Source organism: Ancylothrix sp. D3o (assembly GCF_025370775.1).
Taxonomy (GTDB): Bacteria; Cyanobacteriota; Cyanobacteriia; order Cyanobacteriales; family Oscillatoriaceae; genus Ancylothrix.
In genome coordinates, this window is sequence record NZ_JAMXEX010000003.1 from 57,672 (window position 1) to 115,342 (window position 57,671).

46 protein-coding genes (2 of these 46 cut by a window edge) are annotated in these 57,671 nt (G+C 43.5%); 21 read left to right on the plus strand and 25 right to left on the minus strand.

Annotated elements, in window-relative coordinates; translation table 11 throughout:
• A protein-coding gene (locus tag NG798_RS07635) for a DUF4870 domain-containing protein (RefSeq protein WP_261221632.1) crosses the window boundary here: on the minus strand, positions 1-6 show its 5' portion. It extends 342 nt beyond the left edge of the window; only the first 6 of its 348 coding nucleotides appear in the window; the start codon lies at positions 4-6; the stop codon falls past the left edge of the window.
• 226 nt (positions 7-232) lie between these two features.
• On the opposite strand from NG798_RS07635, the gene prfC reads away from it, so the two are divergent.
• Positions 233-1,861 carry a peptide chain release factor 3 gene (gene prfC / locus NG798_RS07640; protein ID WP_261221634.1) on the plus strand — a complete coding sequence of 543 codons (1,629 nt, stop codon included), beginning with the start codon at positions 233-235 and terminating at the stop codon, positions 1,859-1,861.
• 52 nt (positions 1,862-1,913) lie between these two features.
• Here the strand turns inward: prfC and NG798_RS07645 are convergent, their stop codons facing one another.
• Together NG798_RS07645 and NG798_RS07650 are read right to left on the minus strand one after the other, a co-directional pair.
• Complete coding sequence (locus NG798_RS07645; protein ID WP_261221636.1) at positions 1,914-2,705, minus strand: calcium-binding protein; 792 nt, start codon at positions 2,703-2,705, stop codon at positions 1,914-1,916.
• A 680-nt stretch (positions 2,706-3,385) separates the two neighbouring features.
• Positions 3,386-4,177 (minus strand): calcium-binding protein, encoded by a 792-nt coding sequence (locus tag NG798_RS07650; RefSeq protein ID WP_261221637.1) that lies wholly within the window; start codon positions 4,175-4,177, stop codon positions 3,386-3,388.
• A gap of 556 nt (positions 4,178-4,733) precedes the next feature.
• Here NG798_RS07650 and NG798_RS07655 point away from each other — a divergent pair.
• From NG798_RS07655 to NG798_RS07665, 3 genes are all read left to right on the plus strand, one after another.
• Entirely contained in the window at positions 4,734-6,989 is a 2,256-nt protein-coding gene (locus NG798_RS07655) for a M48 family metalloprotease (RefSeq protein ID WP_261221638.1), read from the plus strand.
• A 679-nt stretch (positions 6,990-7,668) separates the two neighbouring features.
• Positions 7,669-7,920, plus strand: a complete 252-nt coding sequence (locus tag NG798_RS07660) for a hypothetical protein (RefSeq protein WP_261221640.1) — start codon at positions 7,669-7,671, stop codon at positions 7,918-7,920.
• A 22-nt stretch (positions 7,921-7,942) separates the two neighbouring features.
• Positions 7,943-8,527: an RNA-binding protein gene (locus NG798_RS07665; protein ID WP_261221641.1), complete on the plus strand. Its 585-nt coding sequence runs from the start codon at positions 7,943-7,945 to the stop codon at positions 8,525-8,527.
• 82 nt (positions 8,528-8,609) lie between these two features.
• Here NG798_RS07665 and NG798_RS07670 read toward each other — a convergent pair whose 3' ends face one another.
• The 5 genes from NG798_RS07670 to NG798_RS07690 form a co-directional block, all read right to left on the minus strand.
• Positions 8,610-9,023, minus strand: a complete 414-nt coding sequence (locus NG798_RS07670; protein ID WP_261221642.1) for a hypothetical protein — start codon at positions 9,021-9,023, stop codon at positions 8,610-8,612.
• 161 nt (positions 9,024-9,184) lie between these two features.
• Positions 9,185-10,252 (minus strand): EAL domain-containing protein, encoded by a 1,068-nt coding sequence (locus tag NG798_RS07675; protein WP_261221644.1) that lies wholly within the window; start codon positions 10,250-10,252, stop codon positions 9,185-9,187.
• Between the two features lie 418 nt (positions 10,253-10,670).
• Complete coding sequence (gene crtB, locus NG798_RS07680; RefSeq protein WP_261221646.1) at positions 10,671-11,603, minus strand: 15-cis-phytoene synthase CrtB; 933 nt, start codon at positions 11,601-11,603, stop codon at positions 10,671-10,673.
• Between the two features lie 127 nt (positions 11,604-11,730).
• Positions 11,731-13,146 carry a 15-cis-phytoene desaturase gene (gene pds, locus NG798_RS07685; RefSeq protein WP_261221648.1) on the minus strand — a complete coding sequence of 472 codons (1,416 nt, stop codon included), beginning with the start codon at positions 13,144-13,146 and terminating at the stop codon, positions 11,731-11,733.
• A 344-nt stretch (positions 13,147-13,490) separates the two neighbouring features.
• On the minus strand, positions 13,491-13,622 hold the full coding sequence (locus NG798_RS07690) for a hypothetical protein (RefSeq protein WP_261221650.1): 132 nt from the start codon (positions 13,620-13,622) through the stop codon (positions 13,491-13,493).
• 156 nt (positions 13,623-13,778) lie between these two features.
• Here NG798_RS07690 and NG798_RS07695 point away from each other — a divergent pair, with 156 nt between their 5' ends.
• The gene (locus NG798_RS07695) at positions 13,779-14,147 is read left to right on the plus strand and encodes a PleD family two-component system response regulator (RefSeq protein ID WP_261221652.1); all 369 of its coding nucleotides are present in this window, start codon (positions 13,779-13,781) and stop codon (positions 14,145-14,147) included.
• Between the two features lie 63 nt (positions 14,148-14,210).
• Here NG798_RS07695 and NG798_RS07700 read toward each other — a convergent pair whose 3' ends face one another.
• Positions 14,211-14,513 carry a putative quinol monooxygenase gene (locus NG798_RS07700; protein WP_261221653.1) on the minus strand — a complete coding sequence of 101 codons (303 nt, stop codon included), beginning with the start codon at positions 14,511-14,513 and terminating at the stop codon, positions 14,211-14,213.
• 218 nt (positions 14,514-14,731) lie between these two features.
• Here NG798_RS07700 and NG798_RS07705 point away from each other — a divergent pair, with 218 nt between their 5' ends.
• Positions 14,732-15,394, plus strand: a complete 663-nt coding sequence (locus NG798_RS07705) for a restriction endonuclease (protein ID WP_261221654.1) — start codon at positions 14,732-14,734, stop codon at positions 15,392-15,394.
• Entirely contained in the window at positions 15,391-16,860 is a 1,470-nt protein-coding gene (locus NG798_RS07710; protein ID WP_261221656.1) for an SAM-dependent methyltransferase, read from the plus strand. Before NG798_RS07705 ends, NG798_RS07710 begins: the two co-directional genes overlap by 4 nt.
• Here NG798_RS07710 and NG798_RS07715 read toward each other — a convergent pair.
• Entirely contained in the window at positions 16,857-16,994 is a 138-nt protein-coding gene (locus tag NG798_RS07715; protein WP_261221658.1) for a hypothetical protein, read from the minus strand. The two genes, NG798_RS07710 and NG798_RS07715, sit on opposite strands and share 4 nt — an antisense overlap.
• 115 nt (positions 16,995-17,109) lie before the next feature.
• Between NG798_RS07715 and dnaK the strand changes: the two genes are divergently transcribed.
• From dnaK to NG798_RS07765, 10 genes are all read left to right on the plus strand, one after another.
• A complete protein-coding gene (dnaK, locus tag NG798_RS07720; protein WP_261221660.1) occupies positions 17,110-19,107 on the plus strand; it encodes a molecular chaperone DnaK in 1,998 nt (665 codons plus the stop codon).
• 206 nt (positions 19,108-19,313) lie between these two features.
• The gene (locus tag NG798_RS07725; RefSeq protein WP_261221662.1) at positions 19,314-20,312 is read left to right on the plus strand and encodes a J domain-containing protein; all 999 of its coding nucleotides are present in this window, start codon (positions 19,314-19,316) and stop codon (positions 20,310-20,312) included.
• A 353-nt stretch (positions 20,313-20,665) separates the two neighbouring features.
• Positions 20,666-23,740, plus strand: coding sequence for a response regulator (locus NG798_RS07730; protein ID WP_261221663.1), 3,075 nt, complete (start codon positions 20,666-20,668; stop codon positions 23,738-23,740).
• Positions 23,741-23,977: 237 nt separating this feature from the next.
• Positions 23,978-24,355, plus strand: a complete 378-nt coding sequence (locus NG798_RS07735; RefSeq protein WP_261221665.1) for a response regulator — start codon at positions 23,978-23,980, stop codon at positions 24,353-24,355.
• Positions 24,356-24,498: 143 nt separating this feature from the next.
• Positions 24,499-25,563, plus strand: a complete 1,065-nt coding sequence (locus NG798_RS07740; protein ID WP_261221667.1) for an adenylate/guanylate cyclase domain-containing protein — start codon at positions 24,499-24,501, stop codon at positions 25,561-25,563.
• A 91-nt stretch (positions 25,564-25,654) separates the two neighbouring features.
• Complete coding sequence (locus NG798_RS07745; protein ID WP_261221669.1) at positions 25,655-28,216, plus strand: PAS domain S-box protein; 2,562 nt, start codon at positions 25,655-25,657, stop codon at positions 28,214-28,216.
• A gap of 149 nt (positions 28,217-28,365) precedes the next feature.
• Entirely contained in the window at positions 28,366-28,893 is a 528-nt protein-coding gene (locus NG798_RS07750; protein ID WP_261221670.1) for a Ycf51 family protein, read from the plus strand.
• A gap of 229 nt (positions 28,894-29,122) precedes the next feature.
• Positions 29,123-30,307: an iron-containing alcohol dehydrogenase family protein gene (locus NG798_RS07755; RefSeq protein ID WP_261221671.1), complete on the plus strand. Its 1,185-nt coding sequence runs from the start codon at positions 29,123-29,125 to the stop codon at positions 30,305-30,307.
• Between the two features lie 92 nt (positions 30,308-30,399).
• Complete coding sequence (locus tag NG798_RS07760) at positions 30,400-30,522, plus strand: hypothetical protein (protein ID WP_261221672.1); 123 nt, start codon at positions 30,400-30,402, stop codon at positions 30,520-30,522.
• A gap of 83 nt (positions 30,523-30,605) precedes the next feature.
• Positions 30,606-31,802 (plus strand): aspartate aminotransferase, encoded by a 1,197-nt coding sequence (locus NG798_RS07765; RefSeq protein ID WP_261221673.1) that lies wholly within the window; start codon positions 30,606-30,608, stop codon positions 31,800-31,802.
• 76 nt (positions 31,803-31,878) lie between these two features.
• On the opposite strand, the gene NG798_RS07770 is transcribed toward NG798_RS07765, so the two are convergent.
• Both NG798_RS07770 and NG798_RS07775 read right to left on the minus strand, forming a co-directional pair.
• The gene (locus NG798_RS07770) at positions 31,879-33,186 is read right to left on the minus strand and encodes a pitrilysin family protein (protein ID WP_261221674.1); all 1,308 of its coding nucleotides are present in this window, start codon (positions 33,184-33,186) and stop codon (positions 31,879-31,881) included.
• 64 nt (positions 33,187-33,250) lie between these two features.
• Positions 33,251-34,507 carry a pitrilysin family protein gene (locus tag NG798_RS07775; protein ID WP_261221676.1) on the minus strand — a complete coding sequence of 419 codons (1,257 nt, stop codon included), beginning with the start codon at positions 34,505-34,507 and terminating at the stop codon, positions 33,251-33,253.
• 576 nt (positions 34,508-35,083) lie between these two features.
• Between NG798_RS07775 and NG798_RS07780 the strand changes: the two genes are divergently transcribed.
• Entirely contained in the window at positions 35,084-36,148 is a 1,065-nt protein-coding gene (locus NG798_RS07780) for a phosphatidylserine/phosphatidylglycerophosphate/cardiolipin synthase family protein (RefSeq protein WP_261221678.1), read from the plus strand.
• A gap of 75 nt (positions 36,149-36,223) precedes the next feature.
• On the opposite strand, the gene NG798_RS07785 is transcribed toward NG798_RS07780, so the two are convergent.
• The 13 genes from NG798_RS07785 to NG798_RS07845 all read right to left on the minus strand — a co-directional run bounded on the left by NG798_RS07785 (position 36,224) and on the right by NG798_RS07845 (position 50,721).
• Positions 36,224-36,595, minus strand: coding sequence for a DUF4087 domain-containing protein (locus NG798_RS07785; RefSeq protein ID WP_261221680.1), 372 nt, complete (start codon positions 36,593-36,595; stop codon positions 36,224-36,226).
• A gap of 108 nt (positions 36,596-36,703) precedes the next feature.
• A complete protein-coding gene (locus NG798_RS07790; RefSeq protein ID WP_261221681.1) occupies positions 36,704-37,693 on the minus strand; it encodes a glycosyltransferase family 2 protein in 990 nt (329 codons plus the stop codon).
• Positions 37,690-38,232 (minus strand): serine O-acetyltransferase, encoded by a 543-nt coding sequence (locus NG798_RS07795; protein WP_261221682.1) that lies wholly within the window; start codon positions 38,230-38,232, stop codon positions 37,690-37,692. Before NG798_RS07795 ends, NG798_RS07790 begins: the two co-directional genes overlap by 4 nt.
• On the minus strand, positions 38,229-39,221 hold the full coding sequence (locus tag NG798_RS07800; protein WP_261221684.1) for a glycosyltransferase family 2 protein: 993 nt from the start codon (positions 39,219-39,221) through the stop codon (positions 38,229-38,231). Before NG798_RS07800 ends, NG798_RS07795 begins: the two co-directional genes overlap by 4 nt.
• Before the next feature lie 26 nt (positions 39,222-39,247).
• Positions 39,248-40,267 carry a beta-1,6-N-acetylglucosaminyltransferase gene (locus NG798_RS07805; RefSeq protein WP_261221685.1) on the minus strand — a complete coding sequence of 340 codons (1,020 nt, stop codon included), beginning with the start codon at positions 40,265-40,267 and terminating at the stop codon, positions 39,248-39,250.
• Positions 40,268-40,283: 16 nt separating this feature from the next.
• Entirely contained in the window at positions 40,284-41,510 is a 1,227-nt protein-coding gene (locus tag NG798_RS07810; protein ID WP_261221687.1) for a glycosyltransferase family 4 protein, read from the minus strand.
• Positions 41,511-41,553: 43 nt separating this feature from the next.
• The gene (locus tag NG798_RS07815) at positions 41,554-43,302 is read right to left on the minus strand and encodes a cellulose-binding protein (RefSeq protein WP_261221688.1); all 1,749 of its coding nucleotides are present in this window, start codon (positions 43,300-43,302) and stop codon (positions 41,554-41,556) included.
• A 33-nt stretch (positions 43,303-43,335) separates the two neighbouring features.
• On the minus strand, positions 43,336-44,688 hold the full coding sequence (locus NG798_RS07820; protein WP_261221690.1) for an O-antigen ligase domain-containing protein: 1,353 nt from the start codon (positions 44,686-44,688) through the stop codon (positions 43,336-43,338).
• A 38-nt stretch (positions 44,689-44,726) separates the two neighbouring features.
• Positions 44,727-45,572 (minus strand): 2OG-Fe(II) oxygenase, encoded by an 846-nt coding sequence (locus NG798_RS07825; RefSeq protein WP_261221692.1) that lies wholly within the window; start codon positions 45,570-45,572, stop codon positions 44,727-44,729.
• Between the two features lie 78 nt (positions 45,573-45,650).
• Entirely contained in the window at positions 45,651-46,766 is a 1,116-nt protein-coding gene (locus tag NG798_RS07830) for a glycosyltransferase family 4 protein (RefSeq protein ID WP_261221693.1), read from the minus strand.
• Positions 46,767-46,829: 63 nt separating this feature from the next.
• Entirely contained in the window at positions 46,830-47,999 is a 1,170-nt protein-coding gene (locus NG798_RS07835; RefSeq protein ID WP_261221694.1) for a glycosyltransferase, read from the minus strand.
• 27 nt (positions 48,000-48,026) lie between these two features.
• Positions 48,027-49,370 carry an oligosaccharide flippase family protein gene (locus NG798_RS07840; protein ID WP_261221696.1) on the minus strand — a complete coding sequence of 448 codons (1,344 nt, stop codon included), beginning with the start codon at positions 49,368-49,370 and terminating at the stop codon, positions 48,027-48,029.
• A gap of 88 nt (positions 49,371-49,458) precedes the next feature.
• Complete coding sequence (locus tag NG798_RS07845; protein ID WP_261221697.1) at positions 49,459-50,721, minus strand: glycosyltransferase; 1,263 nt, start codon at positions 50,719-50,721, stop codon at positions 49,459-49,461.
• An 832-nt stretch (positions 50,722-51,553) separates the two neighbouring features.
• Between NG798_RS07845 and NG798_RS07850 the strand changes: the two genes are divergently transcribed.
• The 3 genes from NG798_RS07850 to NG798_RS07860 all read left to right on the plus strand — a co-directional run.
• On the plus strand, positions 51,554-52,798 hold the full coding sequence (locus NG798_RS07850) for a WecB/TagA/CpsF family glycosyltransferase (protein WP_261221699.1): 1,245 nt from the start codon (positions 51,554-51,556) through the stop codon (positions 52,796-52,798).
• Positions 52,799-52,953: 155 nt separating this feature from the next.
• Positions 52,954-54,144, plus strand: coding sequence for a glycosyltransferase family 2 protein (locus tag NG798_RS07855; protein WP_261221701.1), 1,191 nt, complete (start codon positions 52,954-52,956; stop codon positions 54,142-54,144).
• Positions 54,145-54,237: 93 nt separating this feature from the next.
• A protein-coding gene (locus NG798_RS07860) for a non-ribosomal peptide synthetase (protein ID WP_261221703.1) crosses the window boundary here: on the plus strand, positions 54,238-57,671 show its 5' portion. It continues 172 nt past the right edge of the window; 3,434 of the gene's 3,606 nt are visible here — the first part of the coding sequence; its start codon is at positions 54,238-54,240; its stop codon lies beyond the right edge, outside the window.

The window sequence follows — 57,671 nt, forward strand, 5'->3', positions numbered from 1 at the left end:
GTACATACTAAAAGCGCCCTCAGTGGCTTAGAATTTTCTTTAATTGTATTTTAGCGTCGCCTAAGAGCGCTGGTGAAAGGTGAGATCCGGGGGGAATATCCCTACCTTTGGGCCATTTACTTGTGTTAATCTTGATTTCGAGAACAGAAAATAACGTGAAAAACTCATAAAAAAATCTAAGCGTTAAAATTTTTGTTAAGATTTAATATTTGAGCCTCCCTTAATAGAGTGTATGTCAACCGAACTGCAAACAGAAATTCAAAGCGCTGTCGAGCGATGCCGTAATTTTGCGATTATTTCTCACCCGGACGCCGGAAAAACAACCTTAACAGAAAAACTGTTACTTTATGGGGGAGCTATTCACGAGGCCGGTTCAGTCAAAGCACGCAGAGCACAGCGTCACGCCACATCTGACTGGATGGCGATGGAACAACAGCGGGGAATTTCAATTACTTCGACGGTGTTGCAGTTTGAATATGGCGGTAAACAAGTTAATTTATTGGATACCCCCGGACACCAAGATTTTAGCGAAGATACATATCGCACTTTGGCTGCTGCTGATAATGCGGTGATGTTAGAAGATGCGGCGAAAGGTTTGGAACCACAAACTCGCAAATTATTTGAAGTTTGTCGAATGCGAGCGATCCCAATTTTTACCTTTTTTAATAAAATGGATCGCCCCGGACGGGAACCTTTAGACTTACTTGATGAAATTGAAAAAGAACTGGGTTTAGAAACTTATGCGGTCAATTGGCCGATAGGAATGGGCGACCGGTTTAAAGGTGTTTATGACCGGCACACAAAACAAATACACTTGTTTGAACGCATGGCGCACGGTTCCAAAGAAGCGCGAGATACTGTCATTAATTTGGGTGATCCGCGTCTCGAAGAATTGCTGGAACCAGACCTTTATTACAAGTTTAAAGATGAGTTGGAATTGCTGGAAGAAGTAGGCTCAGAACTTGATTTAGACAAAATCCATTCTGGGAAAATGACGCCGGTGTTTTTTGGCAGTGCAATGACGAATTTCGGGGTAAAATTATTCCTTGATTCGTTTTTGGAATATGGTCTTAAACCAGGTGCCCGCAAAAGTACCGCCGGCGCAATTGAACCAACTTATCCACAATTTAGCGGCTTTGTGTTTAAGTTGCAAGCAAATATGGACCCGAAACACCGCGACCGTATCGCCTTTGTGCGGGTGTGCACCGGCAAGTTTGAAAAAGACATGAGTGTAAGTCATGCACGCACCGGCAAAACAATTCGCTTATCCCGTCCCCAAAAACTTTTTGCTCAAGAACGTGAGTCTATTGAAGAAGCATATCCAGGGGATGTAATTGGCTTAAATAACCCCGGAATGTTTGCCATAGGCGATACAATTTACACCGGCCAAAAACTCGAATACGAAGGCATTCCCTGTTTTTCTCCCGAACTTTTTGCCTATTTAAAAAATCCTAACCCTTCTAAATTTAAGCAATTCCGTAAAGGTGTTTTGGAATTGCGCGAAGAAGGTGCAGTGCAGATTATGTATTCGGTGGATGAATCAAAACGTGACCCGATTTTAGCCGCTGTTGGTCAACTGCAATTTGAGGTCGTCCAGTTTCGGATGCAAAGTGAATATGGCGTAGAAACCTACTTAGAATTACTGCCTTATTCTGTTGCTCGTTGGGTGGCCGGTGGTTGGGAAGCCTTGGAAAAAGTAGGCCGGTTATTTAATACTGTGACGGTAAAAGATAGTTGGGGCCGGCCTGTTTTATTGTTTAAAAATGACTGGAATTTACATCAAGTCGAAGGCGATCACCCAGAGTTGAAATTAAATGCTTCAGCGCCGGTGGTTTCAGGACAGCAACCTGAACCTTTGTAGCACCAAAAACCTAACCCCCCATCCAGCTAGAGATGGGGGTAAGACGTTTAATTTAAGCAAGCACCGGCGGCGTCACTAAACCGCGAGTTGCGCCGGCAAAAATAGCCGTTGCTTGCGGTTCAAAAATAAAGTCTTCGGCATCTAAAAAATCCGATGAAACGGATAAAACAACAGCCACATAACCGCCAACTGTTCGGATCGCTGCATCAAGGACACCATCGCTATCTACATCAACATCTTCGAGAGCAAAATCTGTAAACCCGTTAATTCCCGGTAAGAGAATTTTATCGTCTTCTTCCCATAAAAAATCAACGATTTGATCCGCTGCTAGTACGTTGAAAACAGCATTACTTAAAACTTGGCCGGTTAAAGGATCGGTAACACTATCTGTACGGACAATAAAGTTATCATTTCCCTCACCGCCAATCAAAACATCAAAACCTAACTCACCGATGAGTAAATCTGAACCCTCACCACCGTTGAGAAAATCATCACCTCGTCCACCTCGGACAATATCATTACCGGCATCCCCAAACAGAAAATCATCGTCGAGATTTCCGTGTAAAAAATCATTACCATCGTCACCATTTAGGCCGTCCTCACCCCGGCCACCCATCAAAAAATCATCACCGCCAGAGGCAAAAATGTTATCATTGCCCATATTACCATTTACTTGATCAATATCAACCGTGCCCTCAATGAAATCATCCCCATCTAATGCCACGACAAGACGCCGATTTGCTTGAGGAAAAAAGCTGAGTTTAAACGGATTTGAAGGCAGTCCATCGGCATTAGCAGAAAGAAAAAAAGCCGCCCCATCACTTGATACTATATAATCTGCCATTTTTGTTAACTCCTATTCTTTAATCGAGACTGAGTAGGCCGGTGAATACAGATCAGGGTTTTGAAACGACTCACCGTTTTTGTCTGGAACTTATCGACAATGAGATAAAGAGCAAGCCGAAATTTTTTCGGAAAGCTTGATAAGAGTGCCAGACAGTAAAAGGGTAATTTATGTTAATCCAATTTGCCCTGATTACATTTTAATTGACAACAATTAATTTTTGCCTTTTTCACTATACACTTTAATTTAAAAAAGCCATATTCGGGAAATGTTTCTTTACAGAATTTAAAAAAAATTCGCTTTTCTTGGCGCGTGCCACACAGGTTTTAAAAGCTGGTTTAGCTCTTCCACTCTCCATCTTCCACCGCACGCGCTTCGCAATATAGCCAATACAAGGATCGTACTTTCTCTCTACAGTATAAAACGCCCCTCTTTAGTGAGCCGACGGCATAGTTGAATCACCGCAAAGTTTTCCAATTCTAAAGCAGAGGTGGGTGAATTTGCCATAATTAATTACCGGTTAGCGGCTAAAAAACCAGCAATAGCCAGGCGCTTTTACTATCCCCCTGATAAGTAGTTTACTAATAATTTTGCCTTGTTTGCTTGATCTGCAAAGCCCTTTTCTACTCACCCAAACCTAACCACCCCCATCCTGAGAGGGAAGGGGGTAGAAGGTTAACTTAAGCAAACGCCGGCGGCGTCACTAAAGCGCGAGTTGCGGTTGCAAAAATCGCCGTTGCTTGGGGGTCAAAAATAAAGTCATTGGGGCTTAAAGTTGCCGGGGCATTTGATAAAACAACGCCCACATATCCGGCAACTGTTCGGATCGCTGCATCAATAGCACCATCACCATTCACATCAACATCTTCGAGAGCAAAATCCGTAAACCCAAAGACTCCTGGCAAGAGAATTTTATCGCCTTCTGCCGCGACAAAATCAATGATTTGATCCGCTGCTCGCACGTTGAAAACAGCGTTACTTGAAACTTGGCCGGTTAAAGGATCGGTAACAGTATCTGTACGCACAATAAAGTTATCATTCCCCGTACCGCCAATCAGAATATCAAAACCTAACTCACCGATGATTAAATCAGAGCCGTCACCACCGCTGATAAAATCATCACCTCGTCCACCTCGAACAATATCATTGCCGGCATCTCCAAACAGAAAATCATTGTCGAGATTTCCGTGTAAGAAATCATTGGCATCTCCACCATTGAGATTGTCATTGCCTCTCCCACCCATCAAAAAATCATCGCCACCATAGGCAAAAATGTTATCACCGCCCAGGTTGCCATTGACTTGATCGATATCAGGCGTGCCATCAATAAAATCATCCCCATCTAATGCCACCACTAAACGCCGGTTTCCTTGGGGAAAAAAGCTGAGTTTAAACGGATTTCCAGGGGTTCCATCCGGATTTGGAGATAGGAAAAAAGCCGCTCCATCAATTGATACTACATAGTCTGCCATTTTTGTTAACTCCTAGCGTTTAATTGAAACTGATTAGGCCGGTGAATACAGGCATTAGTTGGATAAAAGTCGCCTATTATCTAAGAGAAATTCCCGATCATGCCAAAATTATCCAGCCAAAAAATCAAGGTAAAACTTAATAACATTGCCAAAAAGAGAGAGCCTAATTTATGTAAATGCACTTTGACATACTTTCCCTTTAATTGACAGCGATCAATCGGTGTCATTTTATTAAAAATGACTTGTCCAGAAAACCGGCTTTATATGCAAAATCGAAGAATCTCCACTAGATATCTACCCTACAACCGGTTTCTCCATTCGACCTGCGTTTGTCTTTTTAAATCGACACTTCTATTTTAACTAATACTTATCAGGAAATGTTCCTTAGCCATTGCCTGCGAGTAGATTTAACAAAAAACCAGCCAACAAATCGGCTGCCAACCCTGCTCAACCGAACACACCGGCCCACGAAGGATTATTAAGCGGTGAAAAACTGCCAGAGTGTTGCCTAAAAATCATTTAGGTTATCGTGGGAAAAAAACTAAAAATAGCCCCTATGTCGTTAAACAGCAACAATCAGGATGCCACCTTTAAAGCCGACCTCCAAACCGGCCTAAACGCCATCAAACAAAGCGACTACCCCACCGCCATCACCCACCTCGAACATCTCTGCCAAAGCCAACTTTCCTCCTCCACCCTCGTAAAAGCCCAAATGGGCCTAGTTATCGCCTACCACCGCACCGGCCAAACCAACCAAGCCATCACCCTCTGCCAAACTCTCCGCCAAAGCAACAACCCCAAAATCAAACAGTGGGCCGACCAAACCCTCGCCACCCTCAATAAAAAAACCGTAGATCCCACCGGCTTTATCCCCCTCAACGAGCACAGAAGCGCCGACGACATCGGTTTCGTGCCCCTACAGCCATCCCAACCAGTTGCAGCTAAAGCAAAAACCCCCCTACCCCCTCCACCCCCTCCACCCCGTCCCAAAGAACTCGACAAACCCCAGCCAAACATTACCCCCACGCCTACCCCCTTTGTATGGCGCAACGCCAACCGAATCGAAAAAAACTGGAAACCCTTACCCTCACTCAAACTCTGGCCGCTTTACCTCCTCCAAGTTGTCACCGCCTACGCTTTGTTTCGGGTTGTTCACGCCGTTTTACAGTCGGCCATGTCCACAACCAATCAACTGTTATATTTTTTCCGACTTAACCCCATTCAGCTTTTTTATTTGGATCAATCTCTACCTATTGCCTTTGCCTTAATTTTGTTATTTGTTATTTCTCCCTTCTTTTTAGATAAAATTCTGCAAGTTTTTGGCAATCTTAAAGCTTTTTCTACTAATCAACTAGAAAAACATAGCCCGGAAGCAGTTAAATTACTCAAGCGTTTGTGTGGAGCAAAAAATCTCCCTTGGCCGGTTTTAAAACTTCTGCCGATTGACCTGCCGGTAGTGTTCACCTACGGTAATTTGCGGCGCAATGCGCGCATTGTCGTCAGCCAAGGTTTGCTTAACCGGCTCAAAGATGACGAAATTGCGGCGATTTATGCTGGGGAAATTGGGCATATTTTATATGGAGATTTTGCTTTGATTTCTTGGTCAGTTGCCTTGTGTCAAGTTCCTTATTTGCTGTACTGGCAAGTGGCGCGGTGGGGTCAACAATGGCAAAATATCTCCCGCTGGCAAGCTAAGTTTCTGTTTTTTTGTTCACGGGTGATTTCTGTCTGTAGTTATGCGGTTTATTGGTTATTTCGTTTACCGGCTTTATGGTTAAACCGCCGTCGATTTTATTACAGCGACCGCTACAGTGCTCAAATTACCGGCAACCCCAATGCTTTAACTCGTGCTCTGCTTAAAATTGCTGCCGGTATGACAGAACATATCGAAAAAACGCGCTCTACGAGTTATTTGTTAGAAAGTTTTGATGTGGTGGCGCCGGTCGGTCATCGGCAAGCGGTGACAATTGGCCCTTATATCGACAAAAAACCGGTGGAACCTCTCTTAAGCTGGGATATCACCAACCCTTATCGTTATTGGTTAGCGATTAATAATAGTCATCCACCGCTAGGCGACCGGCTCAATATTCTTGGCGGTTGCGCTAAGTTTTGGAAGCTAGACACAGAGTTGGAATTGAACTCTCCACAAAAATCAAACACTCCTAAACCAAAACTGCAACCTCTGATTTTGCAAGGTGCTCCTTATTTTGGGGTGCTGTTGGGTTTGGCACTTGGTTGGGGGTTTTGGGTGGTTGGTTGGGCCGGTTTGACGCTGAGAGTGCGAGAGTTGTATTGGATTTTGCGAGATCATTCTTGGTTATTTTGGGGTTTCTTGCTGGTTGGTTTTGGAGGGGGGACTTTTTACCGGCATAATGCTTTTTTTCCAGATATTTCGCCAGTCTCGCTACAGCAGCAAGCGAGTTTACCAGAGCTTTTGAGTAATGCTAATGCTTTGCCGCTTGACAGTGTGCCGGTGCGTCTCGAAGGTAAGTTACTCGGACGCACCGGCCTTTTGAATAGCGCTGCTCAAGATTTGCTTTTACAAACGGACACCGATTTGATTAAGTTACACTGCATGAGCAAATTCGGGCCGGTGGGCAATCTCTGGGGTGTACCGCGTCCCCAAGACTTCCTCAACCGGCAAGTTGTCGTGACTGGTTGGTTTCGTCGTGGTGCCACTTTATGGGTAGATGTGCAAACGCTTTCTGCCGGTGATCAGCGTTATTTGGGGGGTCATGCCTTTTGGTCTGTACTTAGTGCCGGTTTGGCCACCGTTGCCGGTATTTACCTGATCTCTCGTGGCGGTATCTAGGCAAAGTTAACTATAATTTTGCTACACTTTTTCAAATTAAGGCTTAGTTTAGAGGGATTATGCTGAGGTAAAACCTTCTAATTAAAAAGTTAAATTTTTCTTGGCCATCTCAAAAATACGATGTTTTTGGCCCTAGATTGTAAAGAAGTGTTGCCTTTCCTGGCAAAAAGTGTTAAGTTTAATTACAGAAAGCTGATAGTTCCAGAGATGGCTAAGCCTTCAATAAAAAATATTGCAAATCCGCTTACCTTCTCGGTATCAGGTTTTCCTCCCAACACAGCAATCTTTCGCCAGCCGGCACTATCGGCTGGCTTTTTGGTGCGGAACGTCTGACTGGTTTTTAAAGGAGATATCGATAAAAAAAACGAAAATTCATTGATAGAGCTAGATTGAGACCCAAGGCTGTGATACCTTAATTAAGGGTTTGAAACTTCAATCCTAAGATTGCAGGCGTCAGTTGGGGGATGATTGCATTAATTAAGCAGTACCTCAACAAGATTTTGGCCAGAGTAAATCTCGGCTGAGCGACCGTATGAGTCATCGCGTGGCTTGCCACCCACCCGACCGGACAAAACAAAACGAAACTATCCCTGCGGCTTAAAAACCAAAGCGACCACAAGTAATTTTTACGGCGGTTTCTCTTTTAATGGTGTAAGAGCAATTTCTAAAAACAACAACGTTGAGTGTCAATTCCCAAGTGATGATCGCAAGCTTAAGCACAAGGGCAAAAAGCAAGCAAATTATTTGCAGTGTCGGTTCCACGATATTGGCAGAAGGTTATTCAACGAGTGTGCCAGTGGGGAGAAACTGCGTTTTTGAAGTTGTTCAATACAAGCCTGCGTATCGCACACAGGCTGTTTGTGGTGTGCCGGTGAAAGTCATGCAAGCTGCTGCGGTGACGCGCCCTAAAAAGTTTGTCCAGTGTTTTTAGTTCCTTTTTGGAGGTAATTTCAATGTCAATTCGTTTGTATGTAGGCAATTTGCCCAAAGAAATTGAGCGCAAAGAACTGCAAGATGTGTTTGCGGAAATGGGAGACGCGGTAACAACCAAAGTCATCACAGATCGCAAAACTGGCAAATGTCGGGGTTTTGGTTTTGTAACGGTTAAAACTGATGCTGAAGCCGACGAGCTAATCGAAAAATATAACGGCTTTATGTTTAAAGAAAACCCGTTAAAAATCGAAAAAGCTCTGCCTCGGACAAAGGGTAAAGGCGACAAACCCGAAAAAGCAGCGGGTGAGGAAGAAGTTTCAGCCTCTGGCGAAACCCAAGAACCTCGTCAAACACCGGCACCTGTCACCAAAGCCAACAGTAACAGCGGTGGCGGTGGGGAACGCGAACCTCGTGGCGAACGCGAGCCTCGTGGCGAACGCGAGTCTCGTGGCGGACGTCGCTCTAACAAGTCTCGTCGTGGCGGTGAACGTACCAGCACCAGCACTAGCTCTGGCGGTCAATCTGAAGCTGTCCAGCCAGATCCACGCTGGGCTTCGGAGTTGGAAAAGCTAAAGCAAATGCTTGCCGCTCAAACCAATCCCTAACCTTCATTATTTTATGCCAATTATAACGGGCGACTTGCTCTGCTATTTAAGGAAGCCGCAAGCGCCCAGTTATTATGGCGGTTTAGCTAACTTTGTTGGGCGTTTCTTTGAGGAAGGGGACTTTTAACCAATTCTGGAGGTGGGTTTTGACTTTTTCGGAAAATTCTTGGCGTTGGTTGTTTTTAGCGGTGCGAACCGGTTTGCGGGATTCATCGAGCGTCCAGCCATAATCACTACTTAATCTTAAGTTTCCCTGCCAGTCGGAAATTGATAAAATTAGTTGGTTTGAGGGGCTGTTGTCGTATTCTTTGACTACAAAGACGTAGTTAAAGGTGTTTTGGCTTGCGGCTGCTACTGTTGAAGGTTGACCACATTCTTTTTGCAGGCGTTCTCGCACTTGTTCTGCTAAGCCTGGTGTTGTTATGTCTTCGAGTGTTCTCACTGCTAAAGTGAGTGCAAAATAAAATTCTTCTATGGGTACGAATTCAAGCTGCATTGGTTGTCTTTAGGCGGTTATTGGGCATACTTGGTTATTTTCTCATCATTTGTTGTTTCGGCGCGGGCAGTAAGGGGGATGAAGGATCTTATTACCGCAGATTAACGCAGATGGACGCTTTGGAGTTTTTGGCTTTTGCCAAAGGTTGATTTTTTGAGTTTTTAAGATGCTTTGGATAAGGGAAAGTCCCACAATGGGGCCGGCTCTTTTTTGAGGGTTTTTTCGGGTCGTCCTAGGCCAAATCCTTGAGCATAGTCTACTCCTAAGTCTCTACAAAAGCTAATGTCGGCTTGATTTTCTAGTCCTTCGGCTAAAACTAATATGCCTTCTTCATGGGCTGAGTGTAGGAGGCTTTTGATGATGGTTTGTTTGAGGGGGTGTTGTGAGCATCCATCGATTAGTCGCCGGTCAAGTTTTACTAAGTCTGGGCGAAATTCCATCACATAATGATCGACGGAAACGCAGCCGCATAAATCATCAACGGCTATGCCAAATCCCCAGTCGCGTAGCCGTTTAATAATACCCGGCAAGTTTGGACAGCTTGCTAAGACTTCTACTTCTGTTAATTCAAACACGATATTTTCAGGGCGCAATCCTAAGTCTAGGACTTGTTGATAATTGAATTCTATTGATTCGGGATTGCGGATGATTGCATTGGGTAAAATATTGATAAAAAAGGTATCCTCTGTTTGGAGGGCTGCAATAGATTCTAAGCAAATACTACGAGCTAGTTCATCAAATTCGCAGGTTAACTTTGTTGAAATTGCTGCGTCTATTAATTCTTTCCCGCGAATTACTTGCCCTTTTTCATTGGTGGCGCGAGCTAAACATTCGTGGGCAATAATTTTTCCAGATTTTAATTCAAAAATAGGTTGATATTTAAAAAATAACTGTTGTTGGAGTAGTAATCTTAAAAACCAAGCGTGTCTTACTGACATCGTAATGGTGCTTAATGGTTTGGCCTGAAGAAATTCGACCAACATCCCTCTATCTTCTAGGGGTAATCGGGTTAGCAAAAACCGCGAATTGTCTTGGCTGGTTTCGGGTAAAGTTTTACTAATTTCTCCAAAAATTTCTGCTAATTGAGTGTGATTGATTTCTTGATAAACCAGTTGGGGAAGGCTAGGAATTTTTGTAAATCCTAAGCTACAGAGTTGGTCACTGGTTTCTAAGTCTTGAGGTTGAATGATTAGTTTCTGCCTTTCAAGGTGTGGGGTGATGGGAGACACAGCCTGCTACTTCCTAAAATTATGACGAAATGTAAATTGGCTACCATATAGCATAAAGCTATTCACCGGCCTTACGCAATATTTTTAGCGAAAACAATCAGGCGATTTTAGATTAAAGAAACTCCCAGTTTTAAGGGCTTACAGCCTTTCAATCTATGGCATAGATGTTATTTAAAATTATCTCACGCTAAAAATCTGACTAAAGATAGATTCTTTCTATGACCACAAAAAACTCTGAATAAAAGCAGTTTAAAATAACGCATCCGTGCTAGGACTGCAACGGGTGACAACTGAAGCGCATTCAAAAATAATTTTTAGGAACAAAAGGGGATTTTTAGGGGTTGATTACGGAGTGGGGGGGCAGGGATTTATGGGTGGCTGGATAATTTGCGGCCCATCAATCGCCTGCTTTTTGAGATTACAGCACTTGCGCTCGTAACCAAGCCACCGGCAAATAAAGTAATTTGCGAGATTTTTTTACAAAAGCTCGTTGACTGAAAACATCGTAATCGTTGCTTTCAATCACATCTAAAATTTGCCGGTAAAGCATAAGAGCCGACCAAACCGGCCAACGAGCATCGGAAGAAAGCCGACTTACCCCAGACTCAGCCAGCACAAAAAACTGACGCGCTCGTTTAATTTGGAAACGCATCAACTCGCGCCAGCGTTCATCGACCACACCCTGCAATAGTTCTTCTTCGGTGTAGTCAAACTGTGCCAAGTCCTCAAGAGGTAAATAAATGCGACCACGCTGTATATCTTCGCCGACATCGCGGAGGATATTGGTTAGTTGGTTGGCAATTCCCAGCGCTACTGCCTCCTCGGTGGGGTTTGCATCCAGAGGCATATTGCTATCCCAAGGGGCCGTGCGGGCCGGTGGAGCAATTCCCATCACCGGCATTGACATCAGGCCAACGGTACCAGCCACCCGGTAACAGTACAAATAAAGGTCATCAAACGTCTCGTAGCGACAGCGGTATAAATCCATGCGCTGACCGGCAATCATATCCCGAAACGGTTGAATATCCAACTTAAAGCGCTCCAGCGTATCTGCAAGCGCCACATCGGTATCTTCAATTGGCCGGCCAGCAAAAATCGATTCTAGCTGTGCTTCCCATTGGTCGAGGGTTTCCGGGGTCGTGAGGCGGGCGCGGGGGCCATCCACCAACTCATCTGTACGGCGACACCAGGCATAAATAGCCCAGATTGCCCGCCGTTTTGCCTCTGGCATCAACAGCGTACCTAAATAAAAAGTCTTGGCGTAAGTCGCCGTGATCTGTCGGCAGAGTTCGTAGGCGGACTCAGGGGAAGCCAACGTTGTCATGCGGGGGTTTGGAGGCAGTTGCAGCATTGGTAGCGGCGCGTCAAGAACGTTTTCGGTATTTCGAGGGCATTTTTTGGCAGGGTGTGGCTTTGGGGTTTTGTTAAGCCTGATCTCATAGATGAGGGTTGGCGCAGCCACGCGAAGCGAGAAGCTGTTAACGAACTGACCCTGCGGTTGCAGCTTCCGGCTGATGGACTAGCTGGCGGCTGTTGATCGCCTGTGCTGTCAGCTTACCAGAAAGTACAGCCCCTTCCATACTGGCTAGATAACGCTGCATTGTGAAATCTCCTGTGAGGTAGAAATTTGCAATGGGTGTTACCTGTTCGGGCCGAAATTCCTGACACCCCGGAGTTGCTTTGTACACCGAACGAGGTGTTTTAACAACATGATATTTCAGTAAGCGAGCCGGTTCATCACCGCAGAAGTGATCGGGGAACAATTTTTCTAGTTCCGCCATTGTTGCTGCGACAATTTCCTCATCGGATTTGCTGATCCATTCGGAGGCCGGTGCGAGTACCAACTCTAACATCGAGCGCTCAGGGTCAGCATAACCCCGGCAAGTGTTACTCATATCAGCATAAACGCTGAGCAGGGGCGAACGAGAAAATAGCAAGTGATCAATTTCTGTGAGTTTGCGATCAAACCACAAATGCAGGTTAATTACCGGTACGCCTTCTAAGCCATCTAGTTTTTTGAAGTAATCCATTTGTCGCCAAGGCTGGGGCAACATGACTTTGAGGGGGTCTACCGGCATTGCAGATACATATAAATCTGCTTCTAGTACATAGTCGGCGTCTCCATTTAATCCCCGCATCAGGAAACCGCGTACTGTTCCGTCTTCGTTTAATAAAAATTCTTTGACCGGCGCATTGAGTCGCACTTCCCCGCCTTTGGCTGTAATGTAATCAACCATTGGCTGGCACAATCTCTCTGGCGGGGCCCCGTCTAAAAAGGCCATTTTTGAGCCATTTTTTTCTTGCAAAAAGCGATTGAGGGCCGTTAACACGACTGTTGCTGAAATTTCATCGGGGTTGATAAAGTTCAGCGCTTTTGCCATTGCGATAAATACTTCTTTTTCTACTCTGGGAGGGATGTTTTGTTTTTGCATCCATTCAGACCAGGAGTATTTGTCCATTTCTTCGACGTATTTTTGGCCCTGAAGCATGGCGGGAATTAATCCGATGCCAAAGCGGATTTTTTCTGGCCAAGTCAGCATATCGTTATTGCTTAAAATGGCCGTTACGCCGTTAAAGGGGGCGGGAATATCGGGGAAGTCAAACCGGGAGTAGGTTCCGGGGTTTGATGGCTGGTTGAAAATCATTGTGTGTTCTTTCCATTGCAGCCGGTCTTCGATGTCTAACTCTTTGAACATTTGAAGCATATTCGGATAGGCACCGAAGAAGATGTGCAGGCCGGTTTCGTACCAGTCTCCGTCTTCGTCTTGCCACGCCGCTACTTTACCCCCCAGCACGTCCCGCCGTTCCAAGACAATCGGCGTATGACCGGCATCTGTGAGGTATTTGGCGCATGATAGTCCAGCTAAGCCCGCTCCGGCGATCAGAACTCGCATTGATTGTATTGTCCTGTGGGATTCTTTAGATTTTCTTAAGGTAGTTTCTACCCAAAACTCATTATACCTTTGCAATCCGTTACATTTACCCGCAACCTCTCGATTGTTGACTTACGGCTGCTACTTCCCCCCTGGGACATCTTGAATCGGGCCTTTTTCCGGCTAACTTCAAAAAGTGAAAAATATTTAACGATAGTTTGAAAAGCTTATTAGGTTTTTAATTTATAATTAAAATAACAAAAAAATTACTTTTTGATATTTACTTTTGCCGGGGATTGGATGGGGTGCGTAAAGGCTTGTAATTTTAGCTATTGCTTTGAGACACACTGCTCTGGTAGCAATAGTTAGGATGAAGTTATGCACAACTGCACCGGCAACAAAGCAACCGCCACAGTACCCGTAGGAGTAGAAGTACAAGTACGGTACAGTGCCAAAGTCAACAATAGATACCATTTTGCAAAAAAGATGATAGACATCAAAAGCCTAAAATTTATTACCCAACTGGCTTATAAAAATCTAAAATCGCACAATCTAAAATTCAAAATGGTATGAGGTGGGATCAGGGTGTCTTAGGCTTAGGAAACACCGGCATTTGGGCAGGGTGGTTTCAACCAGCAAGCAGGGAGGATCAAATGAGTACAGTTTTAGTTGTGGATGACAGCGTAACATTACGTTCAGCAGTCTCAGACCTTCTTAGGCAAAATGGCATGAAGGTCATTGAGGCATCAGATGGTTTGGAAGCTAAAGAGCAACTTCAAACTACTAGACCGGATTTAGTAATTATGGATATTGTCATGCCTAACATGAATGGTTATGAGTTGTGCCGGTGGTTAAAAAACCAACCGAATACCCACAACATTCCTGTTGTGATGTGTACGAGCAAAAGTGAGGATTTTGATCGTTATTGGGGCATGAAACAAGGGGCGGATGCTTATATTGCTAAACCCTTTCGCCCCAATGAGTTACTCGCAACTGTTAAACAACTGTTGCAAGGAGCTTAAAATTTTTATGGGTCATTTGTCCTTTGTCAAAGGGAAGAACCAAAGACAAAGGACAAATGACGACTAATCAATGAGTTGATAACTCCGAATATCTGGGAGATTTTCTACTAAATTACGGCATTTAATTAAGGCTTCTTGAATATGATCTGATGTTAAATGCGCCTGCAAATCAGCCTCGCTTTCCCACTCTTCTACAAATACAAATTCTGCGGGATTTGTTTGATTTTGCATTAAATCATAAAAAATACACCCGGTTTCTTTGCGGGTGGGTTCAAGAAGTTCTATTAATATAGTTTTTAACTCCTCAATTTTATCAGGAAGTGCTACGACTTTTGCGACAACTCTGAGTTTTGATTGATTGTTCATTGTTTATTTGGATAATTGCTGATTGATAATTATAAACTTTTGGGTGATCTTTCTAAAGTTTGCTTGTCTAGGGGATATGGTAGAGGTTTGCTTCTGCCGGTAAGCAGCGCATCCGCAGAATTTCAGATCGTTTGGGTGACACCGGCCGGTAAGTAATTTACTTGTCGAGGGTTTTCATGGCTGTAGAATATGAGGGGGAGTAAATTTTAACCGCGATTATGCCAATTTTGTCTGTAGAAAGCCTTTGTTATGAAGCCGGCTTATTTTCAGCCGTCGAGTCTCGACACCCAGAACCACTGCTTTATGGTGTCACAGATGGTAAAGCTGTCGGAACCTATTTAGAACAAAAGTTTAGGTTTTATCTTAAAGCTAGATATGAGTTTCTTGAGGGAAATTCAGCGAGTGGCATTGATTTTCCGGGGTTGCTTATTGATATGAAGGTAACAAGCATTAAACAACCGCAATCATCTTGCCCTTTTAAATCTGCACGGCAAAAGATTTTTGGGCTTGGCTACTCCCTATTGATTTTTGTCTACGATAAGCTAGATAATAGTATCCTCCGCACAGCCACTCTAAATATTTTACATACCATTTATGTGAGTGCCGAAAGAACAGGCGATTTCCAGATGACTCGTGGTATCCGTAATATTTTAGCTAATGAAGGCAATAAAGATGATTTAATAGCTTTTATGTTTGATCGAAATCTGCCAGTTGATGAAATTGAAGCCGGTAATATCGCCGATGAAATTCTTATAAATCCCCCTCAACAGGGCTTTTTAACAATTTCCAATGCTTTACAATGGCGACTACAATATGGGAGAGTAATGGAACGTGCCGGCCAAGAAGAGGGAATTTTGAGCGTCTACAAACCTAACTTATGATTCGTACTGTGGAAAAAACAAAAATAGAATACGGTGATTTTCAAACACCTTTAGAACTAGCTGAAAAAGTTTGCAAAAAATTACTAGAAATGGGGGTCAATCCTGATGTTATAGTTGAGCCTACCTGTGGGATTGGTAATTTTATTAAGGCGGCTGCACATTCGTTTCTATCAACAAGTAAGATTTTGGGAATTGAAATAAACCCGGCTTACATCCAAGAAATTACCGCCCAAGATTTTTGGCCAAAATACCAGCTAAAAATTGAAACTCAACAAGCTGATTTTTTTAAATTTGATTGGGTATCAAAATTAGAAGAATTGCCTGGAAACATCATGGTGATTGGTAATTTTCCTTGGGTAACAAGCTCCCGACAAGGAAACTTTGAAGGAAAAAATTTACCTAGCAAGACTAATTTTCAAAAGCATAGTGGTTTAGAAGCCATCACCGGCAAAAGTAATTTTGATATCTCAGAATGGATGTTGATTCAGGCTGTCCACTGGCTACAAAAACGTAATGGTTATTTGGCAATGCTTTGCAAAATTTCTGTGGCTAGGAAATTATTAAACTATATTCATTCTCAAAAACTCAACCTCACCTACTGTGCAACTTATAACATAGATGCTAAGAAGTATTTTCAGGCAAATGTTGAAGCCTGTTTATTGTTCTGTAAGTTTGATAGCCATAGTCAAAATTACTTTTGTGATGTCTTTGACAGCTTAGAAACATCAAAATATTATCGGATCGGATATCGAAACAAGATTCTTGTAAAAGATATACAAGCTTTTGAAAAATTGAGTCATTTGGATGATGAGCAGGCCGGTGTAAAATGGCGCTCAGGAATTAAACATGATTGCTCAAAAGTAATGGAATTTTGTAAAATAGACAATGGTTTGGTTAATGGATTTGGCGAAAAAGTCGAAATTGAAGAAACTTACGTTTTCCCTTTAATGAAAGGTTCAGATGTAGCGCAAAAATTCGACTTTCACCAGACTAGAAAAAAAACCCAAGCTGTCCAAAGATATGTATTAGTTCCTCAAACCTTTGTAGGCCAACCCACTGAGTTCATAAAAAATATTGCTCCTCAAACCTGGGAATATTTACAATTTCATGCAAACGATTTAGATAAAAGAAAAAGCAAAATCTATCAAAAAAATCCTCGATTTTCAGTTTTTGGCGTAGGTGACTACACCTTTGCACCTTGGAAAATAGCGATTTGTGGACTTTATAAACATCTAAATTTTAAGTTAATAGAGCCAATGAATAACAAACCAGTTGTCTTTGATGATACCGTTTATTTTCTGGGATTCAACGATAAGGATAAGGCGGAAAAAGCTTTTGAAATATTCCGATCAGCAGCAGTTATAAAATTTTATGAATCCCTGATTTTTTGGGATGAAAAACGCCCCATCAAATCCAGTATTTTAAATCGTTTAAACTTGCCTAAATTGCTTGAAGCCCAAATTTAAAAACACTGGGGCAGAAAACAAGCGGAAATTAGACATAGAAACCGGCCCCAACCCCACAGCAACCCCACAGCAACCCCAGACAACCACCGGCCCACAAGCCGGCGCAGCCAGTCACGATACAATAAATCTGACATCAACCAAAAAATCTACAATTTTGCCGTACCCGCATACGCATAAGCCAACACAGACACAGTTAAAGTAAAAAAATATCTATAGCTAAAAACTTAGACGCGAGGAGAAAAACAAAGCATGGGAAAGGTAGTCGGCATTGATCTGGGAACAACAAACTCAGTAGTCGCCGTAATGGAGGGTGGTAAGCCAGTAGTCATTGCCAACGCCGAAGGGATGCGGACAACCCCCTCCGTCGTCAGCTTCAGCAAAGAAGGAGAAACACTCGTCGGACAACTAGCCCGCCGGCAAGCCGTTCTCAACCCCCAAAACACCTTTTACGGAGTCAAACGCTACATCGGCAGAAAATATTCCGAACTCAACCCCACCTCAAAACGAGTTCCCTACACCATCCGCAAAGACGAAACCGGCAACATCAAAATCAAATGTCCCCGCCTGCAAAAAGAATTCGCCGCCGAAGAAATCTCCGCCCTGATTCTGCGGAAACTCGCTGCCGAAGCCAGCCGCTACCTGGGCCAACCCGTAACAGGCGCCGTAATTACCGTACCGGCCTACTTTAACGACTCCCAACGTCAAGCCACCCGCGACGCCGGACGCATTGCCGGCCTGGAAGTCAAACGCATCCTCAACGAACCCACCGCCGCCTCCCTCGCCTATGGTTTAGATCGCAAACAAAGCCAAACAATCCTTGTTTTTGACCTCGGCGGCGGCACCTTCGACATCTCCATCCTCGAAGTCGGCGACGGCGTATTCGAGGTAAAAGCTACCTCCGGCGACACCCAACTAGGCGGCAACGACTTCGACAAAAAAATCGTAGACTGGCTGGCAGAACAATTCCTCGAAACTGACGGCGTAGACCTCCGCCGCGACCGCCAAGCCCTCCAACGCCTCACCGAAGCCGCCGAAAAAGCCAAAATCGAACTTTCAGGCGTTGGCATCACAGACATCAACCTCCCCTTCATCACCGCCACCGAAGACGGCCCAAAACACTTGGAAACCCGCCTTACCCGTGCTCAATTTGAAGGACTTTGTAGCGACCTCATATCACGACTTCGCATTCCTGTCAAGCAGGCACTCAGCGATGCCAACCTCAACCCCGAACGAATTGATGAGGTTGTATTGGTGGGAGGGGGAACCCGAATGCCAATGGTAAAACAGCTTGTCCGCAGCCTGATCGACAAAGAACCCAACGAAAACGTCAACCCCGATGAAGTGGTAGCCGTTGGTGCCGCCATTCAAGCCTCAATTTTGGGTGGCGAAATCCGCGACGTCTTATTACTAGATGTCACCCCCCTATCCCTTGGGTTAGAAACCGTTGGCGGCGTGATGAAAAAACTTATCCCTCGCAACACCACCATCCCTGTGCGCCGGTCAGATATCTTTTCAACTTCAGAAAATAATCAAACGGTGGTGGAAGTACATATTTTGCAAGGCGAACGGGAAATGGCCGCCGATAATAAATCTTTGGGCCGGTTTAAACTCACCGGCATTCCCCCTTCCCCGCGCGGCGTCCCCCAAATTCAAGTTTCCTTAGATATCGACTCCAACGGAATTTTACAAGTCACCGCCCTCGATAAAACCACCGGCCGCGAACAAAGTATTACAATTGCCGGTGCCTCTACTCTCAGTGAAAGCGATGTTCGCCGGATGATTCAAGATGCAGAAAAGTTCTCTCAACAAGACCGGCTACGCCGCGAACGAGTAGAAAAGCGCAACCGTGCCGAAGCCCTCGCCTACCAAGCTGAACGGCAAATGCGAGAAGTAGTCCTCGACTACGGAATGCAGTTTGCCCCAGGCATCCGCAACCGCATTGAAGCATTGATTCGGGAATTGCGAGATAATTTGAGTCGCAATGATGAGCGCGGTGTGGATCTCGCTTGTGGGGAATTGCAAGATGCGTTGTATGAGTTAAACCGGGAGGTTTATCAGTTTTCCCGCGAAGATGAAGGCGAGAACTTTTTTGATTCGGTTCGACGGACAATTTCCGGTGACGACCGCCGCCGGCCTTATCAAGATGACCCGCCGCCACCCCGCCGGCCAACTAAAGGCGATTACCGTATTCCCCGTACTAACACCAGTCAAGAAGAATGGGATGATGAGGAGGACGATTGGTTTTAATTTTGTCATTAGTCAAGAGTCAAGAGTCATTAGGGAAAGTAGGCGCGAACAATTTCTTGCTCACAAAGCACGCCCGGACAATTGACACTCCTACAAATGACTTATGACAAATGACAATTGTACCGGCAGTGCCAAGAGTGGCATCAGGCATCCCGCCTGTGATTACCTGCTTTGACAAAAGACACCTGACACCGAACACCTAAACGATGCAAAACTTTCGGAACTATTACGAGATTCTGGGAGTTGCCAGAGATGCCACCAGTGAGGAAATTAAAAAAGTTTACCGGCGTCTGGCGCGACAATATCATCCCGATTTGAATCCTGGGAATAAGGCTGCTGAGGAAAAATTTAAGGATATTGGGGAGGCTTACGAAGTTCTCTCTGATCCTAACCGTCGTGCCCAATATGACCAATTTAGTCGTTTTTGGCGGCAAAAAGGTTTTCAGGCCCGCAATGCTGCTAAAACTGCTGCTAAAAGTTGGTCACCAAATGGCCGTCAAAATAGCGGCAGTGAAGATTTTAGCGAGTTTTCTGATTTTGAGTTGTTTGTTGACCAGCTTTTGGGCCGTCGGGGGATGAAAACTCGTACAGAGGTTCGCACTCCGCCGCCGGCTTCTTTGCGGCTGGATTCGCCCGATTCTTTTCGCCCCGGCACCAGTAAATCAGCCTATACGGTTGGTAAAACTCCTGGTGCTCGTGATGTGGAGGCCCGTTTGACTTTGCCTCTGGAAAAGGCTTATCAAGGTGGCAATGAACGGATCAGGTTGGAAGATGGCCGGTCTTTGGAAGTGAATATGCCGGCCGGTATGGTCACCGGTCAGCGTATCCGTTTGAAAGGTCAGGGTGTGAATGGCGGCGATCTTTATTTGAAAATTACCGTTAAAGAACACCCCTTGTTTAAGCTGGAGGGGGCAGATGTGCGTTGTCCACTGCCTTTAACTCCTAGTGAGGCGGTGTTGGGCGGGCCGGTGGAAGTGCCTACCCTCGATGGGTTGGTGAAAATTACGGTGCCGGCAGGCGTACGGGCAGGACAGCGGTTACGTCTGGCGGGCAAGGGTTTTCCCATTTTAAACAGCAAGCGCGGCGATCAGTTAGTGGAAATTTCTATTGTTACGCCCAAAGAAGTCAGTAATCAAGAGCGAGAATTATATGAAAAACTGCGACAAATAGAAACCTTTAATCCTCGTCAAGACTTGCTTACCTAAAATTTAAAAGTAAAAAGTGAAAAGTGAAAAGTAAAAAAGAGAAGTCAACCCCCGCCACTTCTTTTACACACTTTTCACTTTTGCCGGGAAACTTTTACACAATTTTTTTATTTAAACGCAACATAGACGCTTATTTTTATCTGGCAAGCGTTAGGCTGTAAGATATAGAGTTTTTTGTATGACTGTGGTACGCCAAAAACGCCGGTTTCGATAAATTTACCGGATTTTTAGGTAACATTTCTGTACTTCAGACAATTAAAGACCGCTATATATTATTCAAAGTTGCTACCCTTTAGCGAGATTATAAATATTTTCTCAACCTTGACAAAATCATTGAACAAAAAGGGGGTAAAATGCCACACAAAATTATTAATAAAAAAAACGCTCAGGCCGTTTTATGGCTGAGCATTCTCTTGGTTTTTATTTTACCGTTTAGTTTAGTTGTTTATCAGCTTATTTCTGAATTTAATGGTGAGATTGATTTTGCAGAAAGAGAAAAATATGGGTTGGAATATACGGTTTCTTTAAGAAATTTGTTAGAAAATTTGATAACTGCTCGCCAAGAAACTAATAAACAAATAATTTCCAGAAGCAACTCTGGAAAAATTCAATCTTTTAATAGTCCGCCAATAGAAAAATATATTGCAGCCACAGACAAACTTGAGCAGCGCTTGGGAATTTATTTAAAAACTTCCCAAAAATGGCAACTTTTAAAAGATAACTGGAAAACTCTTGAGAGCCAAAAACTTCGCCTCAATCCTCAAGAAATTTATAATGATTACACAAAAATTATCGAAAGTTTACTTTCATTAATGGCTGATGTTGCAGATAGCTCAAGTTTAGTTACAGATCCGCTTTTAGATAGTTATTACTTGACGGATGCAATAGTAGCAAAGCTTCCCTCTGCCATAGAAAGAACTGCACAAGCTAGAGAATTAGGCACAAGATTTAGTACGAAAAAAACCCTCAAAAACTTTGAAAAATCTCAACTTTTTGTGCTCTCAAGTTTTATTCAGTATCCCACCCAATCAGTCAGCCGAGGGCTGGAAATTGCCTGGAAAAAAAACTTATCTCTGCAACCCAAGCTTGCCTGGGAAACCAACCAAAGTGTTAGCAGCGTTAACACTTTTTTAAGATTGATTGATCAAAGCCTACTGAATACCGACGTTATTGCCATTGCCCCTAGCGCCTTTGAAGCAGCCGGCACCGATGCTATTAAAAAACAATTTCAACTTTATGATGCTATTTATCCCCAATTAAATAACCTTTTACAAAAGCGGCTTAATCAAGCTATTAACAAAAAAAATCAAGTCAAGATATTTGCATTTTTGGTGTTAATTGCAGTTCTTTATGTGTCGTTTCTTTTTGCTGGCAATCTCCGCAAACGCCGCCAAGTAGAAGCAGCCCTCCGAAAAGCCGAAAGTAAATATAGAAGTATTTTTGAAAACGCCGTTGATGGCATTTTTCAGACGAGCGAAGATGGAAAATATATCAGCGCTAACCCAGCCTTAGCGCGAATCTATGGCTATTCCTCCCCAGCCGAATTAATTAGCCAAATTAGCGATGTTGGTACAGAAATTTATGTTGAGCCAAACCGGCGCCAACAATTTAAAGAAGAAATAGAAAAAAATGATGTAGTCGCCGAATTTGAATCACAAGTTTATCGCAAAGATAAAAGCAAAATTTGGGTTACCGAAAATGCCCGCGCCGTGAGAGATAGCAAAGGAAAATTGCTTTATTATGAGGGTACAGTTGAAGATATCACGGCTCGTAAATTTGCAGAAGAAGAACTCCGAAAAGCCAAAGAAGCAGCGGAAGCAGCCAACTCTGCCAAAAGTACATTTTTGGCAAATATGAGCCATGAATTGCGAACGCCTTTGAATGCGATTATTGGTTATAGCGAAATGCTGGAAGAGGATGCAAGTGAATTTGGCTATAGCGAAATGATCCCCGATTTAGAAAAAATTCGCGCCGCCGGCAAACACCAATTGGCATTAGTCAATGATATTTTGGATATTTCTAAAATTGAAGCCGGCAAAATGGATTTGTATTTAGAAAATTTTGAAATTAGTAGCTTAATTTCAGAAGTAGCCGCCACCGTTGAACCTTTGGTGAACAAAAACAATAACTCTTTAACCATTAATTGTTCAACACCGGCTACCATGTATGCCGATGTAACGAAAGTGCGGCAAATTCTTTTTAATTTACTCAGCAACGCTGCTAAGTTTACAGAAAACGGAACCGTGACTTTAAGTGTAAAAAGCGCCCAAGCTAACAGCAGCGGAGAAATTATTTTTTCCGAGTCGGAAGGGGAGAGTTTTTCGAGGAGTAACTTAAGCGAAAAGTGGATTGTTTTTCAAGTTAGGGATACCGGCATTGGCATGAATAAAGAGCAAATGGAAACGATTTTTCAAGCGTTTATTCAAGCAGATTCCTCCACCACTCGTAAGTATGGCGGCACCGGCTTAGGGTTAGCGATTACCCGCCACTTTTGCCAATTGATGGGCGGTGATATTAAAGTAGAAAGTAGAATCTCCCAAGGTTCTAGTTTTACTGCTTGGCTACCGGCTCGCGTTATTGATCCCAAAAACCGCAAACCGCCTCTACAACCACCGGCAAATTCTTTAACCACTGTCAACCCGTCTTCACAACCGCGAGTGTTAGTTATAGATGATGATATCGCGGTGCGAGAATTGATTGAGCGGAGACTTTCTAAAGAGGGGTTTGATATCCAAACAGCCACTACCGGAGAGATGGGATTGCAACTGGCTAAAGAGAAAAAACCCGATGTAATTATTCTCGATGTAATGATTGGCGAGATGACGGGTTGGACGGTTTTATCTGCTCTCAAAAGTGATCCTGATACCGCTTCGGTGCCGGTGATTGTGGCGACGATTATGGATGAGAAAAATCTCGGTTTTTCCTTGGGTGCTTCTGATTTTTTACCGAAACCAATAGATAGAAATCGCCTGCTGTCAGTGTTACAGCGTTACCGAGTTAAACAAAATTCTGGTTACATTTTAATTGTCGAAGATGATGCGCCTACAAGGGAAATGCTTTATCGAATGCTCCAAAAAGAAGGCTGGCAAGTCAGTCAAGTAGAAAATGGGCAACAAGCGATGCAGAAAATACAAGCCGGTTTAAGCGCAGAAGAGCCGGATAAAATCGCTGGATTGCCTGATTTAATTTTGCTGGATTTAATGATGCCAGAAATGGATGGGTTTCAGGTGATTGCTGAGTTGCGCCAGCACCCTAAAACTCAAAGCTTGCCGGTGGTTGTGATTACGGCAATGGATTTATCGGAACAAGATTATGAACGGCTTAATGGTTCTGTGCGGCAAATTCTTGAAAAAGGCTCGTTTAGTCGAGAAGAACTCCTCCAACAAGTCAGAGAATTGGTTTTATCTAGCTTGAGACAGGCCGAGTAAGGGGGGATTTCATGTAGATATATTGCCAAAAAAAAGCAAAAAGTTTTTTGTCGGGTAAAATTGGCGATTGCTAGGTTGCTTTGGGCGATGATTGGTTGCCGACAACTGTACCCGCGACCGTCGGCGCGTTATGGGGCAACAAATGTTAAATTTTAATGAGAATTAAGACAGCTATTTTTTCCACTTACTTGTACATTTTTCTACGAATTCACTGCTAGCGCCCAGATACACACGCAAATGACGAAAATTCTTTTGGTAGAAGACAATGAGATGAACCGGGATATGCTGTCCCGGCGTTTGGTTCGCAAAGGCTATGAGGTGGTTATTGCGACAGATGGCGCCCAGGGGGTAGAAATGGCTAACTCTCTGACACCAGACTTGATTTTGATGGATATGGGGCTGCCGGTGCTGGATGGATGGCAGGCAACTGAGCGAATTAAGGCCACACCGGCCACTCGCTCAATTCCTGTGATCGCTTTAACTGCTCATGCTATTGCCGGCGACCGCGAAAAATGTCTCGCGGCTGGGTGCGATGATTATGATACCAAGCCGGTGGAATTTACCCGTCTGTTGGGAAAAATTGAAGCGCTGTTGCAGAAAGCTGCTCAAACCTAAGCACTACTCTGCCTCGATGCGCCTGTAGCTAAGAGATTTGATTTAGAATCAGCAAACGGGGTAGGGTTAACCTTGCCGGTGTCCCTGCCAAACTCAATGGTGGGGAAAATTTTCTAGGCGCTTACCTATAAAGAAACTATGCCATGACCGAGGCCCAACCCGCTACTGTACTCGTAGTTGATGATATAGAAGCAAACCGCGATCTGCTGGGACGCCGGTTAAAACGGCAGGGCTACACTGTTTTCGTGGCCGAGGATGGTGCTATTGCCCTGCAAATGATGGTTACGCAGCCTTTTGATTTGGTACTGCTCGACATTATGATGCCTAGAATGAACGGTTATGAAGTTCTGGCGACGCTTAAAGCTGACCCTGAAAAGCGCCACATTCCTGTGATTATGATTTCGGCAGTTGATGATATTGAGAGTGTTGTTAAATGTATTGAATTGGGGGCTGAAGATTATTTAACTAAGCCTTTTAATCCGGTTTTGCTTAAAGCTCGCATCAGTGCTTGTCTGGAAAAAAAACGTCTGCGCGACCAAGAACAGGCGGTTCTTAAACAATTACAAGCGGAACAAGAAAAGTCTGAACGGCTGTTGCTTAATATTTTGCCTAAGCCTATTGCTCTTCGCCTTAAGGAAGGCTGGAATACTATTGCTGATAGTTTTGCGGATGTGACGGTTTTATTTGCGGATATTGTCGATTTTACCAAGTTGTCTGGGCAAATTTCTCCAACGGATTTGGTGAATATGCTTAATGAAATTTTTTCGGCTTTTGATCACTTAGCTGAACGACATGGCATAGAAAAAATTAAAACAATTGGGGATGCTTATATGGTCGTTAGTGGTGTGCCTCTACCTCAGCCGGATCACGCGATTTCTATTGCGGAAATGGCTCTGGATATGCAAAAGGTTATTGCTCAGTTTAATGCTGAACGTGAAGAACCTTTTAGTATCCGTATCGGCATTAATACTGGGCCAGTGGTGGCCGGTGTTATTGGTACTCACAAGTTTACTTATGATTTGTGGGGTGATACGGTTAATATTGCTTCTCGGATGGAATCTCAAGGGCTGGTTGGCGCTATTCAGGTCACAAGTGCTACTTATGAAAAGTTGCGAGAACGTTATGATTTTGAAGAACGCGGTATCATTGAGGTTAAAGGTAAGGGAGAGATGAGAACTTATTTACTTAAGGGCAGGAAAAATTTTTGAAGGTCTGCCGGCCTGGCTTTTTTCTTCTTATTTTCGATTGGCTCACGATTTGAAAATATAAAAATGTTTCCCATAAAACATCATATTTTTTATGATTCATTCTTACCTCGCACAGCAACTCGAACAACTCGGCCTCTCGGAAAGTTGTCTTCCCCCAACAACTGAGGCTTGGCAGCAATTTTTAGGGTCGGTGAGTTGTATTTATTCTCAATCTGATCGGGGGGAACACGGCAATTTTTTAACGTCGGTTCTAAAGTGTTTGGATGCCGGTTTTTGCTGGCTAGACTGCTCTGGTTGCTTGCAGTCTATTAACCCCGAAGGTGCGCGTTTGTTAGGGTGGTCTGAGGCCGAATTGTTGGGGAAAAATTTTTTGGAGTTTGTGGAAGTTAAATATTACCCTCCGTCTTCTTCTCCCAATTGTCAAGCTGTTATTGCAGATTTAACAGTTAGCCAAAAAAATACTACTTTCCGCTGTAAGGATAATCGCTATTTGCAAGTTTCTTATATATTAAATTGGATTGTTGAACAAGGTTCGCCGGTGGGGGCTGTTTTGGTTTTTTTTGAGCGCCGTTTTAGCGATTTTTTGCAGGAGTCTATCCAAAAAGAATTTGAAGAAGCGCTTTATCGCAGTGAAATGAATAACCGAGCTTTGATAAATGCCATTCCTGATTTAATGTTTCGCTTGAATAAAGACGGGTATTTTTTGGATTTTAAAGCTCCAAAAAGTAATTTTTTAGAGGATTTAGGGGGGGATAAGTTTATTGGAACAAATATCTCCGCAGCTTTGCCTGATGATGTATTTACGACTTATTTACATTTTTTAGAACAAGCGCTTTTAACTGAAAAAGTGCAAGTATTTGAATATCAGCTTTTATTAAATAATCACGTTTGTGAGTATGAAACGCGGCTTGTTAAAAGCGGTTTAGATGAAGTTTTAGCGATTGTTCGTGATATTACTGACCGCAAAACTGCTGAAAAGGCGCTTTTGGAAAGTGAAGAAAAATATCGCTCGGTGGTCGATAATATTAAAGAAGTGATTTTTAAAACAAATTCCAAGGGCTTTTTTACTTTTCTTAATCCCGCCTGGACAGAGTTAACCGGTTACGCTCAAAAAGAAAGTCTGGGAATGAATTTTTTAGATTTTATTGATCCCGCAGAGCGTCCCCTTCTCAGACAAGTTGTAAAGCAATTGATTAAAGGTCAAGAAACTTTTTATCGCGCTGAATTGCGTTACTTGACAAAAAGGGGCTCGGTGCGTTGGTTTTCTGTTCATGTTACTCTGCTCTGGGACTATAATAAATTAATGGGTAGTTTTGGAACGCTTAATGATATTACTGAGCAGAAATATGCGGAAAACAGCCTGAAATATCGGATTGAATTTGAAAATTTGATTACCAATCTTTCGACAAAATTTATCAATTTAGCAGCCAATGAAATCGAGGCTGGAATTAATCATGCCTTGCAAGAAATTGGGATTTTTTGTGGAGTAGATCGTAGTTATGTATTTCGGTTTTTAGAAGATCAATCCTTTCTCCAAAATACTCACGAATGGTGCGCTGCTGGTATTGAATCGCAAATACAAACTTTACAAAAAGTGCCGATTAGTGAGTTATCATGGTTGGTAGAAAAACTTTGCCGATTTGAAAATGTTTATGTGCCGCTCGTTACGGATTTACCTCCAGAAGCAGATAGGGAAAAACACCACTTTCAATCGCAAAGTATTCAATCTTTAATCGTTGTTCCGATGGTGTGCGGACGCTCTTTAATGGGTTTTGTAGGGTTTGATTCTGTGCGAGATCAGAAAACTTGGTTAGATGAAAGTATTTCTCTTTTAAAAATGGTGGCAGAAATGCTGGCAAATACTTTAGAACGTCAGCGCACTGAAAAAGAGTTAGAAAGAGTTGCTCAGGCTGCTGAAGCGGCAAATCGTGCTAAAAGTATCTTTTTGGCAAATATGAGTCACGAGTTGCGTACTCCCCTGAATGCTATTATTGGTTATAGCGAAATTATTAAGGAAGAAGCGGAAGATTTAGGGTATGTTGAAGTTAATTCGGATTTAGATAAAATTCGCAGCGCCGGCTACCATTTATTGAATTTAATTAATGATATTTTGGATATTTCTAAAATAGAAGCCGGTCGGATGGATTTGTATATAGAAGAGTTTGATATTGCTATATTAATTGATGAAATTGTGAACACGATTCGGCCTCTGGTTCAAAAAAATCAAAATACCCTAAAAGTATTATGCGACCCCGATATTGGCAGGATGGCAGCGGATATTACAAAAGTTCGCCAAGTGTTGTTAAATCTGTTGAGCAATGCTGCTAAATTTACGGAAAATGGCACTATTACTCTGTGGGCAAAAATTGAAAATGGCAGAGGCGATGATTTGGGTTCTTCTTCTGTTGGCCGGTATGTGGTTTTTACGGTTAGCGATACCGGCATTGGTATTCCTAAAGAACAGTTAGAAACGATTTTTGAGCCTTTTACCCAAGCCGATGTTTCAACCACCCGTAAATATGGCGGCACCGGCCTGGGTTTGGCAATAGGCAAGCGTTTTTGTGAGATGATGGGAGGAAACATTACCTTAACAAGTCAATGTGGGGTAGGATCAACATTTACGGTGGTTTTGCCGGCAAATATTCAACCTTAATGCCTAAAAATAAGCTAATCGAGACCGGGAAAGTTTGCGAATAAAAAAACAATCAATCGATAATAAAGATGGTGTATGGTTAAAAATTGCTGGGCAAAACCGGCTTGTGGAAATAGTCTGACAATGAACGGGGAACACTTAACAAAGTTATGCTAACAACTGCTGAATTTTTTAGGGCGACTCAATGGGCCGGCATTTTAACGGTGGCTTTTGCAATTCTGGCCGGTTTGGCTTTTTTGTTTAAATGGGGATTTCGCTTTCGCTTGGTTGGTGTCACCGGCTTTATGGCGGTTCTCACCGGCGGTTTATTTGCTTTGAGTATTGTACCAATTACTCGCACTCAGGTGGCCGGTGCCGCTCATTATACGACGGTTTTTGATTCGGGGAGTTCTCAAGTTGTGATTAGCGTTTCTCCCAAGATTACTCAATCGGAACTTGAGGCAACTCTTCGTCAAGCAGCAAGTAATTTGTTTTCTCCTGGTCGCTTTTCTCAAGCAGGCGAAAAACAGTTAACTATTCGTGCTCGCACTATTATCCATCCAGAAACAGGAGTTTCTATACCTCTTTATCTGGGAGAGGTCAAGCGTTCGCTGTATAAACGCGATGATGAGCAAATGACTGTGGAAGTTTTTAACGATAAACTTGCTCAGTTGCCGACACCGGTTAGCAAGCAGTAAAGACGGCTGTGGTTTTTGGTTAGCCACAGCTTAAAAACTGTGGCTAAATTCATCAGAAATAACTTTTGAGAAAAGACAATCTAAATTTTTCCCAAAAGTGCCTCAATTCTCTTGGCTTAAGATATTGTTAAAAAAGATGTAAATTTAGCAGATTACGACCACCCAAAAGCGCGTAAATATCTGTAAACTAAAAATTCCTTTTGCTGAAACTCCCAAAGTACGCCGTAAAATGACCAATCCACTCTCTTCTAAGCCAACCAACGCTCAAGAAGGCGTTGATAGTGTATTTTCTCTCAATGTTGCCCCTGCTGTTGTAATGCGGGGCTGTGGGGTAATTAATGGTGAAGCGATTGCCCGTTTAGGACGCCGGCCTTTAGTGGTGGCTGGCAATCATACTCTGAGTTTAGCCTCTGTGTGGTTGAAACCGGCCCTCGAATCTGAAAATCTAACCGTTGCCGGTGTTTCCTATAGTCCTGATAGTTGCGAAACTGCTTTAGCTAATTTACAAAAAGCCGCCCATGAGCATCAAGCAGATGTAATTATTGGCTTTGGCGGTGGTAAGGCTTTGGATATTGCTAAACTGGCGGCCTATCGTTGTCGTGTGCCGGTGGTGACTATTCCAACTTCGGCGGCTACTTGTGCTGCTTGGAGTGCGCTTTCTAATGTTTACTCGGAGGCTGGGGCTTTTTTATATGATGTGCCTCTGGCTCACTGTCCTGAGTTGTTGATTCTTGATTATGATTTAATCGCTACGGCATCTCCTCGGACTTTGGTTGCTGGTATTGGCGATGCGTTGGCTAAGTGGTACGAAGCATCGGTGAGTAGTGGTCAATCTCAGGATACCCTGGTAATTGCGGCTGTTCAGCAAGCGCGGGTTTTGCGGGATATTTTGTTTCAAAAGTCGATGGAGGCTTTGAAAAACCCCGGTAGTCAAGTTTGGCGAGAAGTGGTGGATGCAAGTGTTTTACTTGCCGGTGTTGTGGGAGGTATTGGCGGGGCCCGCTGTCGGACTGTGGCGGCTCATGCGGTGCATAATGGGTTAACGCATATTTTGGCTAGTCATGGGACTTTGCACGGCGAAAAGGTGGCTTTTGGAATTTTGGTGCAGTTGCGTCTCGAAGAAATGCTGGCTGGTAATCAATTGGCTGCTACTGCACGACAACAGCTTTTACGGTTCTATTCTGAAATTAATTTGCCCTGTTGTTTGAGCGATTTGGGTTTGGGGAATATTACTTTGGCTGAGTTAGGGCAAGCGGCAGAAATTGCTTGTGCTGAGGGTTCGGATATTCACCGGCTACCGTTTAAGGTGGTGCCAGAACAGCTTATGGCAGCTATGGTTTCTACAAAAGCGCCGGTGGAAGGTGGACGTGGGAGTTTTGCGGCGTCTATGTTTGAGGAAGCGGTGGAAGCTTAAGAGATATCTAACCTATTAGACATCTTCAAAAATATCTATTATGTGGGGCAAGCATCCTGCCTGCCTTTGACCGGCTTTTTTGGAAATGTCTATTGGTTAAATTTTCTCTGGCGGTGGAAGCTCAAACAACCACCGGCCACACCCCACCGGCCAGCTTTATAAAATTTATTACCACACCGGCCCCGTCGTGTGGGATTTTAAGCGCCAATCCCTGATAAGCTAATATTCCTTTGATATTAAAAGCTTCTTTTGAACTTGCTCGCTTCGTGTAAATCAATCAGGAGAGTGCCAGAATTCGATGTTGGATTGGATCGCCCCCGCAAATCGGCTGCAAGCCTTACCCCCCTATGTTTTCGCCCGCTTAGACGAACTCAAAGCTCGCGCCCGTGAGCAGGGGCTAGATTTGATAGACTTAGGCATGGGCAACCCGGATGGCCCTACCCCTCAGCCCATCATTGATGCGGCGGTCGCAGCTTTACAAAATCCCGAAAATCACGGCTACCCCCCCTTTGAAGGAACTGCCAGTTTTCGCCGCAGTATCACAAATTGGTATAACCGGCGCTATGGGGTAGAACTTGACCCCGACAGCGAGGCGTTACCTCTGATTGGTTCTAAAGAAGGTTTAGGACATTTAGCCATTGCTTATGTTAATCCGGGGGATGTGGTTTTAGTGCCCTCACCGGCTTATCCGGCGCATTTTCGCGGGCCGGCTATTGCTGGGGGAAAAATTCATAGCATTATCTTAAAACCAGAGAAAAACTGGCTGATTGATGTTAACGATATTCCCGAAGATATCGCCAAACAAGCCAAGATGCTCTATTTCAATTATCCCAGTAACCCCACCGGCGCGACGGCACCACGAGAATTTTTTGAGGAAATGGTGGCTTTTGCCCGTCATTATCAAATTTTGCTGGTGCATGATTTGTGTTATGCGGAGTTAGCTTTTGATGGTTATCAGCCTACGAGTTTGTTAGAAATTCCAGGGGCAAAGGATATTTCTGTGGAGTTTCATACGCTGTCAAAAACCTATAATATGGCCGGTTGGCGTGTTGGTTTTGTGGTAGGAAATCGGCATATTATCCAAGGTTTAAGAACGTTAAAAACAAATTTGGATTACGGCATTTTTTCGGCTATTCAAAAAGCCGCTGAAACTGCCTTGCAATTGCCGGATGTGTATTTAACTCAAGTTCAAGAACGTTACCGAGAACGCCGTGATTTTCTGATTGAAGGTTTAGGAAAACTTGGTTGGAATGTGCCGAAAACTTTAGCGACTATGTATTTGTGGGTTCCTTGTCCTGTTGGGGTAGGTTCTACAGATTTTGCTTTGGATGTTTTGCAAAAAACCGGTGTTGTTGTTACACCGGGTAATGCTTTTGGTATTGGCGGAGAAGGCTATGTGCGGATTAGTTTAATTGCCGATTTAGACCGGCTAGGAGAAGCTTTGCGCCGGTTTAAAGAGGCGGGTATTTGTTATGAGCCGGCTAAGGTTTGTTGATTAGTCATTAGTCATTGGTCATTGGACAAACGACAAAGTACAGACGTTCTGCCAGAACGTCTCTACTGACAATGGACTAAGGACAAAGAGCTAATGACAAAGGACTAAGGGCAGAGGCCGGCCCGACAATTGAAATATAAGGTTCTGACAAATACCGGCAGGCTGCATCAATAGCAAGAGTAGGGGTAATGGCAGAAATTTCTTCGATAAAAACCGTGTCGAATTCTATGCCTAAGCCTAAAATTTCATACCAGCCAAAAATTTGTGCTAGTTGAGCATTTGTTTGTTTGCCTAGCGCATATTGTCCCAGCAATTTATTTTTCGAGCGTCGTAATTCTTCATCGCTGAGTTTCGTATGGCAAAGCCGGTCAACTTCTGCTCGCAAACCATTAACGGCAACCGTAGTATTTTCCGGTGCGGTTCCCATATAAACTGCAAATTGGGAAGCCTCTAAACGAGTTGGAAAAAGCGCTGACACTTCATAAGCTAAACCGCGTTTTTCTCTCAACTCTACAAATAAGCGTGACGATAAGCCATTACCGAGATAGGTATTCAACAATTTTAACGCTGCGTAATCAGAAGGATTTGCATTCATTGCTTCGCCGCGCCGCACCGAAGGAGCCAAATAACCCAAGATAACAATAGATTGCTGAGTTTCTTGCTCAATCAAAATTTGTTGTGGTTGAGGAGTTAGAAAAGGCAAAGAAAGATCCGGCAGCAAAACGGGAGGATTTTGCCAATCTCCGAAAGATTTCTCGACTAAGCGAACAGCTTCTTCGGGGCTGAGACGACCGGCCAAACTTATAACCATGTTATCTGGCCGAAAATAAGTTTGATGATAGTTGTGCAGATCCTCCGCAGTCAGTTGAGAGACAGTTTCTTCTGTTCCCAAACTCGAAAAAGAATAGGGATGATTGAGATACATTGCTTGACGAAGCCGATCAAAAGCAATGGCAAAAGGCTGTTCTTGTTGAGAGCGAATACTGCGTAAAGTGAGCCGGCGTTCGAGTTCGACCTCGGCTTCTGGAAAACTAGGATTTCGCAAAAGCTGGCCGGCCAAATCCAGCAAGTCGGGGAAGTCAGCAGAAACCGTTTTCAGGCTGAACAAAAAATAATCAGCCGCAGTATCTGCACCCAAACTAGCCCCCACAGACTCAACTTTTTCGGCAATTTCCAAAGAAGTTAGGGTATCGGTGCCTTTGGTTATAACAGCGGCGAGCAGATGAGCTAGACCTGAAAAGCCGGGGGGTTCTTTAAGGGTGCCGGCGCGGATAAACATTCGACAAGCAATAATATCTGCTGCCGGATTTTCTACAAATAAAATGACCAAGCCATTGTCTAAAACTGTGCGGTGGACAATACGGTTAAGAGGGGATTGAACCATGATGCAATTTTAAATGTTTAATTGAAGAGCAATTGTGAAGAGAAGCAAACACCGGCCAAGATAGCTAAAGCGGTTCGAGAACGGTGACAGCGTAGTAGTTGGGAGACAGATATTGTGAAGCTAAACAGCGTAAATATTCCGGTTGACAAGATTGGATTCTCTGCGGATAAGTAACAGCTTTTTCTGCTTCGGAGATAGTGTGATAATAGCCATATAAACCGGCTAATTGAATGGGCGTTTCCGTTGAAAAAGCGTAATCATTGCACAGCAGTCTTTTAGCGCGAGCAATTTCTGCGTTTGAGATGGGGGTTTGTTGGAGATAACAAAGATGATCGCAGATAATAGCTTCTACCTCTGAGACATGATGAGAATCGAGCCATGCGGAAATTGTAAATAAACTCGATTCCCGTTGCAAAGAAAAGTTACAGCTAATGCCTTGGACAAGTTCTTTTTCTTCGCGCAGTTCTCTGACGAGGCGGGAGGTTCGGCCTTCTGCGAGCAAGACTGAAAGTAAGTCTAGGCCGCAGCCTTCTTGTAGTTGCTCGACGCCGGGGCCGGTCCAGCCCATCATTAGCCGTGCTTGTTCGAGGCGCGGCAGATACATTTGACGGCGGCGAACTTCAATCATCGGCGGTTCTGCGAAGCTTCGCTTAGGGGGGCAAACTTGGGGGGTAGGGAAGGTATGAAAGGCTTCGCTGACTAATTTGAGGGCAAAATCTCGCTCTACTCCGCCGACAATGACGACGGTCATGTTTTCCGGTTGGTAGTGGGAGGAGTGAAACTGCCGCATTATTTCCGGGGAGTGCTGCATCAAGTGCGCCTCGGTTCCAAGTACCGACCGCCCGTAGGGGTGTTCCTGGTAAACAACTTCCATTAAAGCTTGAAAGGCAAGCCAGTCTGGGTTGTCGGAGGAGGAGCGAATTTCTTCGAGGACGACATCGCGTTCGCGGACAAATTCATCATCGGGGATGCTTGCGCCAAGGAGTAATTCGGCTAACAACGGCAGGCTGTCTGGTAGGTCGGCGACGGCGGTGGTGATGAAAAAGTGTGCGTAGTCGTGGCTGGTGGCTGCGTTGGTCATCCCGCCGCGATTTTCTATATGGGAATCAAACACTCCGGGGCCAAGAGTGTTTGTGCCTTTAAAAATCATGTGTTCTAGGAAGTGTGCCATGCCTATACATGGCGCCTGTTCTACAATCGCACCGGCCCTTACCCAAACGTCTACCACCGCGACGGGTGTGGCGGGTATGTGTTGGTGGATTACTGTCAATCCGTTATTCAGCCTAATGATGTCGGCTGGAAACGCTGCTACAGTCTGCAATTGCGCTCCTGGGAGTGTTCTAACTCGAATTGATTATGCTTTATCTTATCTTAACGTTTGGAGGTTACAGATTTTGAATGAATTGTTACAGTCTAGCTTAGAAAGTGGTTTATTTCGGGGTGAGAGTTTAATCGTTAAGGGTTGGAAATGTTAGGAGTTTGGTATTTAGGTGATGGGGGTTTTAACGGAACGCTTGCAACTTGCGCTGGGTGGTTTGCTGCGAGAATGAAAGTTTGACGGTTTTTTTTGGATGACCGGCCGGTTGATGTTTTGCGGGCTTGGGGTGGGCCAGTGGTGGGTACTGCAATGGCGACAATTGATGAGAGGATGGCTGAGATTTATATAAGACGGGTTTGTTAGCTTGGTGGGCTGGCTTCTGAAAGCTGGGGATGCAGCGGTGGAGGTGAGAAAAGTTATACTTAAAAAATACATATACTCATTAATACAGCTTTTAGCTAGGAAGAGAAAAGCCTTTTGTGAGATGGTAATTGCAGAGAAGTTTGGGGAAAAGTTGGTTTACGAGAGTAGTTGCTGAGGATATAATATTTAAGCACAAAAATAATAAGTGAGGGGCTAATGAGGGTTTTTTGGGGTTTGGTGTTGTTGGTGGTTTTAGGGCTTTCTGGGTGTGGTTTGTTTGGCGGAGAAAGTGGGGGAGAAAGTGGCCGGTGGTGGGAGGTTTATTTTACGGAACCGGGCCGGCCTAATGCGGAGATTGTTTCGCGGTTGGTGGGTTATATTGATAGTAGTAAAAGTAAAATTGATGTGGCGGCTTTTGAGTTTGATTTGGGTGTGGTGGCTCAGGCTTTGGAGCGGGCAAAAAAACGTGGTGTTGCTGTGCGCTGGCTGACGGATGATGAGTATGGTTTGGGGGCGGAAAATAAGCCGGGAAAGGGACAGTTTGCGGTTTTGATGCGGGCGGGTATTCCTGTTAAGACGGATAAAGGTCAGGATTTGATGCACAATAAGTTTATTGTGTTTGATAATAAGATTGTGTGGACGGGTTCGACGAATTTAACGATTAATGGAACGCAAAAGAATAATAATAATGTGATTGTTTTGAAGTCGAAGGAATTAGCAGGAATTTTTGAGCGACAGTTTGATGAAATGTGGCGAGGAGAGTTTGGGGCTTCTCGTTTGTCTACGGTGGAAAGTCAGGATGTGGTGGTGAATAATACGCGGGTTCGGGTGTTGTTTTCGCCGGAGGATAAGGTGGCTGAAAAGTTGGCGGGGTTGATTTCTGGGGCTAAAAAAAGTGTTCGGTTTATGGCGTTTTCTTTTACCCATGAGGGGATGGGTAAGGCTATGTTGAGTCGTGCGAGGGCGGGGGTGGATGTGCAGGGGATTTTTGAGACGCGGGGAAGTGAGACGCAGTATAGTGAGTTGCGGCAGTTTTATTGTGGGGGATTGCCGGTGCGCCAAGATACGAATCCGAGTGCGTTTCATCATAAGGTTTTGGTGATTGATGGGGAAACGGTGGTGACGGGTTCGTTTAATTTTTCTAATAATGCGGATCTGCGGAATGATGAGAATGTGGTGATTTTGTTTAATGGTGATGTGGCGAAGGAGTTTTTGGGTGAGTTTAATGTGCGTTGGGGGGAGTCGCGTCAACCTTCTAAAGTTAAGATGAAGTGCCGGTGATTTTTTTGTTGGGATGTGGGGGATATTTTGGCGTTGAAAATTGGAAATTTAACACCAAAATATTCTTTCTTAAAACTAATTAATGCTTGGTAAATTAGGGTCTTCTTTACAAGTTTTTAGGGGTAATGCTTCTCCGCTTTCAATTTTTTTGATTCTCATTTGATTAGTATCTGTTATGACTTGTAAACAAGCACAACCATATCCATAGTAACCATTAGTTCTTACATATTGGTTTTCGTTAAGATTGGGTAGGTTTTCCATTCCTTTTGCTTGAGTTCCTCCTTGACTTGAAATAATCCAAGTGCCATCGCTGTCTTTTAAATACCAGTTGGCGGGGGTTGGATTCATTAGCCATCCACACCTGGTTTCTGTGGCGTTACTCGGAAGAGAAAATATAGAAATAGTTGAAAAAATACTGAGGATACAGAAAAGATTTTTTTTGTTCATTTTAGATTAATTTATCTGGATAAATTAAGATAGTAACCTATAACTGGATAAATTTTCTTTATAGGCTACATTTCTTAATAATCCTTAAATTTTTAAAGATTTTCTTTCTTATAAAGCTGTTTTATATTCAACTAAAGTGCTGCGTTTATTTAACAGCCGGTTGAAATAAAATTGTAACTGTCCCTGCACTTGGGGAAGCTTACCCAAGACACAGGATAAGGCATAAAGAGCCGCCGGTTTTCCTGGCAATTGTTGCCGCAGATAACGGTAAATGCGAAAGCCTAAAAGTGGATAAACAAGAAACAGCAATAAACTCCAACCATGAGTTAAAAAAGCCATCAAGATTGCTACAGTTGGCACCAATAAACCCCACAACCAATTGCTGCGACTTTCCTTTACCCAATGACGCTCAGGTTCACCGCCGTGCATTGCTGCACCTTCTGCAAAAGCATGACCGGCTCTAACATTTCGCTTCCACCATTGAGCAAACTTAAACATCTGAGCATCATGCAAAGTCATCTCTGCATCTACTCGCAAAATTTTCCAATTATTTTGTCGCAATCTTACACATAATTCTGGTTCTTCACCGGCAATTAAATTGTCATTAAACCCCCCCACTTGTTGTAAAGCTTTCACCCGCATCATAGCATCGCCACCACAAGCTTTTGCCTCACCAATGGGTGTATCCCACTCTATATCACAGAGCAAATTATAAATGGAAACTTCGGGAAAACGTTCCCGCCGGCGACCACAAACTACTGCCAAATGAGGCTGATTTTGCAATTCCTTAACGGCGGTTTCTATCCACCCATCAACTACCTCGCAATCGCCATCAACAAACTGCACAAATTCAATTTCTGGAGCAATTTGCAATAAGTGATGAAAACCGGCATTTCTGGCTCGCGCCGCTGTAAAAGGAATCGATAAATCCAACTCAAGCACACTCACACCCAAACCGCGAGCTAATTGCACACTGCCATCAGTTGAACCCGAATCTACATAAACAATTTGGTCAACTTTTCCTAAGACAGAAACCAGGGAGTTTTTCAAGCGTTCGCCTTCATTTCGGCCAATTGTAACTAATCCTATTTTGCTCATTTTGCCTCTGTTTTTGTTGGAATAAGTTTTGCCGGAATTCCTACTGCTGTACTACTTGCAGGAATATCAGAAAGGACAACAGCATTCGCACCAATACAAGCATCATCGCCGATAGTTAAATTGCCTAAAATTTTCGCACCGGCACCTATATTTACACGATTTCCTAATTTTGGTGCATCAAAAGGCCGGTCTAAATAACGATTCCCCAAAGTCACACCTTGACGAATAATACAATCATCGCCAATCACGGAATAACCATGAATAACTATCCCACTTTGATGCTCAATAATTACACGCCGGCCCAGTTGGACAGTGTAGGGTAATTCTATGCCGTAACCATTACGGATTTTGCGATATAAAGAACGATAAAGCACACTTAAAGGAGCGCGAAAAATCAAGGGTTTAATGGTCATTCTCCACGCCCCAAAACGCTGCACAGCAACGGCACGAAATCCGGGGAGCGTCCAATCGCGTCCGTGTGCGATCCAATCTTCTTTAATTTGCGCCCAAAGTCCTAATTTTTCTGGTTCTTGGCTCATACTTCCACTCCTTTTAAAACAACACTATTACGGATAAAATCAGTTAAAATTTGTGGCGGATCGCTGTCTGGTTTGCGCTGAATAGAACGCCGCATCCGCCATAAAACGAATCCAAAAACCCATAGTGCATCTGCAACCGCTGCATACAACCGGCCATAATTTTTGACAAAAAATCTTTTACGAGAATCAAACCAATAACCCGGTAATCTTTTCGGCGGTTTTTTGGTATCTGTGACACCGGAACTTTGCCCGACTAAATGCACTACCCGACTTGCCGGCACATACCAACATGGCCACCCGGCTTTATTTGCTGATAAACAAAAGTCTTCTTCTTCAAAATACATAAAGTATTTTTCATCGAGTAAACCAATGCTTTCAAATACTTCTCTGCGGATAATCATACTCGCACCGGCCACCCAATCTGTGACGCAATTTTCATCACTTACAGGCGGTGCAATCACCCATTTTGATAATAATTTTGTTACTACTCCTAAGCGCAATCCATTATCAAGTTCACTTTGGATTGTATGAAAGCGAAATGCTGAACATTGCGGGGTGGTATCGGGGTCTTCTAACCGACTGCCGGCAATCCCAACTGTGGGGTTTTCGTCCATAAAATTAACCAAAATTTCTAAAGCTTTTGGTCGGACAATTGTATCGGGATTTAGCAGTAAAATATATTGAGGTGGATTGGCTGATTCTAAAGCTTTGCGAATCACAGCATTATTGCCATAAGCATAACCGCCATTGCGATCTAAAGGCATAAAAGAAACCCAATTTTGCCAATTTTCGCTTTTAATGGCGCTGCTTATTTCCTCAACAGAATTATCACCAGATGCGTTATCAGAAACGACCACATGAGTGCCTGGTAACGCTTGTATCTCACTTTCTAGGGAGCGTAAACAATCGATTGTGAGGGCGGGTGTGCGATAGTTGACAATCACTACCAGCAACCGAGTTGCGCTGTTTTGGGGAAATTCATTAACCATTTTCTATTTTTCTCCTATTAAAAAAGTTAACTAACTGTGATTGGTTCTCGATTGAATTCTTCAGAATTTGGAGGGCTAAAAACAACGCTTTCTGCTGGATTTGGCTGCCGGTCTAACAAATCAAAAATCTTGCTATCTTTGCTCATTTCAAATTTGCGAGCAAATAACTTTGTCGAGTAAGCTAACCTTGTATAATCTTTGGCAACAAAAATGCGAGGTCGGGTAGGGTTGGGATTATTCCAATCGATGTAAAATTTATTATCTTTGACAATTTTTTCTTTAAATGGCGAATTAACAATCAAAGTTTGGAAGAACATTTCATCGGGAATATCCACATATTTAAAAAACTCTACAAAACCAGGATTTTGCTGTAAATAACTGTGAATATACTCGACACACTCGCGGGGTAAACAGCAAAATTGTGAACCGCGATAAGGTTCAAAACCTTGGGGAAATTGCCGTTTGGGTTTCACCGGCGCCAAAAACATTAAACTTGACCACAAGGCTGATAGAATTTTAAACCATTTTTTATTCCCCCGACAATAGCGGTTAAAAGAATTGAGATTCAGCGAACCTGGAAAAACAAACCGCAAACTGCCAAAGCGAAAATGCCAGTAATTGATATTATCATAGTTACGATTTGGCCAGCCGATAGCATCCGTTGGAATAGAATTATCTTGATATTCGAGAAAAATTTGGTCGGGGTTTTGACTAAAAAATTCTTCAATTTGGGCAGTGGATTTTACAGGGTAATCTTGACCGCTTAAAAATACAAGGCGGTCAAAATCTAGTTGCCGGTTGCAGAGTTCTTTAATTCCCTCCAGCATTGCTGCAACTATGCCAAAATCTCCCCAATAGCAAGAAATTCTTTTTGTAAACCAAACATTAGGAAAATTGAGGTTAGATGTCAGTTGGGTATAAATTTCTGGGGAAGTTTTTTTGTCAATGTGTAAGAAAAACAAAGCGTTTTCATTATTAAGGCGGTTCACCAAACGAATTAACTGTTCTGGGAACCTATGCGCGAGAATAATGTAGGCAATTTTCATCGTTTTTCCTCAAATTTTAAACAGTAATTTTTTGCGATATCGGCAAGTTAGCTTTTTCTGCCAAGCTTTGAATCACAGAACTAAGCGCAGCAGCCCAACCTTTAGAAACGTCATAAAATTGTTCTTGCAATGCTAAACAATTGCGACGTTTTTGCTCGTAAAATTCGCGGTCATCGGATAATTTTAAAATCGCATCTCCGTAAGCTTGGGTATCATTGGGCGGAACTTCCACCACCCCAGAACCTACATAAGATAAAGCCGGACAAACGGCGGAAGTAATAACAGGACGGCCTGCTAAAATTGCCTCAGCCACCACTTGATTAAACCCCTCAACAAAATCTGTAGTTGTGGGTACAATCACTGCGTGAGAACGATTAAACATTTCCCTCATTTGTGGTTTATTGCAATAACCATAACAAACAAAAGTTGCCGTTACTCCTGCTTGCTGTGCAGCGAGACGCAAAGACTCTAACTGCGAACCATTTCCGCACACATCAAAGGTGATATTTTGGCGATTTTCGGCGGCGAAACGCTTGGCAATTTCTAATAAATCAAAAACACCTTTATCACGTTCAATTCTGCCGGCAAATAGAACCCGAAACGGCGACGCATTGATATCAGGATCAACCACACCGGCAAATTCAGAACGTCGATAGGTAGGTAAAAATTCGACTATTGGCGCGTGTTGGTTGCCGGTTAGCTGTTTAACTTGTTCAGCAATATCCTCAGAAGCTACTAAAATTGCCGTGCAATCTTTGGCAAAAAAGCGGCGGTTGAGATTTAAAATTAACTTCTCTTTTCCACTTGGAACCTGATATTTCCGCCACAAAACACAATGCAAAGTCGGCACAACCTTTACGCCAAAAACCGGCAGTAAAGACAAAAGAAACCAATGCGTTGTTCCGTCCGCCACCACAGCAAAATCTGCCTTAAATAAAAGCGCCGAAACAATCAACCTCAACCCATACCAAATTTGTCCCAAATGATAGAAAATCCCCGACGCATTCCGACCGGGGAGTGGCCGGTGTTCCAAAGTAAAATTCGCCGCCTTCAGTAGCTTTTTATCACTACTAGACGAAATAACATAACCTTCGGCATCCAAATCGCGGCAAACATCATAAAATTGCCCAGAATAAGTTACAGAAACCTGGGATGGATCATCTTGATTTTTCGCCCAATATTCATAAGTTGTGATCACATTTCCAGGGCCGGCAGCATAAATAATCTTAACTATTTTTGTCATTATTTTTTCCTCATTTTTTATTCAAAAAACCTTATTTTTACCCTCAACGTTTTTCACAACCCTCCCACCAACAAGGATTTTTATCAATAAAATCCATCAAAGCATTATATTTTGGAGAACCCTCTTGATCTACATATTCCAAAGCACCCCAACTTCCCCACTTACCAGGAACAGCAACATCAACAAAGTGCATAAAAAGCGTGCCTCCAGCTTGTTTCCAATTGTTGAGTAATTGAGTGTACACCGCATACATTTCGGGATGTTGGTTAAGAGCAATAAAAAAATCTGTCAGTTTCTCATTATTTTCTAAACCTATTTTTCCTACAATATGCTGACCCCCTTCGTATGCAACCAATTGTAGACCCTTATCTTTCGCAACCTTTGCTTGGTAAAGAAAACTCTTCATATTCTTATCCAAACTATCGCTACTTGTGCCATCTCCTAATACATTCCCCTCTTTTAATTGTTGAAAAGCCTTTGCAAAACCGCCATCCGAATCTTGCCACCAAGATTCAATATTTTTAAGGCTTTCTTTCTCACCCAACTTTCCACTAAAATAGCCGGTCATTGCATAAGCATCTATGCCATGTTGATAGCAAGGCTTATTTCCTTCCGCCACCCACAAAGGACAGTCTAAAATCGCTTGTTCCAAACCTTGCCATCCTGTTTGCGTGGCAATAACACACTTAACCCGCTGTTGTTCATTCTTAAAAACATCTTTCCAAATATCACAAGTTTGAGCAGTACGCATACCGTACCAATTCATATAAGACTCACCCTTATCTTCCCCCCATTTTGCCTTTCCTTGTTGCAAAGCATATTGCGCTTGTTCAAATTGCCAATTCCATACCTCATTAGAAAACTCCACATAAGCTACAAGATTGGGGTTTAATTTTTCTTTCACCATCAAAGCAAAATTTCTGATATATTCATCCGTTGCTTGATGAGGTATATTAAACCAAGCATCAGCATTCACTTTATTTGCCAGTGCTACCATCACCTCCACCGGCGCCCCTTTTAAAGCATAAGAAACTGTCTCTGGAGTGGGCCTGTTTTGCCATTCTTTTTGCGGAGAACCATTAGTTTGCATCCAATCCATAAACCGCAAAGCTCGAAATTTTTTAATCTTATCAATAAACACAGGATTAAAAATTTCTCCACTTTTATAAAGCTCCTCATACTGTTCTTGAATAACTTTTATATTGCGAATATAATTGCCATTTTTATTAGGATCTGTAGCCACAATTTTTAACCAAATTCCCGCACCGCTGGCAGGATTAACATCAATTACATCTCGTCCTGGTTGAGATTCTGCGTCAATCTTTTTAGCATCAAAGCTATATTTAATTTCGCCCTCCCCCTCATACAAAACAACATATCTGCCGCCTGGAAACTTATTAGGAATTTCCCGCAGTAATAACGTTCCTACCGTCGTATATTTGGGAGAATCTTCAGGACGTGGCAAAGATTTTACCCAGCCATTTTCATCTAAATCTAAACTGTCATATTCCTGACTATCCCACTCGCCTTTTTCACAATCAGGCTGACCCGCTTCACATTGCGTTAACCACTTCCTTGAGGCTTTAAAATGATCTAAAAAAGGTAACTCCGTTGACCAATCAGCAATGGCATTTAAACCCACACCCAAAGACGAATTTGCATTCTCACTTTTAGTAGCTAAAGCATTCCAACCTTGCGGCTGTCCAAAAAGCATCGGCAACAGCAAAACCAACAATAAAACTCCCCCCGCCAACGATAAGAACCTTGTTTTCATTTTTGTAGAAAGTTCCATAAATACCCCCTTTTAAAAACTCTTTTTAAACCCCTATTTTTGCGGAGCTAAAGCTCGTCGTGGCCGGCGCATAGGTTCCGGTTCTTTTAACACCAAACCAACAATTCCCCCACTACTTAAAGTAAAAACCGGATTCAGCATTGCATTTAAAATACAATCCAGCATAAACAACATCAAAACCATCGCCACAACCACCGCCGGAGCAACCTTTGGATGAGCCCACAAACGAGGAGGATAACGCAAAATAAATAAACTTGCCACCGGCAACAACATCGAAGCAGTTAAACTCACCAAACCCACTAAACCATTTGCTCCAAAAGCAATAATCCACAAACTATCTGTAACAGAAATATCCTTTCCATTCTCATCATAAACACGCGACCGGCCCCACCCTCCCCAACCAAAAATCATCCGTTCTCGCGCTTTTTTAGAAAGGATTTCTTCATTATCTAAACGAAACTCAAAAGATTGAGCCCGTTCAGCATTTGTTGCTTGGGTAATAATCGGAACAATATCCTTACTAGAAATATTTCCACTCACCCCATTGTAGACGTAATAACACATTCCAAACATCAAAAGAAACACCGGCAACGCCGTTCCCAAATACTGACCAGCAAACAAAAATAAAAGCCCCATCACCAAATAAAAATAAGCCCCCGTTGACTTCACCAAAACCACCGTCACCACCAACAACCCCACCAACCAACTCACCGGATAACCCCAAATATCTCGAATAGCTTTTGTATGCCATAACCAAATTGCCACCAAAGTCGCCGCCATCATCCACATCCCAACCATCAAACCGGTTTCCATAAAAACCGTCGGTCTATAACCCCCATACCGCATAACCAACGCCCAGTTAACAGTTTGATTAAACCCAAAAATCCACTGGTGTAATTGCGGCCCTAAACGAGTTTCTGCTAAACATAAAGGCACATAAACCAAACCCCCAATTATCATCCCAATAGCTAATTCCCGCATTCCGTTTAAACTATTGAGATAAATGCGCCCCAAAAAATAAGGCAACCCCCAAGTAACAGTTTGGTCAAGTGTTGCAGAAAGTCCATCATAAGGGCCCAAATCATTCGTCAAAGACGACATCATAGGGCACAAACACCAAACCAACATCGGCACATCTAACCAGCCAAATTTAAACGAATTAAAACGCTCAATATCATAAACAGCCGTAGCCAGCAGGATGCCATAACAAGTCGCCGACATTTTCGTGTAATCTGGCAAACCAGGCAGAGGAAATTGACCCAAAGGCAAAAACAGCCAAGCCGCAATAAAAGCAATCACAAGCGCCCGCTGCGTTGGAAACTGCGTGAATAAAAAAAACACAGCCGGAATCCAACCTAACATCACCAAATTACCGATAATATTCATCTCAAAAACCTCTGCCGGTTGCCAAAAATTGCGCTTTTTTACTTCTTAATTACCGCATTCTTTAAATCAATAAAAATCGGCGGAACCAGCTTTTTCACAAACGTTTTCATCTTTTCTCCTGTCGATGTTTCTTCCTCCTTGAAATTATCTGTCGGACGAGCCTTAAACACAGTTGAATGACCTTCTTCAGCAATTTCGTGAGCCGGTCGGCCATTGCTGTAATAATAAAGCGCCAAAGACTTGCGAGTTTGCCCTTCAGGACAAGTCAAAGGTTCAGGATGACCGTGATAAGAAAAATCCGTCGTGCTGAAAACTACACAGCGGTTAAAAATTGGCAAAATTTTCTTCTCACAACGCGTCATTTCGCTATCCCATAACTCCAAATAACCGCCGTATTCTTCCTGCCAATTTTTATTAAGATAAATCAGCAAATTTAACCTACGATCTAACTTAAGCTGCCCGTGTTTATTAAAATCAACGTGCATTTTCAAAAAGCCGCCTCTTTCAATTTGGTGTAAACCACCCCCCACAAAATGCGGGTCAGGAACCAACCCATCAATGCCGGTAAGCTTTTCCAAAAAATTAATAAACGTCGAAGAATTCAACTGATACAAAAGCAAACGAGTTTTGTCACCCATTTGCATTTCTCCCTTCGAGGCCAGCTTTTTCTCCGCCGAATTTTCAAACTTTTGCCAATCAATAGATTTCGGTTTGGGAAACTCCTCTAAAATTCCCTCTAAAACCCATTCCGGCAAAAAATTATCAATCACTATGTGCGGGAAAGGTTGCGCCGCCGCATACTCCTCCCGATGTTGAAGCGCCAGATTTTGCAAATATTCAGGATCAATGCAAAATAATTGAGAATTAGCAGTTGTAACAGTCATCTTTATTTTCTCCTTATCCAGGGTGTTCCTGATCAAATTAAACAACCAAAAAGCTAAGCTTGGCATCTACCCAAAGCATCACATCCTCACATTTTCCAGCCGTTGAGATCCCGACTGGCCCTCTTGAGAAACCGCCTCAAAAAGCGCAGCTTCAAAACGATCCGCTGCATCTTCCCAAGAATAACTTGTCGCTTTCTGATAAGCAGTATCCGACAAAACACGCCACTCACTTTCTGGCATTTGACAAACTTTGATAATAGCCTTTGCCATATCTTCGGGATCTTCCGGCTTCACCAAAATTCCCCCACCATTTGCCAACAATTCCGGCGCCGCACCGGCAGGCGTACCAATCACCGGAGTCCGACAAGCCATAGCCTCCAAAATTGGCAAACCAAACCCTTCTCGCCGCGTTCCAAAAAGCCACGCATCACACTGACTATAAAAATCCTTAAGTTGCTCATTTGGCGCACAATAAGCATAATTTGTATCTTTTGGCAGAGGCAATTCTGGCAGAACTTTTGCACTCCCAAACGCAACTAATCGCAATTCAGGAATCGTTTCCTTAGCAATTCTGAACGCTTCTAAAGCAATATCACATCCCTTTGATTGCATCGTAGTGTACATAATTCCCACCGTAGGCACCGGCTGTTTTCCTCGCACCGGCGCATAAAACTTATCAGTTTCTACACTATTGAGAATCAACGCCAAAGGTATTTGATTAAAACGCTCTTTTAACAAATCCCGAACCCAACCGGCAATCACAATTTTAGGAATAGGCAAAGCGCAAACCGCATCCACATCTTTTACGTCACCTCCCCATATTTCATAATCTTGGAAAAAATGCACCTTCACACCTTTAGAAGGCGATAAATGCCACACCCAATCCCCCGTTTCCCACCAAGTTGCAATCACCACATCTGCATCAGGTACATCCGCATCTACAACCGGCCTGTAACTTTCTGTCAACTTCCGAGGAATATCTAAATGATCAAAATGTGACATCGGATTTACCGTAATCCAACCCTTCCCCCGAATCAAAGACCGCAATTGATCGCGTAAAGAAGGCTGCCATTTTGCCCGCGATACCAAAAACACCTCGTGACCTCTTTTTTGCAAATGCTCCGCGTAAATCGCAATCACACGATCTCCACCGGCTAAATTAAACCCACTTCCTAAAACAAACGTAATTTTCATAGTTTTGTCATTGGTAATTTGTCCTTTGTCATTTGTCAAGCGTAAAAGTAAAAAATTAACTCCTTAGTTTGACAAAATTTCTGAGAGTAACTTTACAAGTTTGTCGTGCTGATGGCGGCGACTATAATTTTGTAAAATTAACTCCCGCCCCGCCTTTCCCACAGATTCCCGCTTGGCTTCATCTTGCAGCAAACTCACACAAGCTTTTGCAAAATCGACCTCAGAATCAGCAACAAAAATATCTTCATTTGGGGTAATTTCTAAACCCTCACAGCCTTTTGATGTACTCACCACCGCACAGCCATGAGCCATTGCCTCCAAAATTTTAATCCGAGTGCCGGTGCCATACCTCACCGGCGCAATACAAACCGGCCCCGAAGCATAAAATTTTCCCAAATCCTCCACAAACCCTAAAACTTCGATTCCGGGCCTACTAGAAAACTGCCCGCGTAAATCCTCATCTATCCCTCCCACAAACACACATTTACAAGCCATTGACTCCCGAACAATCGGCCATATTTTGTCAACAAACCATTTAGCACCATCGCCATTTGGCGAACCCACACCCCCACTCATATTTCCCACAAAAAGCAAAGTCGGAATCTCACTTTCTGTGCGGTTCACTTCGGGAACTTCTACACAATTTGGAACCACAAAAACTTTTTGAGGAAAAAATGCCTTAGCATCAATTTCTTGACAAACAAAAGCAGCCTTTGCCTTTTTAACCGCATTTATTTCATAGCGGCGTAACTTTTCCAAATCCCAACGACTGCGCCAGTCAATTTTGCCTCCATCAAATGCCCTTACCTTGTCAGCTTGCCTCAAATGTTCAGGATCATCCACATCCAAAATCAAACGGGGATGATTTAACACACCGGCAACGCGAGAAAAATCAATTCTGTAACCAAAAATCGCATCAAACTTGTCAAGTTTTAACTGAGAAATTTGAGAAATTGGCTTATCGCAACAATCACCCCGGTGCATTCGTGGCAAAGGAGAAAGCAAATCATCCCGCAAATTTTTTAAGCGATTTGTAGGCCACTCAAAAGGTCTTTCCAGAGGCAAAATTCCGGCGGCAAAAGCTGGACGATCCACCACACCATCACAATCAAACAAAGCAAGCGTTACATCAGCAACTTCTGCCAAAGCTTGCAGAAACATATTTTGGCGAACCAGATAACCGGCACCCCCCCGCCAGGGAACACCTACTCCGACATACAAAACTGATTTCATAGCCATGAATGTGACAGAAGAGAGTGATTACAGACCGACGACCGGAAGAGCAAAGCCCAAAGAGTGACGAAGTGCTAACACCGCGCCCAGCAAACCAATAAATAGCAAAGTTGACCACAAATCCTGCCACAAACAAGCCAATTTTTCGCGCCACAAGCCGTAAGTAATAGCGATATAGGGAGGAATATTACTCAAAGAAACCGCGCTGACAGCGCCAAGATATCCCCACAAAGCATAACCACCAGGAATTCCTATCGCCAAGGCCAAAAAGCTGAAAAAACAACCCAAAGCAACAAAACGAGGATTACCAATGGCAAACAAAGCCGCATCAATGGTTTGGGTGAGGACTATCGGCCAAATGCCCAAAGCCAACACCGGCAACATCCACGCCGCATTTTCATAGCGCTTATCGTATAAAAAACTCACCGCCAAATCGCCAAAGCCAACCACCACCGCCAAAATCACCGCCATTCCCACTAAGAGCACGCCGCGATTTTTTTCAATTTTGGCGCGTAATTCCCTGCGGGGCAGGTCAGCAAATTTAGAAAAAGCCGGGAAAATGACTTTATCGCTGATAGCTAAGATCACTTGGCGGGGTATGTCTGCCAGGGTGAAGGCAATGCCATAAATCCCTAACATTTCAATGGACAGGACTTTACCTAAAACCAGTCGGTCGGTTTGGCCCGCCAAAAAAGTCATGGCGGTGGAAAGAAAAATCCATTTGCCAAAGGAAATTAATTCTTTGGATGCTTCTGGTTCCCAGGCGAAGCGGTTAGGATGTCCAGAGTTGAGCCGGTGACTCCAAATCATTTGAACCGTAAGACTCACCATGCTACCCGCCACCAACGCCATAATCGACGGATGGAAATAAGCCCAAACAACCATCACAACAATCGAGATAACTTGCCCCCCCATTTCATAAAGGGCAATTTCTCGCACTGCTAACTCACGGTTAAGGGTAAACAGTGCGGTGGAGTTAAAGCCGCTGATCAAGGTGTTTAAACCGACTAACGGCAGTAACCATAGCAGTTGCGGTTCTTCATAAAATTTAGAAACGGGCCAGGCAATCACTAAACAGCCTACCCATAAAACTACACTGCGAATCACCTGCATTGTCCAGGCCGTATTCAGAAATGCCGGGTCATTGCCGCGTTTATTTTGGATGATTGAAGGCCCAAGGCCAACATCAGAAAACAAATGCAGGCCGCTGATAAACACATAAACCAAGGCCATTAACCCGAATAGTTTAGGAGCCAGCAGGCGCGTCAAAATAAGGTTACTGCCGAAGCGTAAAATTTGACTGAAGCCATAGGTGGCTATTGTCCACATAGCCCCCTTGATGGCAAGCTTTTTGATTGAAACAGAAGACATGGTATTAGTGGGGTGTCAATGGTCAAACAGTCAAGAATTAATCGTCAAATGTCAGATTTTTTAAGGCTGACTTTTAACCCCTATGTGCTTATAAGGCGCTTGTTGGGACAAGTTCCGATTCAGTGGCTGTGAGTTCGCCTGTTTTGGCCCCCTGATGCTGCATCCGAAATAAACCGGCCAGTTTTGCTGCTTCGGTGGCACTGTTGTGCTGTTGTAGCACTTTCTGCGATCCAGCAATTCCCATTTGTTCTAGTTGCTGCACCGGCATCTCTAAAGCAGTTTTCATGGCTTTTGCAACCGCTTCCACCGAACCGGCTGGGATTAACCAACCAGAAACGCCTTCTTCGATCAGTTCGGGAATACCGGCAACGTAGGTACTAATGGCGGGCCGGCCCAAGGCCAGACTTTCCATCAATACCACCGGCAAACCTTCGGCAAAACTCGGTAGTACCATTACCCGCGAGGCTAAAATTTCTTGGCGGACTTTATTGGTATCTGCCCAGCCGGTGATTTCGATGCAGTTTTGCAGGTTATTTTCGGCTATGACGGTTTCGATTTCTGCTCGCAATTCTCCATCTCCGACAAGAATAAGTTTAAACTCAGTGCCGGTGGCTGCAAGGAGTTTTGCTGCTTCGACTAGCAACAGTTGTCCTTTTTGCTCACACAGCCGGCCCACACACACCAGACGAGGTGTTGCGGGGATATTTGTCGGGGGTTGGTTTAAAAATTCTTCGTCTACTCCGCAGTGGACAACATGAATTTTTGACCAATGTTGCCGGTGACAGTGGCGGAAAAGTTGGCTTTTTCCAAACGAACTAATAGCAACCACAAAGGCAGCGTTATTGATTTTTGGTTCTAAGGAGATGTTTTTGCCTCGGTCGAATTCTTCGGGCCCGTGTACTGTGAAACTGTAGGCCGGCCCCCCTAAAACCCGGCACAACATGGCAACGGTGGTTGAGTTTGTGCCGAAGTGAACGTGAACATGGGTGATTTTTTGTTTTTCAAACCACAACAGCAACACGCAGGCTTCCATTAAGTAGGCCAAATGGTGCAATACGCTGCGGTCTGCTCCCCAGCTTGTTTTGAGGGTCAGTCCCAAGGCTTGGACAAATTTGCCTGGCGCCTTTAGGGCGACTTGAAGCACACAAAGAATCGACCTGAGCATTCCAATTCCTAAAACTGCTTTGGTTTTATCTATTTCTACTCTGTCCGCTCGGTCTATCAAATCCATCTGTGGGCGGATTGAGTAACGTTCTACAGGAATACCTGCTGCTTCCAGGCTGGCTATTTCTCGCCGGATAAAGCTGTGGCTGATTTTCGGATATTGATTAATGAGGTATGCTATTTTCATTTTTTTTGTTGGGTAAGTTCTGTTTCTGAAGCTAACTCATCCTTTAAAAGGCTATTCTTCAGTAGTTTATTGGCTTTTTTGGCCGTACCTCCCATCAATGCTTGTGCCTTTTTATTGAATTGTAGAGATGTTTTGGCGCTCGTAGTTTTGGGCGCTTTTTACTTTCTTGAGTGCGCCTGTCTGTTTTCTTAATGCGTTTTTGACAATGGCTTGTGATGCCGCTTAGCTGGGCCGGTTACTACTGAAGACTGAGTTGTTACGGAAGCTTTCATTCCATAACAATTTCTTAAATTCCCCCTAGGGGGAGATTTGGATCTTGCCGTCTGAGTGATTGACTTATAGGTAAGCAAGTCTTCATTTCAGAGGAGATGAGTTCGCTTAAAAGTATTTTAGCAAACTCATGGAACAAATACTACTGTTTTCCGACCAATGAAAAGTAGATTTCTCTTGCCCTTTTAGAAAAGAGGTATGATATGCTGGTCGATAACCCCGTATGGGTATTTATTCTCTCTCTCTGGATTGCAGGCACAAAAGCTTGTTAGCGTTCGCTTCACGGCCCTTCTGGGCAATGCGTTTGCTATAGATGTTTTATCAGGTTGTAAAAAATACATTTCGTTGCAGGCGACCGCCGCTTGCAGGAAGCAGACGCAGAAATAATTGCCACCCTCTTGAGCGATAGAGTAGACATTTGATGGAAGGTCTGTAAACTTTCAATGAACCAGCAAGAAAGTCCCGTTTGCCTTAACAAAAAATAAGCGCAAGTAGGACGAAAAGAATTAAGCCTTTAAAGCAGACGGGACTTTTAGTAGGAGATAAGGAGGAAAGGTTACAAATGAGAAGAATACCAGTTTTAAATATTGGCATCGATAACTTATCCACGTCAGAATTGTTGCACAAGCTGGATTTGTATGGAGGGTTGATCTTTACGCCTAATGTTGATCACCTTGTTAAACTCCAAAACGATAAGGAGTTTTACGAAATTTACCAGCAGGCAGATTACAAAGTTTGTGACAGCAAAATATTAATTTATTTGGCAAAATTTTTAGGAACGCCTTTGCAAGAAAAAATTTCTGGTTCAGATTTATTCCCGGCTTATTACAACTACAACCGAGCCAATGAAAAGGTTAAGATATTTTTATTGGGTGCCGCAGAAGGAGTAGCGAAAAAAGCCCAGCAGAAAATTAACAAAAAAGTGGGTAGGCAGATTATTATTGGGTCTTATTCTCCGCCCTACGGATTTGAAAAAGACGAGGCGGAGTGCCAAAAAATCATTGATTTGGTGAACGAGTCTGGGGCGACAGCCTTAGCAATGGGAGTGGGTTCGCCAAAACAAGAAAAATGGCTGGCTAAAAATCGAGACAAGCTGAAAAACATCAAAGTTTTGATGGGAATTGGGGCAACCATAGACTTTGAAGCCGGTAACGTTCCGAGGGCCCCAAAATGGATGAGCGAAGTGGGGCTAGAGTGGTTTTATAGACTGAGTTGCGAACCGAAGCGCTTGTGGAAGCGATATATGCAGGATGACTTACCGATTTTCTGGTTAGTATTTTTGCAAAAATTCGGTTTTTACCGCAATCCCTTTGCCCAACAACTAGAACACAAACCCAAACAAGTTTACTCGCACAAACCGATAGGTCAGGTATTGCAAAAAGCCGGGTTAATTTCTGATGAACAAATCAAATATGTTTTGAAAACCCAAGCTAAACAACGGCACTTTCGGTTTGGAGATTTGCTAGTAATGCGGGGGTGGATCAAACCGGAAACCGTTAATTTTTTTGTCGAACACTTGCCTAAATTAGCGACAGCCCAAAATCCACAGCCGATTGGGCAGTATCTCAAGGCAGCAGGCTTACTTGAAGAATGGCAAATCAGCACGATTTTAAAAGAACAACGCCAGCATAATTTGCGCTTTGGGGAAGTAGCGGTAATGAAAGGCTGGGTCAAACAAGAAACCATAGACTTTTTCCTCCATCATCTCGGTGGGGGAAATTTATCTGTAGCTACTGAGATGGCGGGAACGATGAGCAGCAACCCGTCAATGCGGCATTCCTACGCTGCAAGTTCGTGGATCAAGTAATCGCTGTCGCCGGCCCTAGCCAAACCTGAATTTTGATTTTAAAATTTTTGGTAAAAACCTGGGTGATTTTGTCAAAAAAGTTGATACTTTTTCACCCGGTTTGCCATTGCGATTAATTTGATGACTCACTGCGGCGTTTACCCAATTTGGAAGCTATGTATATCCTTGATTTGATCTTGTTGGCAATCGGCCTGGGGTTATTGATTCCTACAGGAGTTTTGTTTGTGGAGTGCGTAGCTGCTGCTGTGGCACCGGCAAAAAGTAGGGCTGTTGAATCACGTCGTCCAACCATTGCTGTTTTGGTACCGGCCCACAATGAAGCCGCAGGCATTGGCGCGACTTTAAAAACAATTGTGCCGCAATTATTACCAACTGATCGGTTGGTGGTTATTGCCGATAACTGCACCGATAATACCGCAGAAATTGCCCACGCCTGTGGTGCCATTGCCATTGAACGCCACGACACCAATAATCGGGGCAAAGGCTATGCCTTAGATTACGGTTTAAAGTTTCTGGCAAATTCGCCGCCCGAAGTTGTAATTATCATCGATGCAGACTGCATCGTGGAAGAGCAAGCTATCGAAAAAATAGCAGGCACAGCATTACAAACTAACCGGCCGGTGCAGGCGACTTATATAATGGAACGCCCCGAAACTCCCAGCGCAAAAAACTTGATTTCTGCTTTAGCTTTTACTGTCAAAAATTTAGTGCGCCCTGCTGGCTTAAAACAGATTGGTTTGCCCTGTTTGCTAACAGGCACCGGCATGGCGTTTCCTTGGGCAGTGATTGCACAAGCCCCGCTCGCTAGTGGCAATATCGTAGAAGATATGCAATTAGCAGTGGATTTAGCGCTGGCGGGTCATCCAGCAATATTCTGCCCGGATGCAAAAGTTACGGGAGTGTTGCCAAATCAAACCGCTGCGGCTACGACTCAAAGAACCCGCTGGGAACATGGCCATTTGCAAACCTTGCTCACACAAGTTCCCCGCTTACTGCAAGGAGCTTTTAGCCAAAAACGCTTTGATTTAGCGGGGCTGGCTCTCGATTTAAGCGTCCCCCCTCTATCGCTTTTGGTGATGCTTTGGCTGGCTGTTATGGCTGTGGCAATTGTTATAAAAATTGCCGGGGGTTCTTGGGTTCCGACTTTGTTTTTAGCCAGCCTTGGGGGGTTGATTTTAGTTGCTATTTTCACCGCTTGGGCAAAATTTGGCCGGTCGGATTTTCCGCTTTCAACTCTTTTAGCGGTGCCGGTTTATATTTTGTGGAAAATTCCGGTTTATTTGGCTTTTTTGGTGCGCCGACAAACTAACTGGGTTCGCACTCAGCGAGATGCCGGGAGTACCTAAGTTAACTATCGCAAAAAATGCCGGTGAAAGGGCTTTGAGCAAGCGATAGGAAATATATTTCTTAAGTTTTTTCTTCGCTCCGATGCACTACCTATGAATACTCGCAATTTTAACAAAACCTCTGATAACTCTCCCCAAAATATAGAAACTCCTCAAGTTTCTAACTCAACAGGCTCGTTTTTAGAGTCGGGGGCAAAACCAGTACAATTTTGGCCTGAGTTTTTAAAAGATTTAGCGCCTCAAAGCCTCGGAGATTTCCTGAGTTTGAGTTCAAAAAAAAACGGTGAAGATTCGGAAAATTACACCCTGCCGGGTACACAAGAAATTGGATTATCTTTAAGGCCAACTTCTTTTTTAAAAGCAATTGCTCAAAAAAACTCGATAGAATTTTCCGTTTTGATCCAAGCCGCTTGGGCGATTTTGTTGAGCCGCTACACTGCTGAAAAAAATGTGGTGTTTGGGGTGACACCAACATCGGGAAGTTTTAATCCTTTGCCGATGCTAGTTTCTGTTGAACCCGAACAAACTTTTATCTCTTGGGTTAAACAATTACAGAAATTATGGATGATTTTGGCGGACTACCGGCACACTCAAATCGAGGAAATTAAAGAATGGCTTAATTTTCCGGCTGGGGCGAATTTATTTGAACATTTGTTAACTTTTGATGGCGATTTTCCAAGCAATTTAGATGTTAATAAATTTGGGTTGGTTGTGGCTGCTTCTGTAGAGACAGAAGTGGTGATCAAAATTCAATATAACCGGGGAAAGTTTAGCGATAGCACGATCTATCGGCTGCTTTTGCATATTAAAACTTTGCTCGAAAATATTGCCTTAAATCCAAATCAACTGATAAAGGAAATTTCCAATCTCTGCGGTGCGGAATACCATCAAATAATGGTGAAGTGGAATAAAACCGGCTACGAATATCCTGAAAATCGCTGCATTCACCAACTTTTTGAAGAGCAAGTTACGCTGCTACCTGATGCGCCGGCGCTGGTTTGTGGAGAAAAACAACTGTCGTACAATCAACTTAACCAAAAAGCAAATCAACTAGCTCATTATTTAAAAAATTTGGGAGTTTGTGCTGAGATTCCGGTTGTGATTTGTCTGGCTCGAAGTGTTGAGTTAATGGTGGCAATTTTGGCGGTGTTAAAAGCAGGCGGTGGTTATGTGCCGGTTGATCCTGAGTATCCCCGTGAACGAATTTCTTTTATTTTAGAAGATGTGAAAGCGCCGATTTTATTGACAAGCAAAAATTTGTTAAATGAACTGCCGTCAATTGAAGGGAAGGTTATTTGTTTAGATCGTTTGGAGGATGAAATTTCCACCGGCAACTCTGAGAACCCAATTTGTGAAATTACCCCGGAAAATTTAGCCTACATTATTTATACTTCTGGCTCTACCGGCAAACCGAAAGGGGTTTTAATTCCTCATCGGGGTGTAGTTAATCACAGTTGGTATATGGCAGAATTTTTTGGCCTTACCCCTGCTGATTCTGTTTTGCAATTTTCAACGATTAGTTTTGATATTGCTGTTGAAGAAATTTATCCGACTTGGTTTCGGGGGGCGACGCTGGTTTTAAGAACTGAAAATATATTAGCATCGGCGGCAGAATTTGTCAAATTTTCTCAGCAAAATCAAATTAGTGTTTGGAATTTGCCAACGGCTTTTTGGCATGAATTAGTATATGGATTTTCTGTGACAAAACAAGCGCTACCTGAAGCTTTGCGGTTAGTGGTAGTGGGGGGAGAAAAAGCGTCTGTAAAAGCTTATGAAACCTGGCGACAATTAGCGGGGGTAGAAAAAGTACGCTGGGTGAATAGTTACGGGCCCACCGAAACAACGGTGACAGCAACTTTTTATGAACCAGGGTCAGAAATACCGGAAAAATTACCGATAGGTCGGCCTATTGCTAATACCCAAGTCTATATTTTGGATGAAAATATGCAGTTGGTGCCGGTGGGTGTGCCGGGGGAATTGTATATTGGGGGTGCCGGTGTGGCTAAAGGATATTTGAACCGGCCAGAAACTACAGCAGAACGGTTTATTCCCAATTTATTTGTGACGTTCCCAGAAAATTTTTCGCAGGGGAAAGAAAATTCTGAGGCGACAAAAAATGTGTACGGTTCACAAAGGCCAGAAAATCAGAGAAATGGCGGTCAAAATTCCCAGCCAAAAGAAAATGCCTCTCGTAGCAGAGAAAATTCTAAGTTTTACCCTGGCTACCTTTACAAAACCGGCGATTTGGTCAGGTATTTAGCGGATGGAAATATTGAATATGTGGGGCGATTGGATTTCCAAGTTAAGATTCGGGGATATCGGATTGAATTAGGAGAAATTGAAAAAGCCCTCGAAGAACATCCAGAGGTAGCACAAACCGCTGTAATTGCTCATGTAGATAGCAGCGGCGAAAAGCGAATTGTGGCTTATGTAGTGGCGAAAGAAAACGGCAGCTTAGAAGAGAAAAAATTGCGGGAATTTTTGCAAGAAAAATTGCCGAAATATATGATGCCCTCGGCTTTGGTGGGGATGGAAGTTTTGCCGGTGACAGCCAACGGAAAAGTAGACAGAAAAGCCTTGCCGGTGCCGAATTTTGAACGCAGCGAGGAAGAAGCCGATTTTGTGGCCCCCCAAGATGACTTAGAATTGGAACTGAGCCTGATTTGGGAGAAAATTTTGGGTGTCAAAAATATTGGCATACACGATAACTTTTTTGAGTTAGGGGGACATTCCTTGCTGGCGGTGAGGCTGCTGGCAGAAATCGAGAATATTTGGAAAAAAAGGTTTTCGATTACAGCTTTTTTAGAAGCCCCAACAATTCAAACGCAGGCTCAAATTTTACGAGGAGAAGGATTAACTGCCAACAATTCGTCTTTGGTATTGCTGAATCGGGGTGGACAAGGAGTGCCGTTATTTTGTATTTATGGAATTTTGCTTTACCAGCCCCTTGCTCGTCATTTTGACGGCGAAAGAGATGTTTATGGGCTGTACCTTCAGGCAGAAATTGACTTACTTAAAGATGGGGTAACAGAAAAACAAAAAGCAGAATTAACAAGCGTTCGTTATTTAGCGAGTCAGTATCGCCAAATTATCCAAGAAAAGCAACCGACCGGCCCGTATTTTTTGGCCGGAGAATCCTTTGGCGGCTTGGTGGCGCTGGAAATCGCCCAGCAATTGCGTCAGCAGGGAGAAGAGGTGGCGTTGGTTGGCTTATTTGATACTTTGGCGCCGGATCTGATGACGCGACTACCCTGGCACAAAAGAATAGGGTTTCATATCGAGAATATGCAGCGAGATGGAGGACAGTACCTTCTGGGTAAGTTACAACAAAGAGTAGAGGCTGCTAAATCTCAATTTCTCAGCTATGGGGGTAAATTTACCCTTGGCTGGCAGAAACCAAAGGCAGAAATCGTGGCAACTCCCTTGCTAGAAGCGCTAACGCGCCGTGTACGAGACAACATGATCGATCAGGCAATGCAGAATTATAAGGCCGAACCTTATGCGGGTAAAGTCGCTTTATTTCGAGC

What these genes read in the sequence shown, in the direction of transcription:
- prfC (WP_261221634.1), top strand. Translation starts at nt 233, where the DNA reads ATGTCAACCGAACTGCAAACAGAAATTCAAAGCGCTGTCGAGCGATGC.
- NG798_RS07645 (WP_261221636.1), bottom strand. Translation starts at nt 2,705, where the DNA reads ATGGCAGATTATATAGTATCAAGTGATGGGGCGGCTTTTTTTCTTTCT.
- NG798_RS07650 (WP_261221637.1), bottom strand. Translation starts at nt 4,177, where the DNA reads ATGGCAGACTATGTAGTATCAATTGATGGAGCGGCTTTTTTCCTATCT.
- NG798_RS07655 (WP_261221638.1), top strand. Translation starts at nt 4,734, where the DNA reads ATGTCGTTAAACAGCAACAATCAGGATGCCACCTTTAAAGCCGACCTC.
- NG798_RS07665 (WP_261221641.1), top strand. Translation starts at nt 7,943, where the DNA reads ATGTCAATTCGTTTGTATGTAGGCAATTTGCCCAAAGAAATTGAGCGC.
- NG798_RS07670 (WP_261221642.1), bottom strand. Translation starts at nt 9,023, where the DNA reads ATGCAGCTTGAATTCGTACCCATAGAAGAATTTTATTTTGCACTCACT.
- crtB (WP_261221646.1), bottom strand. Translation starts at nt 11,603, where the DNA reads ATGCTGCAACTGCCTCCAAACCCCCGCATGACAACGTTGGCTTCCCCT.
- pds (WP_261221648.1), bottom strand. Translation starts at nt 13,146, where the DNA reads ATGCGAGTTCTGATCGCCGGAGCGGGCTTAGCTGGACTATCATGCGCC.
- NG798_RS07690 (WP_261221650.1), bottom strand. Translation starts at nt 13,622, where the DNA reads ATGTCTATCATCTTTTTTGCAAAATGGTATCTATTGTTGACTTTGGCA.
- NG798_RS07695 (WP_261221652.1), top strand. Translation starts at nt 13,779, where the DNA reads ATGAGTACAGTTTTAGTTGTGGATGACAGCGTAACATTACGTTCAGCA.
- NG798_RS07700 (WP_261221653.1), bottom strand. Translation starts at nt 14,513, where the DNA reads ATGAACAATCAATCAAAACTCAGAGTTGTCGCAAAAGTCGTAGCACTT.
- NG798_RS07705 (WP_261221654.1), top strand. Translation starts at nt 14,732, where the DNA reads ATGCCAATTTTGTCTGTAGAAAGCCTTTGTTATGAAGCCGGCTTATTT.
- NG798_RS07710 (WP_261221656.1), top strand. Translation starts at nt 15,391, where the DNA reads ATGATTCGTACTGTGGAAAAAACAAAAATAGAATACGGTGATTTTCAA.
- NG798_RS07715 (WP_261221658.1), bottom strand. Translation starts at nt 16,994, where the DNA reads ATGTCAGATTTATTGTATCGTGACTGGCTGCGCCGGCTTGTGGGCCGG.
- dnaK (WP_261221660.1), top strand. Translation starts at nt 17,110, where the DNA reads ATGGGAAAGGTAGTCGGCATTGATCTGGGAACAACAAACTCAGTAGTC.
- NG798_RS07725 (WP_261221662.1), top strand. Translation starts at nt 19,314, where the DNA reads ATGCAAAACTTTCGGAACTATTACGAGATTCTGGGAGTTGCCAGAGAT.
- NG798_RS07730 (WP_261221663.1), top strand. Translation starts at nt 20,666, where the DNA reads ATGCCACACAAAATTATTAATAAAAAAAACGCTCAGGCCGTTTTATGG.
- NG798_RS07735 (WP_261221665.1), top strand. Translation starts at nt 23,978, where the DNA reads ATGACGAAAATTCTTTTGGTAGAAGACAATGAGATGAACCGGGATATG.
- NG798_RS07740 (WP_261221667.1), top strand. Translation starts at nt 24,499, where the DNA reads ATGACCGAGGCCCAACCCGCTACTGTACTCGTAGTTGATGATATAGAA.
- NG798_RS07745 (WP_261221669.1), top strand. Translation starts at nt 25,655, where the DNA reads ATGATTCATTCTTACCTCGCACAGCAACTCGAACAACTCGGCCTCTCG.
- NG798_RS07750 (WP_261221670.1), top strand. Translation starts at nt 28,366, where the DNA reads ATGCTAACAACTGCTGAATTTTTTAGGGCGACTCAATGGGCCGGCATT.
- NG798_RS07755 (WP_261221671.1), top strand. Translation starts at nt 29,123, where the DNA reads ATGACCAATCCACTCTCTTCTAAGCCAACCAACGCTCAAGAAGGCGTT.
- NG798_RS07765 (WP_261221673.1), top strand. Translation starts at nt 30,606, where the DNA reads ATGTTGGATTGGATCGCCCCCGCAAATCGGCTGCAAGCCTTACCCCCC.
- NG798_RS07770 (WP_261221674.1), bottom strand. Translation starts at nt 33,186, where the DNA reads ATGGTTCAATCCCCTCTTAACCGTATTGTCCACCGCACAGTTTTAGAC.
- NG798_RS07780 (WP_261221678.1), top strand. Translation starts at nt 35,084, where the DNA reads ATGAGGGTTTTTTGGGGTTTGGTGTTGTTGGTGGTTTTAGGGCTTTCT.
- NG798_RS07785 (WP_261221680.1), bottom strand. Translation starts at nt 36,595, where the DNA reads ATGAACAAAAAAAATCTTTTCTGTATCCTCAGTATTTTTTCAACTATT.
- NG798_RS07790 (WP_261221681.1), bottom strand. Translation starts at nt 37,693, where the DNA reads ATGAGCAAAATAGGATTAGTTACAATTGGCCGAAATGAAGGCGAACGC.
- NG798_RS07795 (WP_261221682.1), bottom strand. Translation starts at nt 38,232, where the DNA reads ATGAGCCAAGAACCAGAAAAATTAGGACTTTGGGCGCAAATTAAAGAA.
- NG798_RS07800 (WP_261221684.1), bottom strand. Translation starts at nt 39,221, where the DNA reads ATGGTTAATGAATTTCCCCAAAACAGCGCAACTCGGTTGCTGGTAGTG.
- NG798_RS07805 (WP_261221685.1), bottom strand. Translation starts at nt 40,267, where the DNA reads ATGAAAATTGCCTACATTATTCTCGCGCATAGGTTCCCAGAACAGTTA.
- NG798_RS07810 (WP_261221687.1), bottom strand. Translation starts at nt 41,510, where the DNA reads ATGACAAAAATAGTTAAGATTATTTATGCTGCCGGCCCTGGAAATGTG.
- NG798_RS07815 (WP_261221688.1), bottom strand. Translation starts at nt 43,302, where the DNA reads ATGGAACTTTCTACAAAAATGAAAACAAGGTTCTTATCGTTGGCGGGG.
- NG798_RS07820 (WP_261221690.1), bottom strand. Translation starts at nt 44,688, where the DNA reads ATGAATATTATCGGTAATTTGGTGATGTTAGGTTGGATTCCGGCTGTG.
- NG798_RS07825 (WP_261221692.1), bottom strand. Translation starts at nt 45,572, where the DNA reads ATGACTGTTACAACTGCTAATTCTCAATTATTTTGCATTGATCCTGAA.
- NG798_RS07830 (WP_261221693.1), bottom strand. Translation starts at nt 46,766, where the DNA reads ATGAAAATTACGTTTGTTTTAGGAAGTGGGTTTAATTTAGCCGGTGGA.
- NG798_RS07835 (WP_261221694.1), bottom strand. Translation starts at nt 47,999, where the DNA reads ATGAAATCAGTTTTGTATGTCGGAGTAGGTGTTCCCTGGCGGGGGGGT.
- NG798_RS07840 (WP_261221696.1), bottom strand. Translation starts at nt 49,370, where the DNA reads ATGTCTTCTGTTTCAATCAAAAAGCTTGCCATCAAGGGGGCTATGTGG.
- NG798_RS07845 (WP_261221697.1), bottom strand. Translation starts at nt 50,721, where the DNA reads ATGAAAATAGCATACCTCATTAATCAATATCCGAAAATCAGCCACAGC.
- NG798_RS07850 (WP_261221699.1), top strand. Translation starts at nt 51,554, where the DNA reads ATGAGAAGAATACCAGTTTTAAATATTGGCATCGATAACTTATCCACG.
- NG798_RS07855 (WP_261221701.1), top strand. Translation starts at nt 52,954, where the DNA reads ATGTATATCCTTGATTTGATCTTGTTGGCAATCGGCCTGGGGTTATTG.